Origin of the sequence: Streptomyces sp. NBC_01017, assembly GCF_045162795.1 — a bacterium.
Lineage (GTDB): Bacteria > Actinomycetota > Actinomycetes > Streptomycetales > Streptomycetaceae > Streptomyces > Streptomyces machairae.
This window is the reverse complement of sequence record NZ_CP108683.1, coordinates 115,344-171,230: the sequence shown is the minus strand read 5'-3', so window position 1 is coordinate 171,230 and position 55,887 is coordinate 115,344. Positions and strand designations below refer to the sequence as shown.

Sequence of the window (55,887 nt, the reverse complement as noted above, 5' to 3'; positions counted from 1 at the left end):
ATTCCGACCCGCGGTCCGAATGAAAGATCACGCCGCCCACGGCGCCGCCGCGGGTCGCGGCGGCCATCTGCAACGACGCGCTGACCAGCGACGCATCATGCCGAGGGCCCATCGCGTAGCCGAGCACCCGGCGCGAGAACGCGTCGTGGACGGACGCGAGGTAGAGCTTGCCCTCGCCGGTTTCAATCTCGGTCATATCGCCCCACCACAAAACGTCTGGTGCGATGGCGTCGTAGCGGCGAAGCACCAGGTCACGGACGGCTTTCCACTTGCCCTGCCGTGTGAGGTTCTTGCGCCGGCGCGGGGGCTTACGACCCTGGAGACCGAGCTCCGCCATGATCTGGGCGACGGTGTTCTGCAAGACCTGCCAGCCCTCGGCCCACAGGTCCAGCGTGATCCTCGGCGAACCGTACGTCCGCCCCGACGTGTTGAAGAAGTGGGTGATCCGCTCGGCCAGTGCCGCGCGTCTGACCTCGCGTTTCGTCGGCTGCTCGGGCCGGCAGCAGGGCCGTTGGCTGGATAGACCCGGTGCACTGTCACCGGGTCCCCTTCGCGATGAAAGTCTTGGATTCAAGTTGGCCTGCTTCACCCAGTCACGCACTGCGGTCTCGGTCAGATCGAAGTCCTTGGCGATCTGACCGACGGAGCGGTCACCGTGTCGGCGCAGCTCGACGATCTCGGACTTGAACTCCGGCGTGAAGGAGCGGCGAGGGCGAGGCTCTTTCTTCCCATGCTCTCCATGATGGACCTTCCGGGGCTGAACCCCTGACCTCGGATGTCCGCCAAAGCGGATCAAGCCCATGGGGGCGGGCGTCCGGTGGGGGTGGGGTACCCACTGGACGCCCGCGGTGTGTGCTTGTCGTGTTCAGCTGCTCCTATGTTGTCTGCCTTGTCTGCCTTGTCTGCGTTGTTGGGGGGGGGTAGGGGTTGGGGTTGGGGGGTTAGGGGGCGAGTGTTTCGCATTGGGTGCCGAGGGGGGTGCACTGGTCGGTGCCGGGTCCGCCGTTGATGGCGTTGGTGCCGCTGCCGGCGCGGATGGTGTCGTTGCCGTTGCCGCCTTGGATGCTGTCGGTTCCGGTGCCGGTGGTGAGTTGGTCGTTGCCGTCGTCGCCCTGGACGCTGTTGGTGCCGTTGCCGGCGTTGACGGTGTCGTCGCCGGCTCCTGCCACGATGCTGTCGGTGCCGTTGCCGGTGGTGATGGTGTCGTTGCCGGCGCCGGACTGGACCGAGTTGGTGCCGTCGCCGGCGCGGATGGTGTCGTCACCAGTGCCAGTCTTGATGCTGTCGGTGGCGTTCCCGGAGATGACGGTGTTGGTGCCGTTCCCCGCATCCACAGTGTTGGTTCCGTCACCGGCGTCGATGTAGTCGTCGCCAGCACCGGTGGTGATCTTGTCGTTGCCTGCTGCGCCGCAGATGAAGTCGTTGCCGCCGTTGCCGTTGATGATGTCGTTGCCGGCGAGCGCGAAGATCACATCATCGTTGGGGGTGCCGTTGATGGTGTCGCTGCCGTTGGTGCCGTTGATGGTGGCTGTCGCGTTGGCACAGGTGAGAGCGTTGACGATCTGGGTGAGCTCGGGGCTGGTCGAGGCGCTGTGTGTGGCGTCGCCGCTGTAGCGGGCGGTGATCTGGTGTGAGCCGACTGTCAGGGTGCTGGTGGTGAGGGTTGCGGTGCCAGAAGGGTTGATGGTGATGTCGTCACCGATGACGGTTGCGCCGTCCATGAAGTCCACGGTGCCGTTCGGGGTGGAGTCGGTGACGGTCGCCGTGAACGTCACGTTCTGACCGGCAGCCGAGGGGTTCAATGAGGATGCCAGAGTCGTTGTGCTGGCCGCCTGGGCAAGCAGCACTGACACGTTGTTGCTGTTGGTGTTTGCGGTGGTGAGGTCGGGCTTGCCGTCGGCGTTCAGGTCCGCGACAGCCACCGAGACAGGAAAATCGCCGACGCCGAACTTCAGGGCTGGCTGGAACGTGCCGTCCCCGTTGCCCAGCAGCACCGACACGTTGTCGCTGTTGGCGTTTGCGGTGGTGAGGTCGGGCTTGCCGTCGGCGTTCAGATCCCCGGCCGCCACCGAGATAGGAAATTCGCCGACGTCATAGGTCTCGGCGGGCTGGAACGTGCCGTCCCCGTTGCCCAGCAGCACCGACACGTTGTCGCTGTTGGCGTTTGCGGTGGTGAGGTCGGGCTTGCCGTCGGCGTTCAGATCCCCGGCCGCCACCGAGATAGGAGAATCGCCGACGTCATAGGTCTCGGCGGGCTGGAACGTGCCGTCCCCGTTGCCCAGCAGCACTGCCAGGGTGTCAGTGCCACGGTTTGCGACGGCGAGATCGGGTGTGCCGTCGGCGTTGAAGTCCTCTGCCGTTACCGAGGATGGAAAATCACCCACGTCGTACGTCACAGGGGCCTGGAGGGTGCCGTCCCCGTTGCCCAGCAGCACTGCCACGGTGTCAGTGCCACGGTTTGCGACGGCGAGATCGGACTTGTGGTCCGCGTCGAAGTCTCCGACCGTAATTGACGCCACATCGCTGACGGCGTTGTAGGAGAGGTGGTTGTTGTCCTGGAAGGTACCGTCTCCCACGCCCATCAGCACGTACACCCTTGCCCCGCCCCCGGCGATGAGATCGGGCTTGTTGTCGGAGTTGAGGTCCCCGACCGTCACCGCGGACAAACTGACACTGTGGTCGACGTCGTAGTCCACGGCGGGCTGGAACGTGCCGTCCCCGTTGCCCAGCAGCACCGACAGATTTCTACCCTGTTGGTTTGCGGTGGCGAGGTCGGGATTGCCGTCGCCGTTGAAGTCCCCGACCGCCAAAGAGCGCGGAATCTGGCCGCCGACGGCATAGTTGGCAGCGGGTACGGCGAAGTGCACCTCGGCGCCGTCCTCGGCACTGAGAATGTTGGTGAACTGAGTCGTGGCTGAGGCACTGGAGGTGAAAGCAAAGAGCATGCCTCCGGTGAGGGTGGCGGCGCTGAAGAGGGTGAGGGCGCGTCTGAGTGCGGGACGGTACACGGGGTACGGGCGATGGTTCATGGCGTTCCTAGCCTGTGATAAAACCGAGTTTGACCACAATGAGTGATGAGCGGATCCGAGACGGGGCCGTAAGCCTGATGATGGCAAACGCTACTTTTGTTCAATAGGCCCCAACAGCGGCTATCCCATACCACGCGCTATCGGCCGCTGACAGTGCCTTTGCGGGAGTGCCGCGGATCCCGATCGGGAAGCCGTAGGCCGAGGACCACTCGATGCCCTCGAGGGTGCAGTCGATGTTGTGGGCGGTCGACCTGATGGAGCAGGGCCTGAACCCGGCCCGGCACATCAAGGGCGGCGACGCCGTCCTGGACGAAGGGGAGTAGGGCCGTCGTGGGAGAGATCGACGACGCGATCGAGCGTCCGCCAGCGGAGTCCCGGACGGATCGGGCATCACGGGGTCGTCGGCGAGCGCGACCAGGGCGACGATGAAGTACCGGCGAACGTCCTCGGCCCGGCTCGTGAAGCGGCGGATCCAGCCGCGGACCCGTGCCCTCAGTCAGGCCCAGATGCGCGGCGACCTGGCGGTGTACCATCGTAAGCATTCAGAAGGTCGCGATCGAGTCCGCTGTCTGACGATGTGACAGGTGGTGGTTGGGTGCGGCAGGATCCGTGGTCGTCGTGTCGTCCGCCTTCGAGTCCGCGTCGCGTGAGGATCTCCTCGCTGTAATCGGGTTGCTCCAGCGGCAGGTTGAGGCTGCGGAGGAGCAGGCTGCCGAGCTCGCCGCGGCGAACGAGCGGTTGACCGTTCGGGTCGCGGAGCTGGAGCGGCGCCTGGGTCGGAACTCGTCCAATTCCTCGATGCCGCCGTCCAGTGACGTCTTCGGCCGGCCGGAGAAGAAGGCGGCGCCGAAGAGCGGACGCACGCGGGGTCGTCAGTCGGGTACGGGCGGCTCGGGCTGTCCATGATCGCCGATCCTGATGTCGTCGAGGAACATCTTCCGGCGGCCTGTTCCGGTTGCGGGAGCGGGCTTGGCCCTGGTGACAGCGTCGGTTTCGAGCGCCGGCAGGTCCGCGACATCCCCCTGACCACGGTGACGGTCACCGAGCACAAGGGTGAGGACCTCTCGGCGCCGACCAGGTTGGTTGCTTCTCGGCTACTGGCAGGTCTGCATCCGGACGTTCGGCGGGGTGTGGCGGTTACGGATGCCGTAACTTCTGGTGGATGTGGCGTGTGCTGGTGATTATGAACGTATGACGTTGGCCGCGCAGGCGTTTGCGCAACTGGTGAGTTGGCCCGATCTTGCTGAGGTGGAGCCGAGTTGCGGCATCGGGCGGGGGCTTGGCTCAGCCCACCGGGAGATCGTCCATTTTCATTCCGGACGGGAGGCTGACCTGCACTTGACGGTGGGGGTGATCCGGCGGTTCGAAGAACACCTCAGCGAATCTGCGGCCGTCCGGGTGGTGTCGGCATCGGCGTGGGTGACGGTGCGGCTGGATGCTGCCGGGGATCGCGATGTGCTGATGACGCTGGTTAGTCTCGCCCTGCAGGCTCGCCAGGCTTGGCCGGCGCCGGGTGAGTTGCAGCGAGCCGATTGCAACGAGCAGGTGTTGCTCGCGCATGATCATCGCAGTGGGTGCTGAGCCTCTTCCAGGTGGGTGGCAGTATGGCTGACCAGGCGCGTGAGGACGACGCAATCCGTCATGTAGTGAAGCGTTTGAAGGACGCCTTCAGTGCGTCATACAGTCCGGCCGAGGTGGAAAAGGCAGTAGCGAAGGAGCATGCCTATTTCGCGGGTCGGCCGGTGCGTGAGTTCGTTCCTGTGTTGGTCGAGCGCAGGGCGCGTGCCATTTTGAATGGCTTGGGCGGGTAGCGTCGTGAACCCTGGTTCCGCAGAGACGCGCCAGGCGTCACGGATTCCGGCTATGACGCAGGGCGAAGGAACCGGGCGAGCCGGGTTCCGGGGCAGACGCCGAGGACACATCCGGAGAGGGCCTTCGCCTCGGCGGGGGCACGGGCCCTCGCGTCTGTAGTAGTCGAATCTCGTCACGGTGCGTACGGGGGTGTTGCTATGAGCGCGTGTCCTGGGTGAAAGCGTCTTAGCCTGCCGCCATGTCGATCAACGTGGTCCGCATGGCGGACGCACACCGCGCGGAGCTTCACGAGCTGTTGCTCGCCGAAAACTGGACCCAGCTTGCCAAGGAACTTCAGCAGAACAGTCTTCAGGTGTTCACGCAGTACGTGGCTCTGGTCAAGGGACGTGTCGTGGGATGGCTTGAGGGCACGGCGCGCTATGAGGCGGACGCCGAGGTGCCCGGCTTCCCGACCCCATGGGCGCAGGTCAACTACGTCCTCACCCACCCTGCCATGCGCAGGCGGGGCATCGCAGGCGACCTCCTTCGCCATTTCGCGCACGACGAATACAGCGCCGGTCGTCGCTTCATGGTGCTCTGGCACGATCGACGCGAGGACTCGGGCGGACGGCTTGCGTTCTTTACTGCGCACGGATTCCAGCCAGTTTCGGGCACAGGCCTCTTCGGCATCGACCTCCCGCAACTACTCACCGGTCCGGGTACGGCGCCCCCCGGTCAGTGACCAGCACTCTGAAGTACCCACCCCCTTTCGCCGTCCTTTCCCTTCTCACCGATCGACGGGGCCCGTGCCGGACGCACCTGGCACGGGCCCGGCCCGGTCGACAGCGTCGGCCTGCGCGGGGACTGCCGCCGGCGGCGGGCTCATGTGGAGCGCCGGGCAGATTCCTCGCCCCCTTTGCGTGTCTCCACGACGGCGCTCCGCGGTCAAGCTCCGCACCAAGGTGACCCGCGCTGCCGGTAGTCCAGCCGCGGCCCTCCTGGAGGAGTCTGCCTGAGCTCCATCTTCCGGATTCGATACCTGTGCGCCCTGGCGATCCCCTTCAATGTGGGAGCCGGGGGTACGAGGAGCGGTTGGCGCCATGCGTCCGCCCATGCCGGTGTCGAGGGGGAGAAGAGGATGAGTGATCAAGGTGATGGTCAGGACGAGGAGCAGGCAAAGCGCTGGTGGCGGCGCATTCCGTGGATCGCCATCTGTACCGTGCTAACTGCGCTCATCGGCATCGCTAGTGCCGTATCAGGCAACGTTCGCCCTGTTGACTACCTTGCGCAGGCGTTCGTCGGCGGCGTGCTTGTTCCGCCAGATGATGTAGCGGCGGATCATGCTGCCCTGCTCCTTGTGGCTGGCATGGTCGGTGCCGTCGAGTGCGAAGTAGCGCAGGGCGGTGAACTGGGCCTCGATGCGGTTGAGCCAGGAGCTGTTGGTCGGGGTGTAGGCGAATTCGACGTTGTTGGCCGTGGCCCAGTCGCCGACGCGGGTGTCCTTCTTGGTGGTCAGGTGCGGGGAGAAGTTGTCGAGCACGATCGCGATCCGGGTCTCGGCCGGGTAGAGGCTGCGCAGGTAGCGGCAGAACTCCAGGAACCTCGTCCGGTTCTTCTTCGGCTTGATGTGGCCGTAGAGCCTGTCCCGGGCCAGGTCATAGGCGGCGAGGAGGTGGCGGACGCCGTGCGGGCGGGTGTAGGTGGCCCGTCGGCGGGGGCGGGGTTCCCGGTCGGGGTCCTTGTGCTTCCCGCCGCGCTCGGTCCACTGCCGGCCGGGGTGAGGCTGGAGGTTGAGCGGGCCGAACTCGTCAAGGCAGAAGACGACTTCTGGTTCGCCATCGTCGGGTATGACCTCGCCGTCGGCGATGGCGTAGAGGTGCTCGACGCGCGCTTTCTTGGCGGCGTAGTCGGGGTCGCGGGAGGTCTTCCAGGTCTTTATGCGTTGAAACGAGACGCCCTCCTCACGGAGCAGAACCCGAAGGCCCTCGTGGCTGATGTCGTCGACCACCCCCTCGGCGACCAGGAAGTCGGCCAGCTTGGCCAGGCTCCAGGTCGAAAACGGCAGGCCGTGCTCGGCGGGCTTGGACTTGGCGGTCTTCTTGATCTCCCGGCGTTCGGGGAGAGTGAAGGTCTTGGGCCGACCGCCCTTGTACTTCGGGTAGAGCGAGTCGAAGCCGTCGGTGTTGAAGTTGTGGATCACGTCCCGGACTCGGTCCGCGCTGGTGAATGTCACCTCGGCGATCTTCACCACGGGCATGCCCTGCGCGGACAGCAGCACCATCTGGGCCCGCCGCCAGGTCACCACCGACCCCGTGCCTCTACGGATGATCCGCAGCAGGCGCTGCCCCTCGTCGTCATCGATCTCACGGACGCGTACTCGTTCTGCCACCCAGACAGCTTGGCCGACACCGCGCCGTCCGGACCAGCATCCGAACGGCGCGTCACATCACCACAGGGCAAAGGTTCTCTGATGCGGCACTAGTAGGTCGTCGCTGCTTAGTTGTGTCATGTCTGGGAGGCTGGTATCTGTCAGATCCTTCTCGCTTGTCAGACAGGGCTGTTGTTATGGGTTCGCAGAAGAAGCGGCCGGTCAGGCTGACCACGCAGGACCGTGAGGAATTGGTCCGGGTGACCACGACGGGTGTTCGCGGAGCTTCGATGATCATGCGTGCGCGGGTGCTGCTCGCGCTGGACACCTCGGTGGGTGAGGTGGACTCCAAAGAGGCGATCGCGACCCGGCTCGGCGTCTGTGGTGAGACGTTGCGGCTGGTCGCCAAGCGTTTCGCCGAGACCGGTGGCGATGTTCACGCCACGGTCGCACGGAAGAAACGCGACCTGCCGCCGGTGCCCTCGCCGGTGACCGGCGAGGTCGAAGCCCGGCTGATCGCGATGGCATGCTCCCAGCCGCCCCCGGGCCATGCGCGGTGGTCGCTGCGACTACTGGAGAAGCACGTCGCACTGGTTGAGGACATCCCCGATCTGGACCACTCCACCATCGGCCGGATCCTAAAAAAACGGAACTGCGCCCTCACCTGAAGAAGTGCTGGACCATCCCACCACGAGCGAACGCACAGTTCGCAGCCCGGATGGAAGACGTCCTCGCCGTCTATGCCCGACCCTACGACCCGGCACGTCCGGTGGTGTGCATGGACGAAAAGCCCTACCAGCTCCTCGACCACGTCCGCGGCCCAATCCCCGCCCGACCCGGCCGCGACGCGTGCCAGGACAGCGAGTACATCCACTGTGGCACCTGCTCCGTCTTCGTATGGACCGAACCCTTACGCGGATGGCGTCGCACGCAGGCACTGTCCCGACGGACCCGGATCGACTGGGCCGGCCAGGTCAAACAGCTACTGACACGGCAGCTGTAGTTCCAGCGTCTGGGCTGGTCAGTGTCTTGTCGGGGGTGCGTGCGGGCATGAGGACGGCCACCGCGATCATGAACGTTTGTGACGACGTATCAAGACACGGTGGCCGCGGAGGCCACGATAGCGGAGCAGACGTGGGGCGAGACATTCGGGAGGGTCATGGCAACCGTCGCGGGCTGTTTCACACGGCGTGAAACGCGGGCGACAGCCGCCGAGTTGGTCGCCGGACTGTTGCTGGAGGTGGACACGCGGAACTGCTGGACGCTCGGGCAGGCGTTGGGACATCCGGGCCCTCACCGGCTGCAGCACCTGTTGTCCCGTGCCCGGTTCGATCACGATCGGGCGGGGAAGGAGATCGTCCGCCTGGTGGCCGGTGAACTAGTAGGTCGTCGCTGCTTAGTTGTGTCATGTCTGGGAGGCTGGTATCTGTCAGATCCTTCTCGCTTGTCAGACAGGGCTGTTGTTATGGGTTCGCAGAAGAAGCGGCCGGTCAGGCTGACCACGCAGGACCGTGAGGAATTGGTCCGGGTGACCACGACGGGTGTTCGCGGAGCTTCGATGATCATGCGTGCGCGGGTGCTGCTCGCGCTGGACACCTCGGTGGGTGAGGTGGACTCCAAAGAGGCGATCGCGACCCGGCTCGGCGTCTGTGGTGAGACGTTGCGGCTGGTCGCCAAGCGTTTCGCCGAGACCGGTGGCGATGTTCACGCCACGATCGCACGGAAGAAACGCGACCTGCCGCCGGTGCCCTCGCCGGTGACCGGCGAGGTCGAAGCCCGGCTGATCGCGATGGCATGCTCCCAGCCGCCCTCAGGCTATGCGCGGTGGTCGCTGCGACTACTGGAGAAGCACGTCGCACTGGTTGAGGACATCCCCGATCTGGACCACTCCACCATCGGCCGGGTCTTAAAAAAACGGAACTGCGCCCTCACCTGAAGAAGTGCTGGACCATCCCACCACGAGCGAACGCGCAGTTCGCAGCCCGGATGGAAGACGTCCTCGCCGTCTATGCCCGACCCTACGACCCGGCGCGTCCGGTGGTGTGCATGGACGAGAAGCCCTACCAGCTCCTCGACCACGTCCGCGGCCCAATCCCCGCCCGACCCGGCCGCGACGCGTGCCAGGACAGCGAGTACATCCGCTGCGGCACCTGCTCCGTCTTCGTATGGACCGAACCCTTACGCGGATGGCGTCGCACGCAGGCACTGTCCCGACGGACCCGGATCGACTGGGCCGGCCAGGTCAAACAGCTACTGACCGTGGACCACCCCGACGCCGAAACCGTGGTCCTGGTGATGGACAACCTCAACACCCACACCATCGCCTCCCTGTACGAGGCCTTCGAACCAGAAGAGGCCTTCGCCCTGGCTCAACGCCTCGAGATCCACCACACGCCCAAGCACGGCTCCTGGCTCAACATCGCCGAGATCGAACTCTCCGCGCTGACCCGGCAATGCCTCGACCGCCGGATCGGCGACCTCGACACACTCAACACCGAACTCTCGGCCTGGCAGAACGCCACCAACATCCACCAACGCCAAGTGGACTGGCAGTTCACCACCCATGACGCACGCATCAAACTGCGCCACCTTTATCCCAAGAATTAGCCACGACAGTCTACTCGCCGGGCAGGACGTGGTGTTGGTGGTGGACGAGACGGGCGATGCGAAGTCCTCGACGGAGTGTGTGGGAGCCGGACGGCAGTACTCGGGTGCGATCGGCGGTGTCGGTCTGTGTCAGGTGGCGGTGCATCTGGCGGCGGTCTCCGCGACCACGAAGGTGATCATCGACCGGGCCCTGTATCTCCCGGCGGACTGGGCCGCGGACGAGGAACGCCGCGAGGTCGCCGGGGTGCCGGAGGAGGTCGGGTTCGCGACGAAGCCGCAGCAGGCGCTGTCCATGGTCACCGGCGCACTCGCCACGGGGATCGAGGCACGCTGGTTCGCGGGCGACGAGGTGTACTGCGGGCGTGAACTGCGCCGGGGCATACGCTCACTGGGTCTGGGCTACACGGTCGGCATCGCCGCTACGTACCAGGTCACCGACGGGGGCGGCCGCCGGTGGGAGGCCCGCAAACTGATCAACAAGGTGCGTCCCGAGCAGTGGATGCGCCGGCAGACCGGACACGGCACCAAGGGCACCCGCGAGTACGACTGGGCCTGGCTCGACGTCCGCCCCGACGACACTCCCGACGAGAACGAGAACGAGAACGAGAACGAGAACGAGAACGAGAACGAGAACGAGAACGAGAACGAGAACGAGAACGAGAACGCGGCCGGGGCGCAGGGCTTGATCAAGTTCCGTAGGTGTCCGGATCGTTGGTGATGCCCAGGATGGGGAGTGCTCGTTGGGGTTCGTCGCGGATGGCCCGGGTGGTCTTGGCGATGTTGTCGGCTCCGAGGGTTTTCAGCACGCCGATGGCGAGGTTGCGGAGGGTCGCCATGGCTCGTGGTGCGGTGCCGGCGTGGACGGTGGAGGCGTCCTCGGCGAGGGTGACGTCCCTGATGTGGTGCGAGGAGTTCTCCACTCCCCAGTGCCCGCGGATCGCGGTGGCCAGGTCGGCGGGCCCGGCTTGGTGGGCGTCGAGGCTGGTGACGGCGTAGACACTCTGACGGGTCTCGCGCCGGCCGGTGAGCTTGCGGCGGCGGTGGATGCGGATGGCCAGGCGGGCGTGGGGAAACGGGATTCCGCCGAGTTCGTCGGCGATTCCGCAGGTTTTGATCGAGCGGGACTCCCGGCGTCCGTGTCCGGTCCCGGAGGCGGTGTGCTGGACGGCGATGTCCCGCCACGGCAGGGCAGCGAGCCGGCTGTGGGCGGTGGGCTGGTTGGTCTTGATCACGGCGATGTAGTGGGCCTTCTTGGCCTCGACCAGCCAGGAGATGTTCGCCTTGACCGAGTGCAGGGCGTCGAAGGTGACGACGGCGCCGGCCAGGTCCAGCCGTGCCAGGAGCGGTTGGAAGTGTGTGGTTTCGTTCGTCTTCGCACCGACCTCCACCTGAGCGAGGGTCACGACGGTGCCGTGCGTGACCGCGGAGAGCAGATGCCGGCGCGTCGCGGTGAGACGGGCTGATCCCTTGAGTGCTTTGCCGTCGACAGCGATCACGCGCGGCCGCCCGGACGCGGACGGCGACGGCGTCTGGGCGGGCTCGGTTGCAGCGCGATGCCGGTCGGCGAGGTAGGCGCCCACTGCCCGGTCCAGGGCGTCACCGTCAACAGCCCCCAGCACACGGCCGATCGTGGCCGGTGACGGAGTGGTCCGCCATCTGAGCAGGTGGCGGCGCATTCCGATGACTGCCAGGAGTGCGTTCGAAGCACGCTGGCCCCACTCGGCGAGTTCGTCGATGCTCCTGGCTCCCGAGACGACCGCGCAGGCACACACCAGCAGGATCGCTGTCAGCGAGTACCACCGGCCCCGCCGCGAGCGCGGGTCGGGGACCGAATCGAAGTAGGGGCGCAGATCAGCGACCCGGCCGGCATCCAGCGGACCCAGCTTCACCAGCACGGCGGGAATGGGAGAAGATACAGCGACAGGCACGGGCCACCTCATGATCATCGGGCTTAGACACCACAATGATCACGAAGCCCGTGCCTGCTCTGCTATGCACCCCAACCGGTCACAACCCAACCAGCCTCACAACCCCGGAACTTGCAACCGCCCTGGCCGGGGCGGGGACGAGCGTGCTGGTCGCGCGGCGGCACCGCTACACCGGCGAGGTGTCCTACTTCCGCTGCTGGGCACCCGGCGACGTCGCCCTCGCCACACTGATGGAAGTGATCTCGCGCAGGTGGCGGATCGAGGAAACGTTCCAGCTTACAAAGGGCTTCACCGGGCTCGACCAGGGTCAGGTGACCTGCTGGAACTCCTGGATGCGCTGGTCACTGTTCTCCCTGTTCGCCGCCGTCGTCCTCGCTCTCACGGCCGCAGCCATCCATGAGGGCTCCGAGCGGCAACCCGGACTCGTCCCGCTGACCTGTCCCGAGCTCATCCGTCTCCTGCGGGCCATCGTGCTGCCCCCAGCCGCCCGCGACCGTGATCATGTCCTGCGCTGGATCGCCTGGAGGCGCCGTCACCAAGCCGTCGCAACCGCCTGCCACCAGCAACGACACCGCTGCCACGACCAGCCGTGATCAAGAACTACAGCTGCCGTGACTGACCGTGGACTACCCCGACGCCGAAACCGTGGTCCTGGTGATGGACAACCTCAACACCCACACCTGGGATGCCCCGAAGTTTCCGGACAGGCGTCCAATAGGATCGTCTGAACTGGAAACGAGGAATCGAAGTGGCACCACCGAGCAAGTACACGCCTGAGTTCCGTGAGGAAGCCGTCCGGATCGCGCTGGCTTCCAGCAAGACCGTAACCGAGGTCGGCCGTGAACTCGGTATGAACCCCGAAACCCTCCGGGGCTGGGTGAAGAAGCATAAGGAACGGAACGAACCTCCTGCCGGTACCGAGCTGTCCCACGATGAACGCGCTCGCCTGAAGGAACTTGAACGCCGTATCCGTGAAGTCGAGATGGAGAATGCGTTCCTGAAAAAAGCCGCAGCGTACTTCGCGAAGGATCCCCGGTAGCGAGCAAGTACGAGTTCATCGATGAGATGCGACTCGACACAACGGAGTACGCATATCCCGTCGAGTTCATGTGCGAACGACTCGGCGTATCCACATCTGGCTACTACGACTGGCGGGGCCGCCCGAAATCCGCGACGGCGCAGCGACGCGAGGAGTTGAAACTGCTGATCAAGAAAGCATTCGACGATTCCGACAGCACCTACGGCTATCGGCGCATCCACGCCCAGCTCCATCGCTGGGGCCACGCCGCGGGCCCGGAGCTGGTCCGCCGGCTCATGCGGGAGCTGGGACTTGAGCCCTAATCACAAACGCCTTCACTCGGCGGTGGGTTACCGTCCTCCCCGCGAAGTCCCAGGGCTTGATCAAGTTCCGTAGGTGTCGCGGTTGTTGATGATGCCCAGGATCGGGAGTGCTCGTTCGGGTTCGTCGCGGATGGCCCGGGTGGTCTTGGCGATGTTGTTGGCTCCGAGGACCTTCAGCACGCCGATGGCGAGGTTGCGGAAGGTCGCCATGGCCCGGGGCGCGGTCCCGGTGTGGACGGTGGAGGCGTCCTCGGCGAAGGTGACGTCTCTGATGTGGTGCGAGGAGTTCTCCACTCCCCAGTGCCCGCGAATCGCGGCGGCCAGGTCGGCCGGGCAGGCCTGGTGGGCGTCCAGGCTGGTCACGGCGTAGACGCTCTCACGACTCTCGCGCCGGCCGGTGAGCTTGCGGCGGCGGTGGATGCGGATGGCCAGGCGGGCGTGGGGAAACGGGATTCCGCCGAGTTCGTCGGCGATTCCGCAGGTTTTGATCGAGCGGGACTCCCGCCGGCCGTGCCCGGTCCCGGAGGCGGTGTGCTGGACGGCGATGTCCCGCCAGGGCAGGGCCGCCAGCCGGCGGTGGGCGGTCGGCTGGTTGGTCTTGATCACGGCGATGTAGTGCGCTTTCTTCGTCTCGACAAGCCAGGAGACGTTCGCCTTGACCGAGTGCAGCGCGTCGAAGGTGACGACAGTGCCGGCCAGGTCCAGCGGCTCCAGCAGCGGGCGGAAGTGGGTGGTCTCGTTCGTCTTCGCGCCGACCTCCACCTGGCCGAGGGTCACGACTGGGCCGTGGGTGACCACCGACAGCAGGTGCCGGCGTGCCGAGGTGAGACGGGCCGAACCCTTGAGCGCTTTGCCGTCAAGGGCAAGGACGCGCAGCCGCCCGGGCGCGGGTGCCGCCGGCTGCCCCGTGGCCCTGGTCGCGGTGCCGGTGACGGCGTGGTGCCGGTCGGTCAGGTAGGCGCCCACCGCCCGGTCCAGGGCATCACCGTCCACGGCGCCCAGCGCGCGCCCGATCGTCACGGGCGAGGGGGTGCGCCGCCACCCGAGCAGATGACGGCGGATACCCAGGGCCGCCAGTAGCCTGCCCGAGGCCCTCGCACCCCATTCGGCGAGCTCGTCGATGCTCTTCGCTCCCGAGACGACCGCGCAGGCACACACCAGCAGGATCGACGTCAGCGAGTACCACCGGCCCCGCCGCGAGCGTGGGTCGGGGATGGAGTCGAAGTAGGGACGCAGGTCGGCGACCTGGCCGACGTCCAGCGACCCCAGATTCCCCAGCACGGCAGGGATCGGTGAAGATACAGCGGCAGGCACGGGCCACCTCATGATCATCGGGCGTAAGACACCACAATGATCACGAAGCCCGTGCCTGCACTGCTATCTACCCCTCACGCAACAACTGCCGCGAGCATGGAACTTGAAGCCGCCCTGGCGAAGTCCACGCCGCGTACCAGAAGTTGCGAATCGTCGCGTGAGTCAATAGTCAGATGCCTGTCCGGAAAACACGAGGCCCCTCACTCGTCGAGACGGCCGGTTATGTCCCGGTCGCATTGTCGGCTGATGACTACATCGAGCTGCTGCCCGCGACCTGGCGGGCGATCAACGCCTACGGCGTGAAGATCAAACACCGGACCTACGACGACCAGGCCCTCAACCCGCTGCGGCAGCAGCGGTCGGGCGTCAAGGATCGCAAGGATCTGTGGGAGATCCACTACGACCCCTACGACGTGTCCCGCATCTGGGTCCGTGACCATGGCAGGGGCGGCTGGATCACCCTGTTCTGGAAACAACTGCACCGCGTCGCCGCCCCGTTCGGCGAACTGGCCTGGGACCACACCCGCCACACCCTGCCCGGAGCGAGCGAGGAGCAACTCGCCGATGCCGTCGCCGACCTGCTGCGACGCGCCCATCAGGGACCCGCTGACCGCGGTGACACAGGCAGCAGAGCCGGACTCAGCCGCCGGGACCGGCGTGTCGCCGCCCGCACCAAATCCAGTCCGCCATCCACCCCGATCGCGCCCGAGGCACCCCCTGCCGACCGGGTTGCCGACAGAGAAACGGGCCAGGCCGACGACGTTCCCGCGGAGAACATCGCCAAGGTGATACCGATGCCGATCTTCGACCCGTTCACCGAAGCGGACAAGCGGTGGTGAGTCAGGGGCCGGGGCGGGGTGGGGATCCCGCAGATGGGTACGGACATCTGCAGCTGACCACCCTGCCGGGGTGGCGCGGGTTCGTCACCGAGATACCCGCAGTGCCGGAGCTGCTGCCCGAGGCGGTCTGGTCGGCTCTCGCGGACGACAAACGAGTCTGCTACGACGATGACCGCATCGACCACCATTCACAGTTGCTGGTGGTCCAGACTCCCACGATCCGCCAGGTCATCACCTCGGGCCGCAGCCTGATCCAGATGAACAAGAACGCCCACTACGGACGATGCGGCCTGATGGTGTCCGGCCCCGCCAGAACCGGCAAGACCACCGCGCTCACCCAACTCGGCAAGACCGTCGAGGTGATCCACCGACGGCGGCACCCGAACTCCTCCAGCGACATCCCGGTCATCTACATCACCGTCCCACCCGCCGCCACCCCCAAGATGATCGCCATGGAGTTCGCCCGGTTCTTCGACCTGCCGATCTCCACCAGAAGCAACATCACCGACATCGCCGACGCAGTCTGCGGCGTCAGTACGGACGCCCACGTAACCATCGTTGCGGTCGACGAACTCCACAACCTCAACACCGCCACACGCGCCGGCGCCGAAGCCTCCGACACCCTGAAGTACTTCTCCGAACGCATCCCGGCCACCTTCGTCTACGCCGGAATCAGCCTGGAACGCACCGGACTGCTCTCCGGCGCCCGCGGAGAACAGATCGCCGGCCGGTTCGGGATGGTCCGCACCGGACCGTTCGGCCAGAACCAGCAGTGGACCGCGCTGATCGCAGCCCTGGAGGACAGTCTTAGGCTCCACCGCCACCGGCCCGGCGCCCTCACCAGACTCGACCGCTACCTGCACCAGCGCACCCACGGGATGATCGGAAGCCTGCTCTGGTTGATCCGCGGCGCGGCCATCAGCGCCGTCCTGGACGGCACCGAGAAGATCACCAAGAAGGCCCTCGACGCCGTCGACGCCGACTTCACTTCCCAGTCCCCGCGGCCACCCGCCGCGTGATCGACACCCATGCTGCCCCGAGAACGAGCCGAGAAGATCCTCACCCTGCACGCAGCCGGATGGCCAGTGCAGGCCATCGCTGACCACATCGGCCACAGCCACCAAACCATCCGCGACTACATCAACGGCCGCAGAACGCCCGGGACTCGGGCCCCACGGCCAAGCCTGCTCACCGAACCCCTCGCCAGCTACTGCCGCCAGCGACTCACCGAGGATCCGCACCTGCGGACCAGTGTCCTGTTCAAAGAAGTAGCCGACCTCGGCTTCCAGGGAAGCCGGGCAACCCTCTACCGCGAACTGGACCGCCGCCTGCTGGTCCTGGCCGACCGCCGCAAGACCAACTCACAGGAGGAGGATCCCCCGGTCCCATCCGAGATGTCCCGCACACTCGCCCGCAGGCACGAGCGGACACCGGTGCTGCCACAGCCAGTCGCCCCGATCGCAGGAGAAACCCTCAACTCCTACCTGGCCCGGATCGCCCAGGCCAACCACCTCACCGTCACCGAGGTACTGGCAGTACTGCCCACCTGGTTCGCCACGAAGACCAACAACATCGACGACCGAGCCCAGCACCACATGCTCGCCCCCGCAGCCACCCAGGCCCTGCACGAACTCGCTCACCTCACCAGCACCACTTCCGCCAGCCTTGCCCACGCGCTCCCCGCCTTCGGCACCGACGAAAGCCCTGTCCGGGCCACGACCGCCTGCCACCGGTGCACTGCCCGCCTCGGCATCCGCCAGCCCGTCCCCGTCCACCTCCCGATTCACCACAAGGTCTGCACACAGCACGGAATCTGGCTCAGCGATCTCGGAGAACCCCACCTCGACCTCTCCATATGCCCTGAGATCACCACCGCCCAACGCCGGGCGAACCGACTCCTACGCCGCTTCACACCCCAGCAACTCACCCTCGCCCACCAAACTGCGGTCGAAGCCGTCCCGCCCTGGCCGGCCTCCCCAGCCGCCGTCCCGCACCACTGGAAATACCGGCTCCTCGCACTGCAGACCCACAATCACCACCGCGGCATCCCGACCGAACTCGACACCTACTCACACGCCGCGATCTACCCCGACGCCATCGAACTCGCCGCAGCAGTACTCGCCAAGCATCCTCACGATCCAGCAAGATCCACTGGCGAAGACTCTCCGCATCTCCGAACGATGGAACCCGCGGTTCACGGCCACTTCGCCACTCAAGATTCCTCGCCGCAGGTCAGAGCGACCGCGTCAGGGACGACTCGGTGACACAGGACACAAGTCGCCGGCGGCTGATGCAAGGACGCTCTGGTCGACGAGGACGGCGCCCGCTGCATGCTCGGAGCCATTCGAGCCGAGGCTCGCGGCGACAGTGGCCTGGAAGCCGACGCGGCCGCCGTGCTCCTGGACGCGATCCGCCGACGCTTCGGCGCCGACGTCGACTCCGTGCCGTCCTTCAACGACGCGCACGGCTCCGGCCGTGTCCCGCTCCGCATGGTCGACCAGGCCGCCGGCCTCGCCGACGCCCGCGGCCTCTAACTCTCCTGCTCCGGACCACCTGCCTCGCACCCGAACCCTCGCGGTCGGGTGCGGGCCAGGCCGTCCGGCCTGCGCACCACCGCCCACCACACCCGCCCGAGCGAGGGAGACACCCCGCCATGCAGTCCGACGACAAGCCCATCAACGGCCAGCACAACCCGAGCTTCTTCGACCTGCTCGACCAGGTGCCCCGACCGCCGGTCACCGACCTGGACAAGGACCCCGGCAAGGAGCGCATCGGCTGGCTCCGCGCGGCCCGCACGGCCTGCTCCGCCTCGGCGATCCACTCCTCGACGACCTTGTCACGGGTCAACTGCGACACGAGGCGAACTCCCAGCACGTCAAGAGGAAACGGACACCTCCAACCTGCCTCGGCCGACCGATTCCGCACAAAACGATCAAGAAGTCACTTCCCGATCATCGGATTCGCGAAGGGTTCTCAGTCGGGCCTCGGTACGGGTGGTGAAGTGATGTCGGCCGGGCCGGGCAGACAGGGGCAGCCCATCTCAGGGATTGGCATAATGCCCACAGGAGGTGAGCTGCGGTGACTGTCATGAGCGAGCTGATCGAACGGGGCGGCGTCCCCGAGGGTTACAAGGTCGAGGTGTTTGATGGGAGAGTGATCATGACTCCGCAGAGCCCGGAGCAACATTGGACCGTCAGGGACGTCGAGAGTGCCGTCACGGCTGCCGGTATCGCCCGCGAGCGTGTCTTCGGAGATGTCCTCGTCACCTTTCCCGGGGAGAACGATGCGGCGCCGGATCTGACGGTCATCGGTTTTGACGCCGAGCGCCGCAGGAACAGCTACTCCTGTATCGATGTGCTCATGGTGGCCGAGGTTCCATCCGAGCCCGAGGATGAGAAGGACTACGTTCGGAACGTGCGGAAGTACGGCCGCTATGGGATCGACTTCTACATGATCGCCGACCCGTTTAAAAAGGTCGTCACGCTGATGTCAGAGCCGCACGCCTCCGGATACGGGTCAGTCGTGGAGACCCCGTATGGAGAGTCGGTAACTCTTACCTTGGCCACCGGTGAGCGTGTGAAGATCGACACCAGCACCTTCCCTACGCGGGGTGTGTCAATTTAAGTTAAGTTGACCGCACAGACCCAGGCCTGGGTTCACTGGTTGCGGGCGGTGTTGACCTCGATCCGTCAGCTGGGGCTTGTCGTTTTTCGTCTCGGCGGTTCGCCCGTAATGTCCTCTGCCGTTCGAGGGCGGGCCGTCGCGTGACGCTGCGCCTCCCAGGGTGGTGCGCCTCTCCTCCCAGTTCTCGTCGGGGGTGGGTTCTGGTGCGTCAGGTGGTGGCTGGGAGGTCGGTCAGCCGCCGCCAGGCGGTCGTGAACGCAAGTCTTCCGGCGGACGGATCGCACTCCTGCGGCCATACAACCGCCAGCGGGCCGACGCTGTCCTGCATGCGCCAGAGGCCGGGGCGCCGGTGCTGCTGTTGGAGGTCGACAACTGCACCGAATCGCCTGAGACGGTGGCTGCCAAGTTCGACCGCTACCGCCGCTACTTCCGGCTGACGGCGAAAGGCTCCCAGGGGCGGGACGTGCCAGTGTGGCGAACGCTGTACCCGCCCGACAGGGCGCGAGGGCCACCCGCCGGTGGCCCTCGTCTTCAACCCCGGCGTCCGCACCGGCGAGCAGGCCCTGAGAACCGTATGAACCGCATCCTCGACCTCACCCGGGACGTGTGGGCCGGCACTTACGAGAACATGGCCCCCTCCCTGTCCAGCGAGCGGGACGGCTACTACAGCTGCGCCGACGCGCTCCGGTCCTGTTCACCACGCTGCCCCGGCTGCAGCAGGACGGCCCCAGGCGCCGGTGCACCTCGACCGCCCGGATCCCCTCCGGCCCAGCGTCCCTCATCACGCTCGCGATCTGCGGATAATCCCGCGGCAGCTGCGCGAGGTCGATCTCCGGACGCCACTCTGGGACCGGCGCCTGCTCCGTCCGCGCCGGTAATGTTGTGCTCTGCGATGCCTCGCCGGCATGCTCCCGCACCACAGCGTCGGCCTGTGCCGCGACCTCCCGCGCCGCCTGCAGAGGCATCAGCCGCTCCCGCGCCAACCGAAGTTCCAGCTCGGCCGCCTCGACGACCTCCTGTGCGGCCCGCACCACCAGCTCGGCCTCGGCAAGCCACTCATCAACGATCTTGTCACGGGTCAGGTGCGACACGAGTTGAACTCCCAGTCGGCCGGGGACACGAACGACGCCGAATCTGCCCCGCCGCACCCACCCGCAAGCCGATCAAGAGACCGCTTCAAGGTCATCGGTTTCGAGAAGGGCTCTAACCGCCCACGACCTGAAGGCCCTGGAGAACCCGTGGCCAGGCCCAGGACCTCCTCCGGCATGCGCGGAGTGACCTGGCGGGTGGGCGGCAGCAAAGCGTCGAAGCCGCCCTCCCGCCAGAGCTTGAGCCAGCGGTCCACCGTCCCGCGCGTGATCTTGACCGGCTTCCCGGGCCAGCACCCCGCCACAATCCGGGCACGACAACTCACCTGCCACCAGCCGCTGTTCGACAGCCGCCGCCGTCACCTCCACCGTGATCAAAGCGCCCTCCGTTGGCGCTCACACGGCCCTCCCGGACGCCTGCAAACCAGCGGGAGGGCCGTGGCCTTGTTCAGGACATGATCACGGTGCCCAGCACCCCGAAGATCAATCCTCCTGCACCCACCACTTCGCCATCACCATCACCAATGGCACAACACTGCCCGCACATCAGCATGTTGAGTGGCTATCTACACCCGTCTGTCTGCTCGACGAATGTACGGCGTGCGCACGGCGCCGCCTGGCACAGGACGGCCGCACCGACAGGTCGATCACGACCTTCCGCCCAGCGACCGCCAGGTCGGCCGACCGTCGCCGGTACCCGCCGTGGACATGGCCAGACTGCCACGTCGAGTCCGGGCAAGGCTGGCCGGGCCGGAGACCGCGGCAGTCAGGGTGACCTGGCCAGCGCCGCCAGGACAGGTCAGAGCCTGATCATCTGGACCTTGCTGCCGCACAGCCGAGTCATGTCATCGGTGTCCGGCGTGAGTATGGCGACCGGGCCTGGCTGGCGCAGGGCCGCTTCCGCCACGGTGGCGTCGATCGCGTATTTGTGGCCGTGCAGACCAGCGGCCTTGAGCAGCTGTGCTGCCGCTTTGGCCGCTCCCTCTGTGACCGGCTCCACCTTGACCCGGGAGAGTGCCCATCGCAGCCGGGGCAAGTTCACCCGGGAGTGGCTCGACTCCACGATGGTGTTGGCGCCGACGACGAGATCGGCGCCCATCTCGTGGAACACCTGGAACATTGCCAGAGTCTTCCGGTCCTGGGCGACCCAGGCCGACAGTCCTTCGCTGTCCAGGACGACCGTCTCGATGTGCCAGCTCACGCCGTGCTCGCACCGCCCGCGGCCTGTGCCGTGCCGAAGATCCGTGCCCGCGCCTCGCTCAGCTCCTCCTCGGTGAAGGCCCCGTGCTCGTCTGTGTGGCTGCGCAGGTCGGCCCCGAGGAGCTGGTGCCGGATCTGTCGGGCCACTGCCTCGGCCACGTAGCCGGAGACGTTGTCAGTGAGTTTCTTCAGCTCCGCCGCCTGCTCGGCAGGGAGCGTCACCGTGATCCGCTTAGTGTCAGCCATGACAGCAAGCATACCGAGGTATGCGCCTTCGAACACAGGCTATTGCCGGACGACTGCGTGATGCATTGCGGCTCGGCACTGTCACCTTGTCCGGCGGTCTGGGATGTTCTTCGGGTTGGTGTCTTCGGGGGAGGGGTGGCGTCGTCCGCGCGTTCGACGGGTACGCAATGACCTCTCTCCGGAGTTCATCGACGACGGACGGTGATCGGAAGTGGTCGAGTCCCGCGATAGGTATTCGCGAAGGTACCCATGGGTGCATACTCGGCGTATGGCTGACACCACAGTGAAGGTCGACTCGGAGACCAGGGACCGTTTCGCTGCGGTCGCCGCAGCCCGCGGACAGAGCGTGCGCGCCTACCTGGCCCAGCTGGCTAAAGAGGAAGAAAACCAGATCAAGCTGAGCAAGGCGACGGCCGTGTTCCGCGAGCTCATCGACCGGCCCGGTCTGGCCGAGGCGTTCGACGCGGCCTTCCCCGACGACGCCCCAGCCCGGCGAAACCACGCGGGGCGGGCGGCCTGACCCTTGGAATTGCACATCGACATCCGATGGCTCCTTGACCGACAGGAAGAACTACTCGGCAAGGACCTCGGGGTCCGAGACTATTCGGCCCTGGTAGCCGCCGTCGCCCGGCACCGGGTGAACACACCACAACTGGAGGCGGGCGAGCCCGACGCCTACTGGCGGGCCGCCGCCCTGCTGGAACAACTGCTCCTGCTGCGCCCGTTGCCAGCCCGCAACGCGTACTTCGCGTATGGCGTGGCGGTGGCGTACATCCGCGCCTCTGGCGAGGAGATCGACGACTCCTTCGAGCCGTGGCGGGACTTGATCACCGACATCCGCGCGCTGCGGCTCTCCGTCTACGACATCGCCGACCGTCTGCGCTCCTGGCGCATCGCCGGGTGAACTGAACCAGCCTGACAGCAGACAACGCGAGGCCCGGCCGCCGAGTGAGGTTCCCCCGAGATGCGGCGGAAGGTGACAGCGGGTCAGATGGTCCTCCCGATAGACATCTCGGGATCTGAAGAAGTCAAGCGGCAGCTGCCGTTGACGAGGGCACTGGAAAGTTGAAGGCACGTTCCTCGTCGAAGAGCACTCGCTTTTGGAGGCAGTGGAACAGCTGTCCGAGCAGGCGATTGAACAGGTGTCGCTGAGCTTGTGCATGCCAGTCGCCGACGTCGCGTCGGTGACGGTAGTGGGCCTGAGCTCCAGGAGATGAGCGCAGGGAGGAGAAAGCCCACAGATAGCCGGCGTGGTGGAGTCGGTTGTTCTTGACCATGCGGCGTCCCACGTGGTGTTTCTTGCCGGAGGCGCGGGTGATCGGTGCGGATCCGGCGTATGCCTTCAGTCCGCGGGCGTCGCAGAAGCGGTTGCGGTCGTCGCCGGTCTCGGCGAGAACACGTGCGGCGAGCTGGACACCGAGCCCTGGGAAGCTCAGGAGTATTTCGGCATCGGGATGCTTGTGAAAGTTGGCATCAACTGCTTCGGCAAGGTCGTCACTGGCCTGGCAGGCTGCCTCGAACTGCTTCAGCAGAGCGAGAAGTTGCCTGCCGAAGGCGTTCTCGACAGCCGCGGGCTGGTGGGCGTACTCGGCCCGCAAGACACCACGCAGACGGGCAGCTTCTTCCTCAAGGCCGCGGACGCGGCCGGCGCGTTTGAGGGCGGAGCGCAGCTGGCTCAGAGACAGCCGCGAGCCTTCCGCCGGTGTTGGCGCCTTGGCAAGGATGATGCCGGGCAGTTCACATCCGTGAAACTGACAACACGACTGGTCAGGGCAGGCGTTGAAGCGTCCATGGGGTCGGTCGGCGACAGCTACGACAACGCCCTCGCCGAGAACCTGTGGTCAACGATCAAAACCGAGTGCATCCGCGGCCGCGTCTTTGCCACCCGGGCCGAGGCGAACCTCGCACTGTTCGAATACCTCGACGGCTTACACAACCCCCGACGCATCCAGAAACGGCTCGGCTACCTCAGCCCCATCGAGTACGAGGAGAAGCACTACGCCGAACAGGCAGCAGCCGAACGGACGAACCTGAACACCCATCAACCCCAGCTGACCAACACCTCCCGAGCAACGGGGGAAGCTCTGCTTGCGCAGGCCGGGCCTCGCATGTCCTGCGTCGTACGGAGCCGCTTCAGGCGCTCCGCGGTCGACGCCCCGACGCCTTCTTCGCCACCGTCTTCTTGGCGGGCTGCTTCTTCAACGTCGCCTTCTTGCCAGTGGTCTTCCTTTTAGGTTGCTCGTGCACTTCGGGCGAGCTTTCGCCGCGGGAGGCCTTCGCTTTGGCCACGGACTCGTTGAGGGCGGCCATGAGGTCGAACACCTTGCCGCCCGCTTCCTCTGGCTCGGGCATCGTGGGCAGGGGTTTGTCCTCGCGCTTGGCTTCGATGGGCCCCGGGGGATCAGCTTGCCCCAGGGCCCGACGCGAGAGCGACAGCCGAGTGTCTCGCTCTTGTGTCAGCGGCTGGGCCTTCGATCCACTCGAAGATCGCGGTGCGGGCGGCGGCCCTGCTGAGCCAGGGACGGCTGTCGCCCAGCTCGTCCTTGAGGTCAACCAGCCAGCCTCCGAATGCAGAAGACAAGCCCGAGCGAGTCCCGCTCCGCTCAGAACGACGGCACAGAACGCATACGCAGCGTGGCTGTTGAACTTCGCGGGATGGCGGCTGTCGGCTTGCGCCCGGTTCAGAGGGCCGGCACCTTCCAGTCCGGTGCGTCCGCGGTGGGCTGTAGGGCGTGGCGGAGCTGGCGGCGGCCGGTGAGGCGGAGCTTGGTGTAGACGTTGCCGAGGTGGTACTCGACGGTCTTGGGGCTGACGAAGAGTTCGCGGGCGATCTCCTGGTTGGTCAGGCCCCGGGTGGCGAGGTGGGCGACGGCGTGTTCGCGTTCGGTGAGCGCCTTGGCCGCATCCGGTGCATCGGCCGGTGCGGCGGTGCCGGAGGGGCGGAGGCGGGTGAGGTCGTGGGCGGCGCGCTGGGCGTGGGGGGTGGCGCCGAGGGCGGTGTAGACGTGGTCGGCCTGCCCGAGGTGCCGGACGGCCTCCTCGCGGTCGTCGGCGCTACCGGTGGCCAGGAGAAGGCGGGCGAGGTCGTGGTGGAGGAAGCCTCGGTGCAGGGGGATGTCGTCGCCGTCACGGGCGGGAACGCCCAGCCCCGTGCGGTAGTGGGCCTGGGCGGTTTGGGTGTCACCGTGGGCGGCGGCGAGCTTGCCGTGCAGCCAGTGGCTGGTCGCGCCCAGCGCGGGCGCACGGTCGGCGAGCCGGTCGAGCACGTGCAGGGCCTCCTCGGCGTGCCGGAGGTCCTCGGGCGGGGGCTGGTGGTCGGCGGCGGTAAGCGCCTCGATGTACAGCGGTGCCCACAACACCGGCAGGAGGATGCGCACTCCTGGGGTGATGGCCTTGGGGTGGTCAAGCGGCCGGAGAGCCTCGCGCATGCCTGGCCAGTCGCCGAGGGCCTGTGCCAGTACCGCCGCGGCCGCAACCGGGAAGAGGCAGTTGAACTCCGGGAAGAAGGCGGCCGCCTCGCGGCAGGCAGCCAAGTCGGTTCCGGCCTGCTCGCGGTGACCCTGCTGTGCATGCACCATGGCGGCGACTGTGTGGCCGGCTGCTAGGCCGTAGGGCAGTGCCAGGGTGTCGGCGACCAGCAGGGCGTGGCCGGCGCTGATGGCGGCGTCTGGCCAGTGGCCGGTGAGGTAGCGGCCGAAACCGAGCAAGTAATGGAGGGCCGGCACACTGGCGATATCGCCGTCGGCTTGCTGGCGAGTGATAAGGGCAGCCAGGTCGTCGATTCCGGCCCCGAGCTCTCCGGCCCACACCCGCAAACCGCCCCGGTGGTGCAGCAGAAAGCTGTCTTGATGGGCGACCCGTTCGGCGTGCTCGGGCATGCCGGTCTCGGTCATCACCACCAGCCCGGCCGGGGCCGCGTCGGCAAAGCCGACCGCCCACGCGAGGTCGCCGTAGACTTCGTGGATCGCCGGACCCGGCGGCATGCGGTCCACGACCGGGCGCAGGACGGCAACCGCCCGGGGGCCGTCGGCCCGCAGGAGGTGCATGACGCCGAGCCAGGTGGCGGCCCTCAGGCGGGCGGCCGGGTCGCGGTCCGATGCCATGAGGGGCGCGAGGAGCCGCTCGGCGGCGCCGAGGTCGCCGCCGAGGCCGGCCAGGGAGCCGAGGGCGGTGTCGCGGGCCGGGCTGGGGGCGCAGTGTTCGAGGGCCGGGTGCAGGGTACGGGCGCGGGCGATGGCCCAGCCGGCGAGGAGGTGGGTGGCGGCGGTGATCAGGTGGTGTTCGTGCTGTTCGCGGGTTGGGGCAAGGTTGGCGGCCCACAGCTCGAGGGTGGCCGCGCGGTGGTGACGGCCCTCTCCTGCCTGTCGGGTGGCCTCGGCGGCCAGCCGGCCCGCCAGTTCGGGGTCAGGGCCAGCGGCCGCGATCACCTGGTGGTCCCAGGCCCGGTCCGGGCCGACCAGGCCAGCGGCGGCGGCGTGCAGTTCCTTGCGGCGGACGGGGGCGATGGCCTGGTAGATGGCGTCGCGCTGGAGCTGGTGGTGCATACGCAGCGGCGTGGTGGGATCGCCCGGCTCCCACTGGACCAGGCGGCTGGCCAGGGCCGCCTGGAGTGCGGGGGTGCCATCGGTGAGGCCGCCCAGCTGGGCGGCGGTGGTCAGCGGGGTAGCAGTGTCCAGCACGGCGAGAGCCTCGACCAGCCGACGGGCGTCATCTGGGAGATGTCCCAGGGTGTGGCGGACCAGGGCGTCGAGGGTGGACGGCACCGGCAGCGGACGAGCCGGGTCGGCCAGCGCCCCGGGGCCGACCTCGGCGAGCAGCGACCACAGATACAGCGGATGCCCGGCAGTATGCTCCCACAGGCGGTCAACCGCCTGGCGGCTCAGCGTCCCCGCACCGGCGGCGACCGCCATCTGCGCGGTCTCCACCACGCTCAGGCCCGTCAGCTTCAGCGGCAGCACCCGGGCCGCACCCCGGACAACCGTGTGCCAATCTCCCGCCGCGACCGCCACGCCGTCAGAGGTCTCGGTGTCCTGGATGCGGGCGGTGAGGACCGTCAGGACGGGCTCGGTGTACAGGCGGCGCAGCACGAACGACAGCGCTTTGAGGGACTCGTCGTCCGCCCAGGGAATGTCGTCGATCACCACGGCCAGCGGGCCGCTCTCGGCGGCAGCGGCCAGGACCGTCAGCACGTCCGCGCCCACAGCCAACGGGGAAGACGTGGGTGCCGGTGCACGAACCGGTTCCCGGGCGTCGCCGGACGCCGTGCGAGGCAGTCGATGCAGAAGCTGGTCCACCACCCCATAGGGGTACTCCTGCTCGGAACGGTCGCACGTACACCAGCACACGCGGAGCCCGTCCCGCCCCGCCAGCGCACGCTGGGCAAGGGCCGTCTTCCCGATTCCCGGCTCGCCCTCGACCACCACCACCCACGGCGTCCCCGCCGCCGCCTCGGCCCGGCATCGCCCGATCGCCGCAAGCTCCGGTGACCGGCCCGCGAAACTCTCCTCCCACACCGCCCCCGGCACAACTTCTGGCGCCCCCGCACTCGCCGCCATCGAAGCAACCACATCACGCGGATCGGAATCCATGACCGGTCACCGGCTTCCGCCATACGCCGTGATTCGAGCGTATCCCCCCGGAGCGAGAAGGGCCTCGGCCCGGCCGTAGCCGAACACGTCGATGCTGTCTCGCCGGCGATCGGCCTCTACCCCTGGGCGGCGGGCAACGCCATCACGTGCATGTGTTGTACGTGGGCCTTCAGCTTTGCCCTCGCCCTGGACCGTCGCTCTCGATTGTCAGCCCGACAAGGGCCAGGTCTCGGCCTCTCACCTGGGACGACATCGCACCGGCACGGCCTGGCGGTCACCTTCGCGCCAGATGCTTGATTTTGATCCAGTCACGCGTGCGACGCCCGGGTAGGTACGGGCTGGACAGACGCTTGGCGACGACGCCGTCGAATCCCTCAAGGCGGGTCTGCTCAAGAGCCTGCCCGGCAGGCGCAGGCCAGGCCGCGGGCACACTAATGCTGGGGCAAGCCAGAGCGAGGTCGTCAAGAAGGTCGCGGCGGGCAGTGTAAGGCAGCTGCACGACCGGCTCGCCGAGGTAGAGGATGTCGTACAGCATCAACTGGACCGGCAGGTCCTCTGCAGCATGATCGACCGCCTGCGGATGGTGCAGGCTCATGCGCTGCTGCAGGCGCTCCACTGACGGCCGGCCCTCACCGTCCAAGGTGATGATCTCCCCGTCGAGCACCGCCTCGGGCCCGGGCAGCCCAACGGGCAGCGCCTGCAGTTCGGGGTACTGGGCGGTGACGTCCAGCCCGGCCTGGGACAGCAGCCGCATGGTCCCGTCCCCGGGCAGGTGGGCGATGACCCGCATCCCGTTCCAGAGCGTCTCGTACGCATACTCCCCCTCGATCTCCGGTCCCGGGGCTGGACCGATCATCGCAAGCATGGGCGCCAGCGCAGGAAGCACACTCCCAGCCTGCGCCCGACGGCCTGCTCCGGCCACCCGCCCCATCTGGTGCGGGTGGCGGGCTACTGCGGATTCGTCTTGGCTTCTGCTGACGACCCCCACCGTCACCGACCTGAGCTGCCAGGGCGCTCACGAGGCCATTGGTCAGCCGCCCGGATCTCGGGCTCCTCGGGCGGAACAATTTCCCATGTTTTGAGGGTCGGTCAGCGCACGCGTCCGAGATGGATGACGCTGACGCGGATCTGCTGGTCGCTGATCTCGTACATCACCCGGTAGGCAGCGACATGGATGCGCAGCAGGTCGGCGCTGCCGAACGCGCCCTCGGGGCGGGGGTTGTCGGCGAGCCGGTCGACGGCGGTGAACACCTGCCGGACGCCGTCAGGGTCGTCCTTGGCCAACCGCTCTGCCTGCGCAAGGGCCTCCGGCTCCCAGATGACCTCATAGCTCATACCCCAGCTCCGCCGAACACACGGCGGTACGCCTCGTCATGGGGGATGCCGGCGTTCTCCCCGCGGGCCTGGCGTCCGCGGTAGGCAGCCAGCGCTCGCAGTTCCTGCAGCTCCAGGGCGTCGGCGGGGCTGACCAGTATGGCGACGGTCTGCCCGTGGTCGGTGATGGCGACCGGCTCACGGGTGGCGCTGACCTCGCGCGCGATGGCGCCCAGCCGGGCGCGGGCTTCCACGATCGAATACGTCGTCTCCGTCATGCACACTAGCTTACGAAAGTGTGCACCCTTTGTCATGGCATCGTCGGCCGTGGTGTTTCTACAGCGTTGCGGGCCGCAACTGCCCCAGCAGCCGCTTCGGGGCTTCCGCGGGCCGGATCCTGTCGTGGCGTGCGCGGCTCCGGTGGACCGGGGCCGCTTGTGTACGGCAGCAGCGTTTCTGAGTTCAGGGAGTACCGACTACGGCGTCGACTGACCTCCGCCGGCAAGGGAAGGGATCTCCGTATGTCCGTCCCCACCGCCCCAGACCGCGCGTACGGTGGCGATACGACCCGTCAGGAGGTGCCGATGAGTGCGCAGCCCGAGGAAGCCCCCGCACCGCCGGCCCCGCCGTCTCCCACCGCGGCCGCGCAGCTGCTCGCGCAGCTGCGAGCCGACCGCCGTGCCGACACCTGGGTGCCTGCCTTCGAACAGGACTGGGCACGCGCGTTGGACGATGCGCGGCACAGCTTCAGCCTCAGCCCGCTCCATGACGTCGTTCGAACCTGGCAGGCCCGCCTTGCTGCCGCCCCGGCGGTGGACGCCTTCCTCGCCGGCGGCTGCGACGACTCCGACGGCGTCGCCCTGGCCGACGTCCTCGGGCCCCGCCCGTGAGCGATGTGCCCTGGCCCGCCCGCCTGTCGCCCAAGGCCCTGACCGTCCTGGACGACCTGCCCGAGCACGCCTGCGAGATGGTGCGCGACGTCCTGGACATCGCCGGCCGCGACCCGTGGTCGTTCCCGCCCTTCAACGCCCGCGATCCCGAGGGCGAGGACGTGCGCTCCGCCTCGGTCGGACAGATCACCGCCGTGTACTGGATCAATCGCCCCGCCGGACGCCTGTACGTCATCGACATCGTCTGGCTCGGGTAGGCACCCAGCGACAACGCTCACCCCTCGGCATGGCAACACGCTTTCGCTTTTAGGAGACCATCCAGTCGATCCGCTGGTCAGGGCTGAGGCTTCCTCGGCAGCTCCGAATGAGCTTCTTCGAGTTGGCCACCGGTTGGGTTGGGTGACAGGTGCCCTCACCCGCCACGGGGCCGAACCGCCCCAACACCTGAGGGCCACCTCCCCACCCGCGACCAGCAAGCCTTCCCCGACCTCAACCACGAAACGGACCAGACCTCACGTTCCGCACTCTCAGGGCGTCGGGATGCCGCTGGCTGGGGCCGGGGCCTGTGGGCGGGTGTACGGCACGATGGGCCCGTCGGCGTCGTCGGTGACCAGCGGCTGGCCCTGCGGGACCAGCACGCCGTTCCGGATGGTGGCGATCTGGGTTCCGGTATAGCCACCATGGTCGGTGCGACTGTAGCTGAGGGGGGTCAGTCCGAACCCGGGGGACAGTCCGCCCCGCTCGATGGCGGCGACCAAAGACTCCCGTGTCAGGTTCCTTCCGGCTTGCTGCAGAGCCTGGACGAAGGAGTAGGCGGTCGCGACGCCCTTTTCCATGTCCCGGGACACCGGTTCATTTGGAAGGTATTGGTCGCGAATCCTCTTCAGCAGCCGGACCCAGCTGTTGGACGTATCGGCGATCGGCGTCAGGTAGGTGTTGGTGACAATCCCCTCGATCAACGCTCCGGCACTCTTTCGCCCTCCGTTCTGCGGCTGCGAGGGGGCCAGGAAGCGGGACAGCGTCGCCGGATCGGAACTCGTGCTGTTGACGATAAGCTGCGTTTTGCTTCCCAGCTGCTCCTGAGCCCGCAGCAGTAGGGCGGTGTAGGACGGAAGCGAATAGGCCACGATCACGTCGGCTTTGGCCTGGACGATGGCCCGGGCCTGCCGGGTGACGTCCTCGTAGTCCCGCTGGTAGGTCTGGCGAGTGACGACCTGGGACGGTGGGATGACGGTGTCCAGCCCCGCGACACCGCTCCTGCCGTAGCCATCGTCCTGATAGAAGTAGGCGATCTTCTTGTTGGGGAAATTCTTGGTGGCGTAGGATCCGAGAATCTTTCCCTCGCGGCGGAAGTCCGGTTGCCAGCCGAACGTGTACGGCAGCCGGGCAGGGTCGTTCCAGCACGGGCAGCCGCTGTCCGGGAAGAGATCCGGGACTTTATTGGCATTCAGGTAACCGACCACCGCCTGGTGAATGCGGGTGGAGGATCCATTGAAGATCGCGAATACCTCTTCTTCCTCGACCAGATCGCGTACCGCTGTGACGGCATTGGCAGGGTCGTTCGAGACGTCCTTCTCGATGTAAATGATCTGACGGCCGTTCACGCCCCCGCGGTCGTTGACATAGTCGAAGTACGCCCTGGAGGCCAGTGCATCCAGGTCGTCGCCGGGGGAACCCGGACCGGTCAGGTTGTGGTGGCTTCCGATCGTGATCGTCCTGTCGGTCACCCCGGGCACGGGCTCATCGTTCCCGGATCCGCAGCCGGCCGTAGAGAGAGCAAGCGCAGCCATGATCGCGATCAATGCTCTATGCACGGATCTCCCGGTCCTGCGCAAGGGAGCTCTCGGCCCTGCCATCGCCATGGCTGATCAGCCTCCGAGACATCGACCCCGCAGACTCTCCCTATTACACACCGCTCGCCGATGAGTGGCACCGCGGCGCGGACGGGCCGCGGTGCCACTCACACACGCGAAGCCCTGTCCCGCTGGGGACGATCTCGGAGGTGCGTGCGGCGTCGAACAGTGCCCATCAGATCCAGGACCGCACTTTCGACGCAGACATCGGCCATGCCACACCGGTAACGCTCCCACCCTCAGAGTGCGGTATATGGCGTTCCGTCAATTTTGTCACCGCTCGATGATGTGACGTTGGGGCATCGTCACCGGTCAGGCGTTCAGGGTTCGCTGGGTTATGGCATAAGCATGCCAATCAAGGGATCTCGCCGACGAGCAATGGGAGCTCGTCGAATCCGTGATCACGGCATGGAAGCCCGGCATCCGTCGGTCAGCGGGTATCAGGGGACGTACGCGATGCGGGAGATCGTGAACGCGATCCTCTACCAGAACCGCACGGACCCGGTCAGGCTGATGCGTTTGTTCGGGATCACCTCCTAAACCGCGATCCACTACGCCCGCGCCGCCCATCCCGAACGCTTCATGATCGACCCCACCCAGGCATAGCGCCGGCAACCCGCTGGCCCCACCCGCCCAAACACCCCAACCACCAGCGGGTTCAGTCCCAGGCACCTCTCAGAATCTGCGAACCCGCTGGTTTCCGAGTACGACCGCGGCGCCGTCCCTGAAGGGCTGGTCACCCGGCGTCAGCTACGGGACATGGGCCTCAGCCCCGGCGACACCCCCAGTCCCGCCGCGATCCTGCGCTGTAAGAGGGCGTTAAGTCCGTTTCTGGTAGCGGCCTCGTCCGGGTTGGGTGAGGAAGCCTTGGCGGGTGAGGCGTCCGAGGCGGCTGCGGGTGACGTTCATAGTCGGGTCGTCGGTGGGCATGCCGAGGAGTTCGTGCAGTTCACGGACCCGGAAGGCCTGGTCGGGGTGTTGGTTGAAGGCGTTCACGATGGCCTGGTAGGCGGTGGCCTGTTCCGGCGGATCGAGCTCGCCTCCGTCGTCGGTCGGCGTGATTTCGGCGATGACCTTTCGGGTGGTGGCCAGGTCCGCGAGACGCGCTTCGGTCTCGGCGAGTGCGCCGGTCAAGTCCTCGATCTGACTGCGGAGTTCATCGGCACGGGCAACGGCTTCGTCGTGGCGGGCCTGGAGATCCGTTAGGAACTCGGTGATGTTCACGCGGCCGTCCTGAGGGTGTCGCGCCAAGTGGGGGTGGGTGTGGTGAGGCGACGGGACATGTTCGCGGTGGAGGCCCAGTAGACGCGTGAGGCGGAGGTGTCGGGCCGGTGGTCGTACTCGCGGGCCAGGCGCCGGTGCAGCATCAGGGTGCCGTTGACCTGCTCGACCACCCACCGTTTCGGCTGCGGGACAAAGCCTTTGCCCTTGTCAGCCGGGTTGCGGCGCACGACCTCGACGGTGATGTCCAGCAGTGCGCCGTGGATGATGACTTCGTCCTTGAAGCCCTGGTCCACCAGGGCCTTCTCCAGACGGTTCCCGCACCGTTCGGCCGCCTGGTCGAGCAGGGCGGTGCCGGCGGCGTTGTCGTGGGCGGAAGCGGCCAGGACGACGACGCCGATGATCAGCCCCAGCACGTCGACGGCCAGTCCCCGCTTGCGGCCCTTATCTTGAGCTCGCTCGACTCGCGTGCTGCTGACCTGGCGTGATGTGTGGTGGACGGTGTCCTCAACGTGTTCGTCAGCATGGTCCGATGACGGCGGAAGATTTCTTCCTCGGTGTGTCGCCGCGGCGGTCTGGCAGGTCGGCGGTGCGTCGTTCCCCGAGCGCGAGGGCGAGCGCCTGCCGCAACTCCCGGTTCTCTTCCTCCAGTTGACGGTTGCGCTGGGTGGCTGCTTCGAGACGTCGCAGCAGGGAGGCGTCGGATGCCCGCTGCCGGTCAGGAACGGACCGGGCCCCAGGAACACGGTGGCGGGCCCGGAGGCGTTCGATCTCGGCTCTGAGGTCGGGCTGGTTGTAGAGCCAGGACCGGGAGACGCCCGCTTCGCGGGCGACGGTCTCGAATGTGATCGCGCCGCCGGTGGTGTCCAGCCGCCGCAAGGCGGAGACCGCGCGTCGGCGGGTTGCTGCGGCCCGTCGACGGGCCGCAGTGACGATCAGGTGGGAGTTGTCAGCCGGCATCTGCGGCCCCCTCGTCCTGGCAGTCTCCCAGCTCGCCGATCATGCGGTCGAGGTTGTCGGCGACCTGCTGGTTCATCTCGGCAATACGGGTGTGGCCGCAGCCCTTCGCATTGTCGATCAACGTCAGGGTGCGGGTGTGCTGTTCCCGCAGCTCGGGCAGGAACTCGGGTCCGGTCAGGAAGACCGGGCAGGTCAGGCAGGCATTCGCGTGAGGGCAGGTCTTCTGGACGGGCAGCCCGCAGTAGCCGTTGGGCAGGGTCTGGGTGGCGAGGCCGTAGCGGGTCTTGGCCCATTGGGCCTGCCCGAGCGGCCCGTCGGCGTCGAGCGTGACGCGCTCGCCCTTGATGTTGACCTTCATCGCCGCTTCCCAGCGGCGCCGGACGGTCTGATCGGTGATCCGCGCGTAATGGGCGGTCATCCGGGACGATTCGTGGTCGAGGAGAACGCGTACGACTTCCTGCGGGACGTCGCGGTTGATCAGCCGGCAGGCGAAGGTGTGTCTCCACTGATGGGGCGTCAAACGGACGGGCTGGCCGTGTTCGTCGCGGATGTCGCAGGTCGCCAGCCAGCGGCGGAGCATCTGCCGGTAGCTGCCGTCGGCGATCCGCAGCCGTCCCGACGCGTTCGCGTGCGGTCGCGGGAAGAGGACGCCGGTGCCCTGGGGCCAGCGTTCAAGGACGCGCTGCTGGTGGTCGCGGATGGCCTGTTCGAGTTCTTCGTCGATCGGGACGGCCGCCTCACGTTTCATCTTGGTGTTGAAATACCGCAGGTAGGGGGCTTTTTGGCCGTCGTGGAGGAGGCAGTCGAAATCCAGGCAGATGACGCTGGAGATCCGCAGTCCGCCGCGGATGAGGATGAGCGTGATCAGGCGGCCGGACGGGTTGTCCCAGCGGTCCAGGTTCGCCTCGGACTCGACCTGGGCCATGACGTGCTCGGCCAGCCGCCGGGAGACCGTGGCGGCCGGCTCCGGCGGGATGTCGCCGGGGTAGAACGCGGCGGTGCCCGACAGGGAGTCGTCCCAGCGGTGTTGCCGGATGGCCTGGAAGAACAGGTTCAGGTTGCTGATCCGGCCCTTCTTCAGTCCGTGCCCGCCAGGCACTGAGGCGACGTGGGCGAGGTGCCGTTCCAGGAGCGGACGGTCGATGTCGGCGAGCCGGTCGACGCCGACGTGCACGAGGAAGTCGCCGAAGCAGACCAGCGCGTCCAGGCCGGTGTGGGCCGCGGTGATGCTCAGCCCGCTGGTCAGCCTCAGCCGCAGCCATCGTTTGGCCAGGTCACGCAGCCACGGTTGAGTGATCCGCTCAAGATGGAGGCGAACGCGGGGTCGGGGGACGGTGGCGGTGGCCGGGGTGGTGATGCCCGGCAGCCGCTCCAGCCGCCACACGTCCCGCGGGTATTCGCTCTCCCAGCCCGCGCCGTCGCGCAGGACCTCGACGGCGTCCCGGACCTCGATCAGGAAGAGCCCCGGCTCACGGACGCGGCCCGAGGACGCGTCGTGCCGCCACTGCTCTTCGGTGAGGTCGAGCAGGGAGGACACCCCGAGGGCCCGGGTGAGCCGGACAGCTTGCGCCACGACGCGAGGCGGCGTCGTGCGGCGGTGGGCATCGGACCGGCACTGTAGCCCGTACTGGAATTCCAGCGTCAGCTGACGGGGCAGGTCACGCAGATCTATGTGGGCGGTGCCGGTCAACTCGGCGTCCAGGGCGAACCGTTCGGCATCCGGGCGGCCGGCGTTCGCCCACCGCTCATGGTGGCTGCGGCAGAACAACATCTGCGGGCCCTCCGCCCGCAGGGTGCAGAACGACAGTCGGCACTCGGCCTGGTCGTCACCGGGCTGCACCAGATTCGGCGCATCCCAAAGGTCCAGGCCGGGCCGTCCGGCCCGGACCCACCGGTCGTAGTGCTTGGCGCACAAGCCCTTCCCGGAGTTCCCGTAGCGGCAACCGGTGATCGTGCAGACCGTCAGGGCCTGGCGCCCGCGAACGGGCAGGCCGGGATCCGCGAGGAACTCCTCCATCGCCGGGCGTCCGCGGTGGCGCCAGCGGATCACGTGTCCGTTGCAGAGCCCCCGCATGCTGACGATGCGGTCGCAGTCGGCAACGGCGCAGGCCGGGGCGACGAACACCGGGTCGTCGGGGGCCGGGCGGTAGATCTCGGTGCGGAACTCGGCCCGGACCGTGGCCAGGAGCTTCTCCAGCAGTCCGGCTCGGCCGTGTCCGGCAGGCAGGGCATGAGGTGTCACAGCCGGACCTCCCGTCCGGTGAACCAACCCGCGTCCTCCAGGGTGCGGCGGGCGTCCTCGACGGTCAGGTGACCGTAGGTGTCGATCGTGGTGCTGATCGAGGCATGTCCCAGGAGTTCCTTGACGTTCTCCATGCCCGCCCCGCGACGCAGCAGCCAGGTCGCGTAGGTGTGCCGGTACTGGTGGGGCTCGAACGCGATCCCGGTGGTCTTCCGCAGCCGTCTGACCAGGTCATAGACGGCCGGATAGGCCCAGGGACGGCCGTGCGGTTCGGCGAAGAGGTTCACGAAGACGTAGTCGGAGTCCAGGGCGCCGTATTCGCGGTGCAGGTAGTCGGAGTACAACCGCATCAACTCCGCACTCGCCGGGACGGCCCGCGTGCGGCCGGCCTTAGCGCGGGCACGGTTGTCGTTCTGCCGTGGCACCACCGTCACCTGCTTCTCGGCGATCTCGATGTCGTCATGCCGCATCCCCAGGGCCTCACCGATACGGACCCCCGTGTCCAGCAGCAGGGCGAACAGCAGCCGGTCCCGCAGATGCTTGCAGGCATCCAGAATCTTCTGGGCCTGGACGGCGGTCAGGACACGGGGACGTTTCCGCCCGGACTTGAGCTTGATGGTCCTGGTCCGCTCGGGCCTGCCAGAGGCGATGTGCTGCAGGAACGGCTTGTAGGAGGTGGCCGACGCGCAGTGCCGCCCGGCCGGACGCATCGTCACCAGCAGGCCGGCGACCTCAACACCGCTGCGGGCGTGGAACTCGTAGAACGTACTGACCGCGGCAAGCTTGCGGTTCACGCTGGAGGCCGTGCAGTGGTGCTCGGCCGTCGGCAGCACGGCCACCACCCCGTTCCGGGCCATGGGCGGCAGCCGCAGCCAGGCCACGAACGCGGCCGCCGCCTCCAGATCGATCGTCTTCCAGTCGAGGCTGCGGCCGTTGAGGTAGGTCCACCAGTCCTTGAGGTCGTGGGCGTACGCCTTGATGGTGTTCGGTGACCGCTCGATCGCCGTCAGGTAGGCCAGGAACGACTCGACCGGATCGACCGGCCGCAGATCATCCCCCAGCAGCGTCCACGACTCCGCCGCCGACCCGGGTGCCAGCACCCTCTGTACACGCACTACGCATCCGGCCCTTCCGTGTTGGACGGCGGCAGATAACCGCATCCACGACGGAAGTTGGGGGAACTTCAGAGTGCTTCACACACATGAAGGACACGCTCGTACTGGCTCAAGATAACGCCCCGGCGTCTTCTTGTTCACATCCAGTCCCGTCGTGGTCTTCGGGACACCCGCGGCCGCACGCACGGACTGGGTGTCGATGATCACGAGGGACGGGTCCTCTAATCGGCGGGCCTTCTCCCGCACCTGACAGCGCAGGAGTTCCTGGATCCGCTGGTCAAGGCCGTCCTGGCGCCAGAGCGTGAAGTAGTAGAACACCGCCGACCAGGCCGGCAAATCGTGGGGAAGGTAGCGCCACTGACAGCCTGTCCGGTTCTGGTAGAAGATCGCGTTCACGACCTCCCGGAGATCACAGGCCCCGGGGTCTCCGGTCGCCGACCGCCTCACCCGGTCCTGCTTCCAGGCCGTGATCATCGGCTCGATCAACGCCCAATGCTCGTCCGATAAGTCGCTCGGATACGGTCTTCGGTCCATGCCCGCATCCCAGCATGCACATGGCGAACGGTCGGCTCGTACGGCGATCAGTCCCACGATCGAGCGATCACGAACCGAGGAAGATCGGACTTAACGCCCTCTAAGTGGTGCTCCTACCGGCCGTGGCTGTCGTGCACCCACCCCACCCGGGGCTGGCTGCTGCGCGTCGACCTGGCCAAACCCAAGCGCGTGCCGACGCTGGCTCAGGAGTACGCCCTGGACCGGGCCATGGCAGCTCGGCAGACGTGCAACAAATGCCGTCGCCGCTACCACCAGCACCGACCAAGCTCGGCATTTGTCTGGAGTGCCACGACGGCACGCCCGCCGATCCCACCTCGTACATCGCTCCGCCGGATCACGCTCTGGCGGCCTGACCATGGAAGGACACCCCGGCATGACAGCCCCGACAGCACCGCCCACCACGGACCAGACCACGGACAGGAACCTCGAGGCGGCCCGCTTCCGGCCTGCCCGTCGCCGGGTTCACGATCGCATCCACCCCGCGCGTGTTCGACCGCGACCGCAACGAATTCGCCGACGGAGAACCGCTGTTCCTGCGCTGCTCACTCTGGCGACAAGCCGGCGAAAATGCCGCACAGTCACTGACCCGCGGCATGAGGATCATCGTCACCGGACGCCTCAAACAGCGCACCTTCGACGACAAAGAGGGCCAGCGCCGTACCGTCCTCGAGATCGATGCCGAGGACGTCGCCGTCTCCTTGACATATGCAACCGCCAAGGTCACCAAGACCTACCGCTCAGGCGTTCCGGCCCAGGGCGGACCCGCGCCGACGACCGGGTCGGGGTCCGCTTCCGCTCACTCGTCCCCGGGCCCGGCGCCCGCTGAACCGCACCCGTTCTGAGCCCTTCGCCGACGCACAGCACCGGCTCCGCGTTCGTCGATAGTGTGGTCGTATGTCCCGCAAGCGCCGCCCCGCACACCGTCAGCCCGCCCACGTCGAGCGGACTGATATCCAGCAGGCCGAAGACCTTCAAGCCCTGGCCCGGAAGTATCCCCAGGACCAGGAAGAACTCCTGACCGAGGCCGCGGAGTTCTACAACCGCGCAGGCCAGCACGAGCGGGCGCTCGCGCTTTTCCAGCAGGTCCTGGACGGAGACTGCGACGATCCCCACCTCATCCAGGCATTCCGCATCGACACACTGTGGAACGCAGGACGCACCGACCAGGCCCGCGAAGGGGCGAAGGCTCTGCGCCGCCAGCACCCGTCCGATGCCGGGCCCTGGGAGACCGTCGCGGAGATGTTCGAGGTCGCGGACCACCTCCACGAAGCCGCAGACTGGTTCACCGCCGGAGTGACCCATCTCCTGGGCCCTGCCACCCCTGTCTCCGTCGACGCTGTCCGCGACGCAGCGGACGCCCACGGCATCGAGATGCTCGTCATCAGCCGCCACCGCGTCCGGCGCCGCCTCGGCCAGCCATGCGACGACCTCGACCAACTCGCTCACGACCTCTACGCCGGCCGTCCGGCACAACTTCGCGCGACCAGCACCCTCGACGACCTCCACAACCCTGCACTGCGAGACGCCGCAGGCAATGATCCCCAAGCTCTGATCGCCTCGATCGAGAAACTGGCCCTTGAGGTCGAAGCCCGCCGGGCAACCCTGTCCCAGCCCCGTCTGACCTGCGCACTCTTCTGGAGCCCAGACGAGTTCTCCCAGCTGCTGGACACATGGTCCGAGCTGGCCGACCACTACGGCACCGAGCATCGCGAACACATCCGTCACGTCGAACGGATGCTCCAACGCCTGTCCGACGAAGGCGAACCCCACCTCGGCATCGCGCCCGGCACCGTGAGCGACTTCGAGTCCTTCACCCGCGAGGAGAACCTTTCCCCGCAGGACGGGGACACCCGTGCCCACTACGCCGCCGACCTCGCCGCCCGGGGCCAAGCCACCCCGTGGCCTCCGCCCCGCAACAGCCCCTGCTGGTGCGGCTCCACCCGCAAGTACAAGAAGTGCTGCGGCAACCCCGCCACCACCTGACCAAGATCCACACGGCGTCTTTCACCAAACTCGCGACAGAGCCACGTCCCGCTGTCCATGGACAGCGACTTCGACGCCTACTGGCGCTACCACCAGCAGCGCGATCACCTACGGTTCACGCCATCCGATACTGCGACATACACACCCTCGCCGCATGACCAACAGCCCGGGAACAAGGACTGCCCGCGGCGTTAGGGTTTCCGGGACAGGCCATACGGCACGCTGCACCCCTGGGGACGAAACAGTATGGGACGTGGAGCGCGGAAGCAGCTGGCGGAGCTGCTCGGCGACGCGCAGCGGTGCGGGGACTTCAGCACCCGTATCGAGATGTCGGCCCGCGCGCTGCGCATCGAGGTCGACGGGGTGGGGGAACTGCCGCTGCCGCTGCGTGTCCCGGTCACCAAGAAACTGATCGCGCAGGCCCGGCAGGCATCCTTCGGTCGTGGCGAGCAGACCCTGTCCGACACCAGAGTCCGCGACACCTGGGAGATCACTCCGGACCGCATCACGCTCGGCGGTACTGACTGGGACCGCACCCTGGACGGCGTCCTTGACGGTGTCCGCACGGCGCTCGGTTTGCCGCCCACCGTCGTCCTGCGTGCCGAGCTGCACGCACTGCTCGTCTACGGCAAGGGCCAGTTCTTCCTGCCGCACCAGGACTCCGAGAAGGACGACTCCATGATGGGCACCCTGGTTGTCTCGCTGCCCTCGCACCACACCGGCGGCGAACTCGTCGTCTCGCACGCCGGCCGCAGCGTGGTCCACCAAACGTCCCGGGAGAAGCTGACCTTCGCCGCCTTCTACGCGGACTGCCTGCACGAGGTCAAGCCCGTCAAGTCCGGCTACCGGGTCACCCTCACCATGAACCTCCTCGCCGAACGCATCCGCCCGGCTGGAGAGGACGACGGGGGCCCGGTCGCCGACCTGGCTCACTGCTTGACCGAACACTTCACCGAACCGGCCGAAGAGCGCTACGCCTACGGCCGCCAGAAGGCCGCGCCCCCGAACCGCCTCGTGTGCCTCCTCGACCACGAGTACACCCAGCGCGGCCTGGACTGGGACCGCCTCAAGGGAGCCGACGCCACCCGCACCGCCCTGCTCCGCCAGGCCGCCGCAGAGACGGACTGCGAAGCGGTCCTCGCGTTGGCCGAGGTGAAGGAGACCTGGGACGCGCATGCGCCGTATGACCGCTACGACTACTACGGCGAGGTCGAGCACTACGACGACTGCGAGGACGAGGAGTGCGAGGGTGAATGCCTCCTGGACCCCGACGGGGAACCCGGTGCCGAGCGCCGCCGCAGCGGCGACTTCTCCGACTACGAACTGAACGAGCTGATCGACGACGAGATCACGCTGAGCTGGTGGACCCGCCCGGACGGCACCGGCGGCGAGCAGATCAACCTGCCCGTCGCGTACGCCGAGGTGTGCGCCACCACCGAGACCAAGGACCTGACGCCCTACCAGTCCGAGTACGAGGGCTACATGGGCAACTACGGCAACACCCTCGATCGCTGGTACCGGCGGGCTGCCGTGGTCCTGTGGCCCCGGCAGCGCTCGTTCACGGCCCGCGCCGAGGCCGGCTCCGAGGGCGCACTGCGGGAACTTCAGGGCCACCTGGATGCCGGGGACTTCGACCGGGCGCGCACGCTCGCCCGGTCGCTCGCCCCGTTCTGGAAGCACCACGGTTCGGGCGAGGCGGCCGCGGCGCTCTTTGCCGCCGCCCTGCCCGTCGCGGTGGGACTGCGGGAAGCGGACACCGCCACGATGCTCCTCGCGCCTTTTGGGGTGGAGACCGTGGGCGAGCGGCACGCCCCGGGTCTCGCGGCAGCGGCCGCGCGGTACGGACGGACGTGGGCCCGCGGGGCCGTCAGCAGCTGGTTCGGCACGGTTGGCGCGTACACCGGGGCCGGCCGCGCGGCGTGGCTCGAATCGCTGCCCGGCCTGTGCACCGCGCTGCGGGCCGCCGACGGCGATGGGGACGCGATGGCCTCGCCGCTGGCCGAGGGTGCCTGGCAAGCAGTCGAGCAGCAGCTCACCAGCTGGCTCGGCATCGGCCGTGAGACGGAGCGCCGCACAGGCATGGAGGGGCTCGGCGTATCTCTGGCCCGCGTCCTGCAGGCGGCAGGGCCCGAGACCGCCGGCACCATCGCCGCCACGCTGCGCGGCCTGCCGGACACCGCCCTGGAATGCCTGCTCCCCGCCCTGCGCACCGCAGCCCGCCAGCCGACGACCATACGCGACGGCGCACCCGCCGCCCGCGCTTTCCAGACCCTCGCCGACCACTGCGAGGACCGGCTCGCCGCGGCCCTCACCCGCCCCGTACGTGCGGCCGACGACTGGTCCCTCACCCCGGCCGGGACATGCCGGACTGGCTGCGGACTCTGCCCCGATTTGGACGCCTTCCTCGCCTCCCGTACCCGCCACGTCATGGAGTGGCCGCTCGCGAAGGACGGACGCCGCCACCTCCACAGCCGCATCGACCAGGCAGGCCTGCCCGTCTCACACACCACCCGGCGCCAGGGACGCCCCTACGTTCTGGTCCTGACCAAGACGGACGCCGTCTTCACCCGTGAACAGGCGACCCGCACCCGCGCCGAGACCGACCTGGCGTGGCTGCGGGACAAATGGCCCCGGGCGTGCGGTTGAGAGGTGACACATCCGTATCTCTCCCCGACAGCGATGACGAGAAGAGCGAAGGGCGGGGGCAATGCCATTGCTTGAATGGCTAAACCAGTTTGGGTACGAGGGTGTTGGCCTTCGGCTGGACGCGGCGGGTCGGTTTGAGCCCCCCTGCCCGTTCGGCGCCGCTTACGGCCAGCGCATTCCGATCTCGGAGAGCTGCTCGATGCGCTCGGCGGCAGTGTGGCGGCTCTGCTGCGTTGGTTGCTGATCCATGACCCGAGCCAACCCCGACCAGACCCCCACCAACATGTGGGCGGCCACCACCGCAGGTGAGCGCACAACTTCACCGACCGGAGCTCCGATGACCAAGCCCCTGACGCAACCTCCGTACGCGGCGGACTCCCCGCTCGCTTACCTGCTGCATCTTGCCGCCGATGACGACGGCCCCAGCGAGGACGAGCAGCGCGACGACGCTCAGACTGTTGCCGCCCACCATGCGCCGGGGTGTCGGGGCTACTAGCTGTTGTGGAGTCCATCAGTGAATCTCGGCCTTCGTCAGGTTCTCTTGATCGTTGGGGTTGCTGGTGTCGGGTTGTCAGCGGGGGCAGGTACGGTTCTTGGGGTGATCACGACGCATGCCTACCGGTTTGCGCTGGACCCGACGCCGCGTCAGGCCGGTGCGATGTCCGGCATGCCGGTGCGGCTCGTGTCGCCTACAACTGGGGTCTGGCCGTGGTGAAGGCGAACTTGTCCCGGCGTGAGGCGGAACGCTCCTACGGCATTGCCGAGGCGGAGTTGACGCCTACGGTGTCGTGGTCGATGTACTGGCTGCGCAAGGCGTGGAATCAGGCAAAGGACGCCGTTGCCCCCTGGTGGGCGGCGTGCTCGAAGGAGGCGTACGCCACCGGTCTTGACCGGCTCGCGTCTGCGTTGAAGAACTGGGCCGATTCCAAGCGGGGCAGGCGCAGGGGCCCGCGGATGGGTTTCCCGCGCTTCAAGTCGAAGCGGAAGGCCACGCCTTCGGTCAGGTTCACCACGGGTGTGATCCGGCTGGACGGGCGTATGCATGTGGTGCTGCCCGTGCTGGGGCGGATCAGGACACACGAGTCCACATGCAAGCTCGGCCGCCTCATCGAGGCGGGGAGCGCGCGGATCAAGTCCGCGACCGTCGGGCAGGAGGCCGAACGCTGGTTCGTCTCCTTCATCGTGGAAGTCCAGCGCGCGGAGCGTACGCCCACCCGGCCGGATGCGGTGATCGGCGTCGATCTCGGGGTGAAGACCCTCGCGGTGTTCTCCGACGGGCGCCCGGCCACCGAGAACCCGAAGCACCTGGCCGAAGCACAGCGGAAGCTGGGCCGCCTGTCCCGTACGGTCTCCCGCCGCCGAGGGCCCGACCGGCGCACCGGACAGCAGCCCTCGAACCGGTGGAAGCGCGCCGACGCCCAGCGTAACCGCGTGCACCACCGCGTCACCGCGCTGCGCCGGGACGGCATACACAAGCTCACCACCTCCCTGGCTGGGGAGTACGGCACCGTGGTGGTGGAAGACCTCAACGTCGCCGGCATGGTGAAGAACCGGAAGTTGGCCCGCTCGATCGCGGATACCGGGTTCGGTGAGATCCGCCGGCAACTCGCCTACAAGACCGCCTGGAACAGCGGACGGCTCGAAGTCGCCGGCCGCTGGTTCCCCAGCTCGAAAACGTGCAGTGCCTGCGGCAACGTGAAACCCAAGCTGCCGCTGCGGGTACGCACCTACATCTGCGAAGACTGCGGATTGGTCCTGGACCGGGATGAGAATGCCGCACTCAACCTCGCCGCACTCGTGAAGCGGCACGTCGCCAGGAGTGGCCCGGAGACAGTAAACGGACGTGGAGCCGACCGTAAGACCCCGCCTGGCCGGGCAGGTGGCCATGAAGCGTCTACCCCGCACCGGGCGACCCCTGCCCGGGTAAGACGGGGACCTTCGTCCAGCAATGGGCGAATCACTGCGATTCACTGAGAATCCAGCGAACGGTAGTGTCCGCCGCCGCCAGACCGGACACGGACTATGTCACATTGGCACCCTGGCCCCTGGATCTGTTGTTCTCCCTGGTCAGCGTGGTTCAGCCGGGGCGTGGAGGCAGCCCCCTTCGGGGCGATCCGGCTGAACCCGTGCGCGTGCTGTACACCCTGCTGTACGTTCGGGGTATGTCGAAGAAGCCAGTGACGATCCGGATTCCCGAGGACCTCCACGCCCAGCTGCAGGAACGGGCTGAAGCCGAGGGAACCTCGGTCACTGCGCTCATCACCGAGGCCGCACACAACGCTGTCTGCGACCCCCGCCTCGAAGGCGCCGCAGACGTCTTCCGCCAGTACGTCGCGGAGAACGCGGACGCGTTCGACGCGGCCTTCCCCGAAGACGCCCCCGCCCGCCTGGACGCCACCCAGGCCCCGGGGCGGGCGGCCTGACGTGGAGCTCCACATCGACATCCGCTGGCTGCTGGAGCGCCAGGCGGAGGTGCTGCCCAAGCACCCCGACGTCCACGACTTCTCCAACCTCGTGGCCGCCATCGCCCGCCACCGCGTCAATACCCCGCAGGTCGGTGCCCGGGTCGACAACGCCTGGCGCGCGGCCGCCCTCATGCACGCCGTCATCCGGCTGCGCCCGCTCCCGGCCCGCAACGCCCTATACGGCGCCGCGATCGTCGTGTCGTATATGGACGCCGCGGGAGAGGCCATTGATCCGCCGTACGGCGCGCTGATCGACCTCGCCCGGGACATCGACGCCGGCCGCGCCGATGGGTACGACGCGGCCGACCGCATCCGCTCCTGGCGCATCTGACGACCGGCCCGGCCTCGCCCATCACCAGGGCCTCCGGGAAGAAGTCGGCCGTGCAGCAGGGCGTTCTGCTGCTGGAGGTCTTCGCTGTGGTGTCCGGGGTGATTCTCGTTTTGGTGTCCGGGGGCAGATGGGCGCCGTTGGTCGGGATGGTGGGTGTGTTCTATGGGGGTGGCCGATGGGTGGGTGGGGTGTGGTGGTGGACGGGTAGTGAGGATCTGCTGGTCAGCAACCCAGCGCACCTTCGGTGCGCGCCGGGGGCGTGGTAAATGTCCCTGCCGCGCTGGGGTGCTTCCTGTGCACCCTGCCGGTATGGAACCGGTGGCCGCGATCATGATTGGGGGCTGTCTGTTCCGGCCGAAACCGTCTCCTCTGTGATGCTGTGCAGCTCGTTGGTCAGCATGGTGCCGAGGGCCTTCCACGGGAACCGTGGAGTGTTGCTGTGAGCACGGGTGTCAGATTCCCGATTTGCCCTGGCCCTCCCGGAGCGGGCAGCCCTGTTCGGAGTCGTTGGTCTGGCAGGGGAAGGGGAGCAGGGACATGGATGTATTGCATGAGCGGTGTGCCGGCATGGACATCAGCAAGAAGGACGCCAAGGTCGGCCATGTGTGGTCGAGGTGGAGGGTGCGGCGGCGGGCGTGGGAGGTGAGGCGGGCGGGCAGGTGGTAGAGCTTCCTGCGGATCGTCTCCGGTTCGGCGGCTGCGAGTTCGGGTTGGTCGTGCAGGAGGAGGAGTCGCGTCCAGGTGTCCAGGTCGCAGGCGATGGTGGCGGCCAGGACCCAGGCGGCGTTCAGTTGCCAGGAGGCGGAGGGCAGCAGGCCGAGGCCGACCCGCTTGATTGCTTTCACCCGGTCCTCGACTTCGGCGTGGTCGCGGTAGAGGCCGTCGACGAACCACACCTGCCCGGAGCCGGGTACCCCGGAAAGGCCCTGGTGGTCGGGGAGATGCTGCGGGTGCGCACGATCTCCCGCCTCGGCATCGACGTACGGGTCGGGATCGGGCCGTCGATCACGGTCGCGGCCACAGCCTCCGCTCAAGTCCCTGGGCTCGGGGGAGTCCTGGCCATCGATCCCGGCGAGGCCGCGGCGTGGTTGGCGCACCTGCCGGTCGACGCCCTGAACGGCATCGGACCGCGTCAGGCCGAGGTACTGGTCGACTACGGCATCCACTGCATCGGTCTGCTCGCCACCGTCCCGCCTGCCACCATCCAGCGTCTCCTGGGCGGCCGCGCCGGACGTACGGCCGCCGACCGGGCCCGCGGCATCGACCCCCGCCCTGTCGTCCCCCGTGCCCTGCCCGCTGCCGCGACCGTCCGCCACGCCTTCCCTCGGCACACCCTGGACGGCGCCGCCGCCCGCGCCGCCCTGCTCGACCTGGTCATCCGGCTCGGACTGCTGCTGCGTCGGCGCGACCAGGCATCCAGCGCGCTGACCCTGAAGCTGACGTTCGCCCGGCGGCGGCAGCTGGGAGAAGACCCGCCACCTGCCGGAGCCGTCCGCGCACGACGACGATCTGCCGACTCACCACCGCCCACGTCATCCACGACGACGACCGCACCCGCATCCGGTGCGGCAGCAAACCCATCACACTCCCCGAACCGGTCGCCGGACTCGTCCGCGACCTGGCCACCACCCGCCACCGAGGCCGCGTCAAGAACGGCACCACCGGCGCCGACACACCCTGGCGTCAACGGGAGTTGATCCGGCCAAAGCCCGCACCGAACCCACAGGCCCGACCCCAGAGCTTGCTTCTGAGAACACCGCGCTGCGCCCCGCCGCTGTGCCGCATCCGGCGGCAACGACCAGGCCGACGTCGCGTCGGCCGCCCGCGCGTAAGGCCGCCCCCGCTGGCACCCCAGCCGGTGGTGCCGATGCGCGGTTCGAGAACGGGCCGCTCGCGGTCGTCGACATCGAAGACGGTCAGGCGCTGGCGTACTGCGTCGGCGGCTTGGTCCTGGACGTACCGGCGAAGTCGATTGCGGCCCTGGTGGAGTGGACGCTTGGCGAAGGGCGGCTCGGCCAGTCGAAGTTGTCCGGGCCGGGCAAGGACGCCGACCCGCTGGTCGTGCTGACCGAGGCCGCGTGCGAGCACTACGGCCTGCCCCTCACGCTCACACAGCAGGAGCGTCTGGCCGGCCGGATCCCGGAGGGCCACAAGGCCATCAAGCAGCTGACGCGCGCCAACTGGCAGCTGACCAAGCGCGGCTTCGGGCCCGTGGGCGAGGATCTACCGCCCGGCGCAGGGCTCGGAGCGGGCGTGCGTGCAGTTGTGCATCCCGTCGTGGGACGCGCTCGACACCCGGCACTGGGCCGGTACGGGGCAGCTGCCGCCGGCGGATCTGGCCCGGCTGCTGGGCACGTATGCGTCCCGGGTGATGACTCCGCGCGGCTCCACCGCCGTCACGGGCCTGGAACTGATGACCGCGCTGCACCCGCCGACCCGCGCCTCCGAGCCGGACGCCGACGGCACGCGGCACTTCGAGCACAACCCCGGCTCACTGGGGAAGGATCCGGTGGACTGCGCGCCGTGCGAGGCCCCCGACGGGCACCCGCTGCTGAAAGACCTGCCGCGCTTCCACCACCGCACCCCGGCGGAGGTCCTGGTGGCGGAGGCGTACGACTGGGCGCGCCCGCTCACCGACGCCGAATGCCTTCGCCCCCATCTGGTGGGCATCGACGTGAACATGGCCTTCGCCGCCGGCGCGAACGGCCTGGTCGTCGGCCTCGGTGCGCCGACGCACGTCAAGGCGCCGGTGTTCGATCCGAAGCTGCCCGGCTCCTGGCTGGTCGACCTCAGCCATGTGGACCTGTCCCGGGTGACGGTCGGCAAGGACAAGTGGGTGGACCTGGACGGCAGTCTGCTGCCCAGTCCGTTCACGCCGAAGGGCGAGCGCCCGACGGGACCGGCGTGGTACGCCACGCCGACCGTGGCCTACGCGGGGTGGAGCTCGGCTACGAGGTGCGCCCGATTGAGGCGTGGGTGCGCTACGACAACGGGCGTTACCTGGACGGCTGGTACAACCGCCTGCGCGACGCGTACATCGCAACGATGGCCGACCTCGGGGTGGGTGCCAACCTCTCACCAGAGGAGTTCCTGAAGGCGATGGACGGCTACCGGCAGCGCGACCCCGAACTGGCGGTCGTGGTGTCCGCGATCAAGGCGACCGTGAAGGGCGGCATCGGCAAGCTGCGCGAGCGCCCGCGCGGGGAAGGCTGGAAGCCCGGCCAGCCGTGGCGAGCCCTTGCCCGGCCGACGTGGCGCCCGGACATCCGCGCCGCCGTCATCTCCCGCACCCGGATCAACATGCACCGCAAGATCGTCAAGCACGCCTCCTTCACCGGTCAGTACCCGGTCGCGGTCCTCTCGGACTGCGCCGTCTACGCCTCCGACGGCCCGTCGCCGCTGGACTTCCTGCCCTACCGGGACTGCAAACCGCTGCCCGGCGGCTTCAAGCTCGGCGTGAACCCGGGCCTGGTGAAGTGGGAGGGCACCCAGAGCGTCCTGTGGGGCGAGGGCGTCCGCGAGCAGTTCAACGCCCCTGAGCTCAACCTCGCCCGGTACATCAAGGACGGCACCGTCACCGACCAGGACACCGGGGAGTAGGTAGACCGCGATGAGCATGTTCGGCAACGGCCTGGACGCCGCGGTGCAGAAGGCGTTCACCCGCCCGGTTCCGAAGTCGGCCGGTGCGCAGATGCGGTACCTGGTCAAGCAGCTCAAGGGCACCAAGACGGTCGCTCAGATGCTGCGAGTGTCCCAGTGCACGGTCGAGCGGTACGTGAAGGACCAGATCAAGAAGCCGCGCCCGGACCTCGCCGCCCGGCTGGAGAACGAGGTGAAGAAGCGATGGCAGCCGCAGATCCGGGCGAAGGCGCGGCAGAGGGCGGCGAGGACCGGCGGCATCGTCATCGACACCCGGGCCCGGATCGGCTACACCGCGCCGATCGGTACAACGGACGAGGGCCGGCTCCGCCACCTGACGGTCGCGCTGCCGCCGCAGTACGCCGCCCGCCTTTTCGACGCCCAGGAACAGGGTGCCAGCGACCAGCAGTTGCGGGAGATCGCTGCCGAAGCGCTCAAGGAGGTGTACTTCCAGGACGGTGGCCGGCGTGCCGGCAGTCTGGAAGAGGTCCGCTTCACCGACATCGAACACCTCGACTTTGAGCTGTAGACCCCGAACAGCGAGCCCGTCGACCACATTGACGCGCCACCGGACCGTGTGGTGGGGCTACGGCCCGCCCGACTCGGGCTCCGACCCTGCGCCGGCGGTGCGATTCCGGCCGAGCAGAGGGGCGCCCGTGGGCTGCGTGCGCGAGCGCCGCAGGAACCGCCGGGCTTCCCATCTTCGTTGCGCGAGGGCGACGCGGAAGGGATGGCGTAGTTCCAGGAGCCGGACGCGGTCGTGGTCGGGTGCGATGCCGTACGGCAGGACGCTGTCGAGGTCGATCGTGGCGCCGACGATGAGCACTGAGTTGATCCGGGCCTGCGCCCGGTACTCCGTCAGCTGCGGCTCCTCCCACTCATCGCAGCCGACCGGCGCGGCGGCTGGCGACCCCACATCGCTGACTCCGACCACCCAGTGCAGATAGCCGCCCGGATTACCGAAGTAGTGCTGCTCGGCGTAGCTGAACCGTCGTGCCCCGACTGCTGGCCAGGGCCCGAAGTCCTCACAGCCGGCTGCGGGTGGTCAGGGAGTGCATCAGCACCTCGCCGTCCTCGTTGCACCAGGTCACCAAGTACCTCAGCATGCCCAACGGCCAGGCCCGCACCGTCAGCTCAACCTCGCGAAAGGACTGCCTCGTCGCTCTCATCGGCGCTACACGCCTTGACGCTCTGCTTGTGCTCCCATGCGGGCTCGCCGAACAATCCCTCGACGTAGTCGTGCCGTACGTAGGTTGCGAGTTTCCGGTACGCCTTGATCAGACGCCGACGCTTGCCCAGGCTGGCGTGCCACCAACCCCGCACGAGTCCGGACAGCGTGTACAGGGCGGTGAGGACTGCGGTCAGAGTCCATACGTTCAGCCTGGTATCGATTTTGAGGTTGGGCAGGAAGTCCACGCGCGCATCGTGCACCACAGCCGCCTGTACCTGCCTGTTGCGTGTCTGTGCCTTACTTGAATTGGAAGTTTGCGGTGTGGGAGATGCCGTCGTCCAGGGTGAGGGTGAACTCGCGGCAGGTACCCGACCAGGCCTTCTCGGTCTTCCAGTTGTACTGGTACTGCTGGCTGGCGCTGTCGTAGGTCAGGCCGCTGTTGCTGGTCGAGGTGGTCTCCACCAGATCGACAGGAGCGTTGGTGGCGCAGTTGATCCGCCGTGACGTGGGCGAGCCTGCAGCGAGGATGTCCAAGCCCTTGTCGCCGTCCAGGCTGAACTTCACTGGCACGGTACGCCCGGCGTTCATCTGGTTCAACGCGGGCGGGTTGTCCACGGGCGCGAAGAAGCCAGTGAAGTCGTATGAGTCGGGGGGCGTGTAAGTGATGGTCACCTGGCCGTTGCCAGCAGGTGCGGTGGTGGGTGCGGGGCCGCCGTCAGGGTCGAGGCTGGAACCGCCGCCACCGCCGCCGCCACCGGAACTGTCACCGTCAAAGCCGCGGCCGGAGCCTCCACCTCCGCCTCCGAACAGGCCACCGCCGCCTCCGCCGCCCGCATTGTCTAGGCCGGCGTCCCCTACAGTCCAACTTCCGCCGCTACCGCCAAGAGCCAGCTGTCCGGCCGTGCCGGTCTCACCAACTGGGAATCCGCCGGTCCCGACGGCTCCGCCTGCGCCCCCTCCCGAGGCCGTGCCGGCTTCCCCTCCCTGCCCTGCGGTCACTGTGGTGCCGTCCGCACCGTCGCTGCCGTCGGCACCCGCCGGCCCGCCGGATGCCCGGGAGGGGACGCCTCCCGCGCTGCCGCCGCCGCCAGCGGCGACCATCAGCCGGGCCAAGGGGTCGCCGCCTGAAGGCCGGATGTCGCTGGCCCCACCGCCGCCGCCGGAGTCAGGGAGAACCCACAGGCTCTTTCCGCCCTGTCCGCCGCCGTTGAAGCCGCCGTTGCGGGTACCGCCTGCACCACCGACGTAGATGTCGAGGTGCTGGCCGGGGGTGACGGCCAGGTCGGAAGCGACGCGTGCGCCCACTCCGCCGTTCTGGCCGCCCTGGGCGCCGTCGGCGACGACGTGAATGCTGGTGACTCCGGCCGGGACGGTCCAAGACTGTGCGGCACTGGTGTAGCCAAAAGTCTCAGCGACCGGTTCTGCGGCTGATGCCGTACCGGCACCGACAGTACATATGCCGGCGGTGAGAATGAGAGAGCCGGTAACGGATCCGACCAGGCGGGTCCGGCGGGACACCTGGCGCGCGCTCGCCCGGCCGGGACGGGATCCCACCATCCCTGCATGCGGATCTTGTGCTGTTGATGCTTTGGAGAGCTGCAGACCGTCTCGGTGTGAGGGCCGGTCAGGGGCGTCGGGGTGGGGCTGTACACGAGCGGGGGCGGGGGTGCGGAGCCATGTCATGGGGGCCTCCGGGAGAGTGACCAAACAGGGGATGCTCCCGGGTGATGGCGGCGTCGAAGTGTGACGCGCCGCTGTCTTGGAGGACGCCCAGTTCTGTCGTCGATTGAGACGTCGATCACATCACGCGTGCCGCGCCTCTTGCGGGCCTCGCAGGGTCTGCCGGGGGACCGTGTGTTCTGCCCGATCGCCTGCCCCGGCACGGCCGCTCTCTCCCGCCACAGCCCCGCCCACGGGCTCGGCTCGTCACTTCGGCGCCTGCCGGCCGTCGGCTGGTCCGGCTGTCTGGAGACGTTCCCGAGGGATGGCGGGCAGTCCGGCTCCGTGCTCTTCGGGACCGTCCGAGGGGGGAGCTGGTGCCTGCGAGAACGGGAGGCGACAACGCGGTCGGTGGAGCGACTTTGGCCGGGAGCTGCTTTGGCGCGAGTGATCATGGCCCCGTAAGCTTCCGGCGAGTCGGGCAGTCTGTGGACCTGCCCGCTAAGACCGTGTCCTACATGGTCAGTTGGCGGTTGTGCTGGGTGTGGGGAGTGGACGGTGGGGATGGATTGTTCCGGACGGCTTGTGGGAGCTGGCCAGGCCGCTGCTGCCGGTGGCGCGGATTCGGCCGCAGGGCGGCGGGGTCGCGAACATCGATGATGAGGCGGTGTTTGCCGCGATCATCTACGTCCTGGTCAGCGGCTGTGCATGGCGGGCGTTGCCACCGTGCTTCGGGGCGTCGAAGTCGACCGTGCACCGCCGCTTCGCCATCTGGTCCCGGGCCGGGGTCTGGGGCCGGCTGCATCAGAAGGTTCTCCAGCTCATGGACGAACAGGACCTGGTCGACCTGTCCCGTGCAGTCCTCGACTCAGCACATGTCCGCGCTAAAAAAGGGGCGAACTTGCAGGTCCGAGCCCCGTGGACCGGGGTAAGCCCGGTTCCAAGATGCATGTCCTGTCCGACGCGAACGGACTGCCCCTACGGGTCGGGGTCTCCGCGGCCAACACCCACGACAGTCTCGCTCTGAAGCCGATGCTGTCCCATTTCCACATGGGACACGAATCCCACGCGGCCGACTCCAAACCCGTACGCCTTCATGCAGACAAGGCGTACGACATCCCTCACCTGCGGCGATGGCTGTGGGGCAAACGCATCGGCGTCCGCATCGCACGCAAGGGCATCGACTCCAGTGAAGGACTCGGCCGGCGCAGGTGGGTCATCGAACGCGTCCTGGCTTACCGGCTACCGCCGAATCAACCACCGCTACGAACGGAAACCCGGCAACTACCTGGCCTTTCTTGGCCTGGCATCTTCCCTCTGCTGCTACAAACGGCTCCTCAAACTGACCATGTAGGACACGGTCTAAGGCTCCTTCTGGCCCGAGGTTCTCCATGGATGCGCTAAAACACTGAAAGGATGGCACTTCGGGTGCGCTTGCGACTGCCGGACATCAGGAGGGCGTACATCCACACGGCCAGCCCCGGATCAGCGTATCCCTGCACCTCGCTGACGATGTGTGAACGACGAGAAGCGCGCAACCGCATAGGCTACTCAGCTTGAACTCGTAGACGCCGAGAGGGCGTGACGGTCCTTGATCCCTGCGGTATGGCAGGTTCATGCGGTATGCGCAGAGGGGCGGGTATACGCCTGCCGAGCAGGAACGACGTGAACAACTGCGGCTGAAGGCCGCTGAGTTATTTGAGCAGGGCGAGAGTTCTGGTGCGGTCGCGGCGGAGTTACGGGTAGCGCCGCGCACTGTGCGGCTGTGGCGTCAGCGGTGGCGCGAGGGCGGGGTGCAGTCCCTGCGTTCCAGGGGACCGGTGTCGCCGGAGCGTCTGTCGGCGCGGCAGTTCGCGCGTCTGGAAGCAGAACTGCGGCGCGGCCCGCCGGCGCACGGATTCGCCGACGACCAGCGGTGGACGCTGAAGCGGATCAAGGCGCTGATCGGGCGGCTGTTCCATGTGGGCTACACGGTGCAGGGCGTGTGGAAGCTGATGCGGCGCCACGGCTGGTCGTGCCAGGTCCCGGTGCGCCGGGCCGTCGAGCGGGACGAGGAGGCCATCGAGGTGTGGAAGCAGGAGGTGTGGCCGCAGGTAAAACCAGTGCGGCGGACCTGGGCGCCTACATCTGCTTCGAGGACGAGGCGGGGCAGGGCCTGAGGCCGCCGAAGGGCCGCACATGGGCCCCGCGCGGGGCACGGCCCGTGGTGAGGGTGCGTGGCAGAGGTTCCGGCCGGGTCAACGTGGCCGGCGCGGTCTGCTTCCGCCCCGGCGAGCGCCCGCACTTCTTCTACCGGCTGCACGTCTGTCACGGGCGCAAGGGCGAGCCCAAGAGCTTCGCCTGGCACGAGTACCGCGAACTGATCCTCGCCGTTCACCAGCAGCTGCACGCGCCGCTCGTGTGGTGCTGGGACAACCTGAACGTGCACCTGTGTGCACAGATGAAGGAGTTCGCCGACGAACACCAGGAGTGGCTGCGTGTGGTCCAGATGCCCGCGTATGCACCCGAGCTGAACCCCACCGAGGGCGTCTGGTCACTCCTGAAACGCTCCATCGCCAACTTCGTCGCCGCCGACCTGGGCGGCCTCGTCCGCATCGTCAAGCGCAAGCTCAAGAAGATCCAGTACCGGCCCGACCTGATCAACGGCTGCCTCACCGAGACCGGCCTGGTGATCGAACCACCGTGATCCACCAGCCGGCGTCTACGAGTTCAAGCTGAGTACCGGACAGCGAGAGGGTTCTCAGATTTCAACGGAATCAGGCGCTACAGCAGTCTCTGCAGGATCGACAACGACTCGGCCACCGGATTCCAATGTAAGTCCTTTCAGCCACACTTTTGCATTTTGCTCATCTGACACAGCGAGCCATAGTTTGCCCGCGGCACCACACCAAATGTACTTACTAACAGGGGTACTGTTGGTTACTCCTCGAGGAGGGAAGCAGTACTTTTTACCGTTGAGCTCCACGGCGATTTCGAGGGGGTCGTCCTCATATTTCTCGTTGCCAAAGGACCCGATAATTGACCGAAGCACTTCCTCGCAATACTTTTCGACGGGGTCTACATACTGGCTTGCCTGGAAGCTAGTTGCGGCTTGCGTCCCAGCGCCTATCTTGCCGCTCAGCTCTTTGACAGTGCTCCGCATAGCTTCGAGATCCCCCTCCCTCCGCCCTCGAGCATCAAGAGTAAGGTATTCATAATACCCTTCGTACTCGGCCAGAAGGCCTTTCAGAATTTCTAGGTCACCGGCGCGAGGATTAGCAATCCGAGCTTGTTCGGAAAACCGGGAAGAGATCTTTCTGCTGTAAATAAGATACGACATATTCTGGTCTTGCCAGCCTATGGCCTGTGCGATTTCGGCATCGTTTATGACAATGCCCTTTTCGATTGCGTCTGATCGCGCTTGTACGTACTCGTTCTTTTTTCGAGTCCAGTCTCTTTCCTGGTTGGAACGGATATCTTGGTTCATGGCCCATCGCTTGATTTCGCTCTTGGCCCGCTCGAAGGTCCGCTGCGCCGCCTCCCGCGTACGGCGTTCAGTGGCTGCCGCTTCGGCCTCGGCCCGTTGCCTTTTCTGCCCCTTGTCCCGTTCTGCTTTCTTTTCCCTCTCACTTGCCTCCCTTTCCCTTTTTTCGTTATCGGACTCCCGCTTATCCAACATCCTCTCCACTTTCAGCGCCTTGTTGGAATAGTCGCCGAAGGCTCGGCTTCGACGGATTTCCTCATCGTCTCGGAAAACCGTCAGAGCCCTGATATACTTCTCTTTCAGGTCTCGGAAGGCCGTTTTCAGGTCTCCCCAATCACGCGCCCCCGGCGATGATTTATCCAGTGCGGAAATCGATCTAGCAATTTCGGGCTCCATGGCTGCAAGGATTCCCAGTCCGTGCGGATCCCCTGCCAGTTTGTCCATTTCCTTCTGAAAGTTATCTTGGTAGTTGAAATAGATCCGAGACCTGTATCGTTGCTCCTCTTCCGTTGTATGGTTGAGCGATTTCACGTACGCCTTATAATGGCCCATGAGATGCTCCGGCAGATCTTGCGGCAAGGCATAATTACTTACCGGATTCCTGTACTTTCCTGGCTGTTCGTATGCCCCCAAATTGAATGGCATGCGGGCGTGACCCTTAAATGGTGGCATATCTTCTCCTTATTGATCCTATGTGATTGCTTGGTGTCTGATCTTAGATAGAGTGTGTGCGTGCGAGATTCCCTTATGGGCGGGCATCGATGTGGTTAGTGGACCACGAACGGGCGCCCCGGGCGCGATTGGCGACTGCCGTGACGCCGTGACTGTGTCGTTGGCCGTGTCAGCGGGAGTCGCCCAGGGCCCCGGCAAAGTCATTCTGTAGCCCTGTGACGTGGCGTTTTGCGGGTGGAAGAGGTGCGCGGGCGTGGTCCGGTCCGGTTGGATGGAGGTTCCTACGCCTTCACGTCCGACCAGGGGATCACGCCCGCGCCATGTCATCGTCTCTCATTCCTGCGCCTGTTCGCATGCCCGTCCCGGATCATGAGCTCCTCGTCCAGCTGCTCGCCGGGGTACCTGATCCGCGTCGTCGGCGTGGGGTGCGGCATCCGGTGGGCGCGCAGATCGCGCGGTGTGCGCGGTGGTGGCCGGAGCGCGGGGGTTCACCGCGATCGGGGAGTGGGCCCGGGACGCCGGTGGTGCCGCGCTGGAACGGCTGGGGCTTGAGCGGGGCGGGGTGGACGAATCAACGCTGCGGCGCCTGTTCGCCCCGCCTCGACGCGGACCGTCTCGATGCGATGCTGGGCGCCTGGGCCCTGGCCAGGACCGTACTTGTCGCGGGCCGCAGGGTGATCGCCATCGACGGCAAGACGGTCCGGGGCTCACGCGGCGGCGACTCCGCGGCCCCGCACCTGGTCGC

54 protein-coding genes and 10 pseudogenes (1 of these 64 cut by a window edge) are annotated in these 55,887 nt (G+C 67.3%); 39 read left to right on the top strand and 25 right to left on the bottom strand.

What is annotated here, in order from left to right; genetic code table 11:
• Positions 1-55: 55 nt before the first annotated feature.
• Positions 56-802 (bottom strand): annotated as a pseudogene (locus tag OG331_RS00890) (IS3 family transposase); the annotation flags it as partial.
• A gap of 139 nt (positions 803-941) precedes the next feature.
• Positions 942-3,029, bottom strand: a complete 2,088-nt coding sequence (locus tag OG331_RS00885) for an FG-GAP-like repeat-containing protein (protein ID WP_406190628.1) — start codon at positions 3,027-3,029, stop codon at positions 942-944.
• Positions 3,030-3,647: 618 nt separating this feature from the next.
• On the opposite strand from OG331_RS00885, the gene OG331_RS00880 reads away from it, so the two are divergent.
• The 4 genes from OG331_RS00880 (at position 3,648) to OG331_RS00865 (ending at position 5,562) form a co-directional block, all read left to right on the top strand.
• Entirely contained in the window at positions 3,648-3,935 is a 288-nt protein-coding gene (locus tag OG331_RS00880; protein WP_406190625.1) for a DUF6444 domain-containing protein, read from the top strand.
• Positions 3,936-4,220: 285 nt separating this feature from the next.
• The gene (locus OG331_RS00875) at positions 4,221-4,610 is read left to right on the top strand and encodes a luciferase family protein (RefSeq protein WP_406190623.1); all 390 of its coding nucleotides are present in this window, start codon (positions 4,221-4,223) and stop codon (positions 4,608-4,610) included.
• Positions 4,604-4,840, top strand: a complete 237-nt coding sequence (locus tag OG331_RS00870) for a three-helix bundle dimerization domain-containing protein (protein ID WP_406190620.1) — start codon at positions 4,604-4,606, stop codon at positions 4,838-4,840. The genes OG331_RS00875 and OG331_RS00870 overlap by 7 nt, the downstream gene beginning before the upstream one ends.
• A gap of 239 nt (positions 4,841-5,079) precedes the next feature.
• Complete coding sequence (locus tag OG331_RS00865; protein WP_406190617.1) at positions 5,080-5,562, top strand: GNAT family N-acetyltransferase; 483 nt, start codon at positions 5,080-5,082, stop codon at positions 5,560-5,562.
• Positions 5,563-6,075: 513 nt separating this feature from the next.
• On the opposite strand, the gene OG331_RS00860 is transcribed toward OG331_RS00865, so the two are convergent.
• Positions 6,076-7,209: an IS630 family transposase gene (locus OG331_RS00860; protein WP_406190614.1), complete on the bottom strand. Its 1,134-nt coding sequence runs from the start codon at positions 7,207-7,209 to the stop codon at positions 6,076-6,078.
• A 269-nt stretch (positions 7,210-7,478) separates the two neighbouring features.
• Here OG331_RS00860 and OG331_RS00855 point away from each other — a divergent pair, with 269 nt between their 5' ends.
• From OG331_RS00855 to OG331_RS00835, 5 genes are all read left to right on the top strand, one after another.
• Complete coding sequence (locus OG331_RS00855) at positions 7,479-7,856, top strand: helix-turn-helix domain-containing protein (protein ID WP_406190611.1); 378 nt, start codon at positions 7,479-7,481, stop codon at positions 7,854-7,856.
• Between the two features lie 50 nt (positions 7,857-7,906).
• Entirely contained in the window at positions 7,907-8,191 is a 285-nt protein-coding gene (locus OG331_RS00850; protein WP_406190608.1) for a hypothetical protein, read from the top strand.
• Positions 8,192-8,347: 156 nt separating this feature from the next.
• Positions 8,348-9,124, top strand: a complete 777-nt coding sequence (locus tag OG331_RS00845; RefSeq protein WP_406190605.1) for a helix-turn-helix domain-containing protein — start codon at positions 8,348-8,350, stop codon at positions 9,122-9,124.
• Positions 9,109-9,795, top strand: a complete 687-nt coding sequence (locus OG331_RS00840) for an IS630 family transposase (RefSeq protein ID WP_406209554.1) — start codon at positions 9,109-9,111, stop codon at positions 9,793-9,795. The genes OG331_RS00845 and OG331_RS00840 overlap by 16 nt, the downstream gene beginning before the upstream one ends.
• The gene (locus OG331_RS00835; RefSeq protein ID WP_406190602.1) at positions 9,752-10,513 is read left to right on the top strand and encodes a transposase; all 762 of its coding nucleotides are present in this window, start codon (positions 9,752-9,754) and stop codon (positions 10,511-10,513) included. The genes OG331_RS00840 and OG331_RS00835 overlap by 44 nt, the downstream gene beginning before the upstream one ends.
• On the opposite strand, the gene OG331_RS00830 is transcribed toward OG331_RS00835, so the two are convergent.
• Complete coding sequence (locus OG331_RS00830; RefSeq protein WP_406190599.1) at positions 10,482-11,690, bottom strand: ISAs1 family transposase; 1,209 nt, start codon at positions 11,688-11,690, stop codon at positions 10,482-10,484. The genes OG331_RS00835 and OG331_RS00830 overlap by 32 nt on opposite strands.
• Positions 11,691-11,866: 176 nt before the next feature.
• Here OG331_RS00830 and OG331_RS00825 point away from each other — a divergent pair, with 176 nt between their 5' ends.
• The 3 genes from OG331_RS00825 to OG331_RS00815 all read left to right on the top strand — a co-directional run bounded on the left by OG331_RS00825 (position 11,867) and on the right by OG331_RS00815 (position 13,064).
• Complete coding sequence (locus tag OG331_RS00825) at positions 11,867-12,316, top strand: hypothetical protein (RefSeq protein WP_406190597.1); 450 nt, start codon at positions 11,867-11,869, stop codon at positions 12,314-12,316.
• A gap of 155 nt (positions 12,317-12,471) precedes the next feature.
• Positions 12,472-12,762: a transposase gene (locus OG331_RS00820; protein WP_406190594.1), complete on the top strand. Its 291-nt coding sequence runs from the start codon at positions 12,472-12,474 to the stop codon at positions 12,760-12,762.
• A 26-nt stretch (positions 12,763-12,788) separates the two neighbouring features.
• Positions 12,789-13,064, top strand: coding sequence for an IS3 family transposase (locus OG331_RS00815; RefSeq protein ID WP_406190590.1), 276 nt, complete (start codon positions 12,789-12,791; stop codon positions 13,062-13,064).
• 60 nt (positions 13,065-13,124) lie between these two features.
• Here the strand turns inward: OG331_RS00815 and OG331_RS00810 are convergent, their stop codons facing one another.
• Positions 13,125-14,345 carry an ISAs1 family transposase gene (locus OG331_RS00810; protein ID WP_406190588.1) on the bottom strand — a complete coding sequence of 407 codons (1,221 nt, stop codon included), beginning with the start codon at positions 14,343-14,345 and terminating at the stop codon, positions 13,125-13,127.
• Between the two features lie 206 nt (positions 14,346-14,551).
• Between OG331_RS00810 and OG331_RS00805 the strand changes: the two genes are divergently transcribed.
• From OG331_RS00805 to OG331_RS00775, 7 genes and pseudogenes are all read left to right on the top strand, one after another.
• Complete coding sequence (locus OG331_RS00805; RefSeq protein ID WP_406190585.1) at positions 14,552-15,217, top strand: Mu transposase C-terminal domain-containing protein; 666 nt, start codon at positions 14,552-14,554, stop codon at positions 15,215-15,217.
• Positions 15,211-16,236 carry a TniB family NTP-binding protein gene (locus tag OG331_RS00800; RefSeq protein ID WP_406190582.1) on the top strand — a complete coding sequence of 342 codons (1,026 nt, stop codon included), beginning with the start codon at positions 15,211-15,213 and terminating at the stop codon, positions 16,234-16,236. The genes OG331_RS00805 and OG331_RS00800 overlap by 7 nt, the downstream gene beginning before the upstream one ends.
• Before the next feature lie 9 nt (positions 16,237-16,245).
• On the top strand, positions 16,246-17,481 hold the full coding sequence (locus OG331_RS00795) for a TniQ family protein (protein ID WP_406190580.1): 1,236 nt from the start codon (positions 16,246-16,248) through the stop codon (positions 17,479-17,481).
• 66 nt (positions 17,482-17,547) lie between these two features.
• Complete coding sequence (locus tag OG331_RS00790) at positions 17,548-17,751, top strand: hypothetical protein (RefSeq protein WP_406190577.1); 204 nt, start codon at positions 17,548-17,550, stop codon at positions 17,749-17,751.
• A gap of 119 nt (positions 17,752-17,870) precedes the next feature.
• The gene (locus OG331_RS00785; RefSeq protein ID WP_406190574.1) at positions 17,871-18,299 is read left to right on the top strand and encodes a hypothetical protein; all 429 of its coding nucleotides are present in this window, start codon (positions 17,871-17,873) and stop codon (positions 18,297-18,299) included.
• Positions 18,300-18,304: 5 nt separating this feature from the next.
• Entirely contained in the window at positions 18,305-18,841 is a 537-nt protein-coding gene (locus OG331_RS00780) for a Uma2 family endonuclease (protein WP_406190571.1), read from the top strand.
• Positions 18,842-19,001: 160 nt separating this feature from the next.
• Positions 19,002-19,268: pseudogene (locus tag OG331_RS00775) on the top strand (replication-relaxation family protein); the annotation flags it as partial.
• A 651-nt stretch (positions 19,269-19,919) separates the two neighbouring features.
• Here OG331_RS00775 and OG331_RS00770 read toward each other — a convergent pair.
• From OG331_RS00770 to OG331_RS00760, 3 genes are all read right to left on the bottom strand, one after another.
• Positions 19,920-20,234: a helix-turn-helix domain-containing protein gene (locus OG331_RS00770; protein ID WP_406209551.1), complete on the bottom strand. Its 315-nt coding sequence runs from the start codon at positions 20,232-20,234 to the stop codon at positions 19,920-19,922.
• Between the two features lie 494 nt (positions 20,235-20,728).
• Positions 20,729-21,130, bottom strand: a complete 402-nt coding sequence (locus OG331_RS00765) for a DNA-binding protein (RefSeq protein ID WP_406190568.1) — start codon at positions 21,128-21,130, stop codon at positions 20,729-20,731.
• Entirely contained in the window at positions 21,127-21,375 is a 249-nt protein-coding gene (locus OG331_RS00760; RefSeq protein ID WP_406190566.1) for a hypothetical protein, read from the bottom strand. The genes OG331_RS00765 and OG331_RS00760 overlap by 4 nt, the downstream gene beginning before the upstream one ends.
• Positions 21,376-21,643: 268 nt before the next feature.
• Here OG331_RS00760 and OG331_RS00755 point away from each other — a divergent pair, with 268 nt between their 5' ends.
• Together OG331_RS00755 and OG331_RS00750 are read left to right on the top strand one after the other, a co-directional pair.
• Positions 21,644-21,895: an antitoxin MazE7 gene (locus tag OG331_RS00755; RefSeq protein WP_406190563.1), complete on the top strand. Its 252-nt coding sequence runs from the start codon at positions 21,644-21,646 to the stop codon at positions 21,893-21,895.
• Positions 21,896-21,898: 3 nt separating this feature from the next.
• Positions 21,899-22,279, top strand: a complete 381-nt coding sequence (locus OG331_RS00750; RefSeq protein ID WP_406190561.1) for a toxin Doc — start codon at positions 21,899-21,901, stop codon at positions 22,277-22,279.
• A 124-nt stretch (positions 22,280-22,403) separates the two neighbouring features.
• On the opposite strand, the pseudogene OG331_RS00745 reads toward OG331_RS00750, so the two are convergent.
• Positions 22,404-23,102, bottom strand: a pseudogene (locus OG331_RS00745) (transposase); the annotation flags it as partial.
• Between the two features lie 63 nt (positions 23,103-23,165).
• On the opposite strand from OG331_RS00745, the gene OG331_RS00740 reads away from it, so the two are divergent.
• Positions 23,166-23,609, top strand: a complete 444-nt coding sequence (locus tag OG331_RS00740; RefSeq protein WP_406209548.1) for an IS3 family transposase — start codon at positions 23,166-23,168, stop codon at positions 23,607-23,609.
• Positions 23,610-24,056: 447 nt separating this feature from the next.
• Here the strand turns inward: OG331_RS00740 and OG331_RS00735 are convergent, their stop codons facing one another.
• The 4 genes from OG331_RS00735 to OG331_RS00720 all read right to left on the bottom strand — a co-directional run bounded on the left by OG331_RS00735 (position 24,057) and on the right by OG331_RS00720 (position 28,555).
• A complete protein-coding gene (locus tag OG331_RS00735) occupies positions 24,057-26,963 on the bottom strand; it encodes an AAA family ATPase (RefSeq protein WP_406190558.1) in 2,907 nt (968 codons plus the stop codon).
• Between the two features lie 274 nt (positions 26,964-27,237).
• Complete coding sequence (locus OG331_RS00730; protein WP_406190555.1) at positions 27,238-27,828, bottom strand: hypothetical protein; 591 nt, start codon at positions 27,826-27,828, stop codon at positions 27,238-27,240.
• Positions 27,829-28,052: 224 nt separating this feature from the next.
• Positions 28,053-28,298 (bottom strand): type II toxin-antitoxin system RelE/ParE family toxin, encoded by a 246-nt coding sequence (locus OG331_RS00725; RefSeq protein ID WP_406190551.1) that lies wholly within the window; start codon positions 28,296-28,298, stop codon positions 28,053-28,055.
• Entirely contained in the window at positions 28,295-28,555 is a 261-nt protein-coding gene (locus OG331_RS00720) for a type II toxin-antitoxin system Phd/YefM family antitoxin (protein WP_406190548.1), read from the bottom strand. The genes OG331_RS00725 and OG331_RS00720 overlap by 4 nt, the downstream gene beginning before the upstream one ends.
• 306 nt (positions 28,556-28,861) lie before the next feature.
• Here OG331_RS00720 and OG331_RS00715 point away from each other — a divergent pair, with 306 nt between their 5' ends.
• Together OG331_RS00715 and OG331_RS00710 are read left to right on the top strand one after the other, a co-directional pair.
• Positions 28,862-29,167: a DUF6247 family protein gene (locus OG331_RS00715; RefSeq protein ID WP_406190545.1), complete on the top strand. Its 306-nt coding sequence runs from the start codon at positions 28,862-28,864 to the stop codon at positions 29,165-29,167.
• Entirely contained in the window at positions 29,164-29,424 is a 261-nt protein-coding gene (locus OG331_RS00710; protein WP_406190542.1) for a hypothetical protein, read from the top strand. The genes OG331_RS00715 and OG331_RS00710 overlap by 4 nt, the downstream gene beginning before the upstream one ends.
• 270 nt (positions 29,425-29,694) lie before the next feature.
• On the opposite strand, the gene OG331_RS00705 is transcribed toward OG331_RS00710, so the two are convergent.
• On the bottom strand, positions 29,695-30,903 hold the full coding sequence (locus tag OG331_RS00705; protein WP_406190540.1) for an ABC transporter substrate-binding protein: 1,209 nt from the start codon (positions 30,901-30,903) through the stop codon (positions 29,695-29,697).
• A 525-nt stretch (positions 30,904-31,428) separates the two neighbouring features.
• Here OG331_RS00705 and OG331_RS00700 point away from each other — a divergent pair.
• Positions 31,429-31,560 (top strand): hypothetical protein, encoded by a 132-nt coding sequence (locus tag OG331_RS00700; protein WP_406190538.1) that lies wholly within the window; start codon positions 31,429-31,431, stop codon positions 31,558-31,560.
• A 279-nt stretch (positions 31,561-31,839) separates the two neighbouring features.
• On the opposite strand, the gene OG331_RS00695 is transcribed toward OG331_RS00700, so the two are convergent.
• The 6 genes and pseudogenes from OG331_RS00695 to OG331_RS00670 form a co-directional block, all read right to left on the bottom strand.
• On the bottom strand, positions 31,840-32,244 hold the full coding sequence (locus tag OG331_RS00695; RefSeq protein ID WP_406190535.1) for a hypothetical protein: 405 nt from the start codon (positions 32,242-32,244) through the stop codon (positions 31,840-31,842).
• Positions 32,241-32,987, bottom strand: a complete 747-nt coding sequence (locus OG331_RS00690; RefSeq protein ID WP_406190532.1) for a transposase — start codon at positions 32,985-32,987, stop codon at positions 32,241-32,243. Before OG331_RS00690 ends, OG331_RS00695 begins: the two co-directional genes overlap by 4 nt.
• Positions 32,869-33,201: pseudogene (locus OG331_RS00685) on the bottom strand (DUF6262 family protein); the annotation flags it as partial. The gene OG331_RS00690 and the pseudogene OG331_RS00685, both read right to left, overlap by 119 nt.
• Positions 33,191-35,443: a tyrosine-type recombinase/integrase gene (locus tag OG331_RS00680; RefSeq protein ID WP_406190529.1), complete on the bottom strand. Its 2,253-nt coding sequence runs from the start codon at positions 35,441-35,443 to the stop codon at positions 33,191-33,193. The gene OG331_RS00680 and the pseudogene OG331_RS00685, both read right to left, overlap by 11 nt.
• Positions 35,440-36,558: a tyrosine-type recombinase/integrase gene (locus tag OG331_RS00675; RefSeq protein ID WP_406190526.1), complete on the bottom strand. Its 1,119-nt coding sequence runs from the start codon at positions 36,556-36,558 to the stop codon at positions 35,440-35,442. The genes OG331_RS00680 and OG331_RS00675 overlap by 4 nt, the downstream gene beginning before the upstream one ends.
• Positions 36,559-36,675: 117 nt before the next feature.
• Positions 36,676-37,092: pseudogene (locus tag OG331_RS00670) on the bottom strand (transposase); the annotation flags it as partial.
• A gap of 461 nt (positions 37,093-37,553) precedes the next feature.
• On the opposite strand from OG331_RS00670, the pseudogene ssb reads away from it, so the two are divergent.
• The 7 genes and pseudogenes from ssb to OG331_RS00635 form a co-directional block, all read left to right on the top strand.
• Positions 37,554-37,955, top strand: a pseudogene (ssb, locus tag OG331_RS00665) (single-stranded DNA-binding protein); the annotation flags it as partial.
• A 52-nt stretch (positions 37,956-38,007) separates the two neighbouring features.
• Positions 38,008-39,096: an SEC-C metal-binding domain-containing protein gene (locus tag OG331_RS00660; RefSeq protein ID WP_406190523.1), complete on the top strand. Its 1,089-nt coding sequence runs from the start codon at positions 38,008-38,010 to the stop codon at positions 39,094-39,096.
• A 246-nt stretch (positions 39,097-39,342) separates the two neighbouring features.
• Positions 39,343-41,742, top strand: coding sequence for a 2OG-Fe(II) oxygenase (locus OG331_RS00655; protein ID WP_406190520.1), 2,400 nt, complete (start codon positions 39,343-39,345; stop codon positions 41,740-41,742).
• Positions 41,743-42,079: 337 nt separating this feature from the next.
• Positions 42,080-42,238, top strand: coding sequence for a hypothetical protein (locus OG331_RS00650; protein WP_406190517.1), 159 nt, complete (start codon positions 42,080-42,082; stop codon positions 42,236-42,238).
• A 212-nt stretch (positions 42,239-42,450) separates the two neighbouring features.
• Positions 42,451-43,716, top strand: a complete 1,266-nt coding sequence (gene tnpB, locus OG331_RS00645; protein WP_406190515.1) for an IS607 family element RNA-guided endonuclease TnpB — start codon at positions 42,451-42,453, stop codon at positions 43,714-43,716.
• Between the two features lie 188 nt (positions 43,717-43,904).
• Entirely contained in the window at positions 43,905-44,165 is a 261-nt protein-coding gene (locus tag OG331_RS00640; protein ID WP_406190512.1) for a ribbon-helix-helix protein, CopG family, read from the top strand.
• Position 44,166: 1 nt separating this feature from the next.
• A complete protein-coding gene (locus tag OG331_RS00635) occupies positions 44,167-44,538 on the top strand; it encodes a toxin Doc (RefSeq protein WP_384189808.1) in 372 nt (123 codons plus the stop codon).
• Positions 44,539-44,990: 452 nt separating this feature from the next.
• Here the strand turns inward: OG331_RS00635 and OG331_RS00630 are convergent, their stop codons facing one another.
• On the bottom strand, positions 44,991-45,434 hold the full coding sequence (locus tag OG331_RS00630) for a transposase (RefSeq protein ID WP_406190510.1): 444 nt from the start codon (positions 45,432-45,434) through the stop codon (positions 44,991-44,993).
• Between OG331_RS00630 and OG331_RS00625 the strand changes: the two genes are divergently transcribed.
• The 3 genes and pseudogenes from OG331_RS00625 (at position 45,402) to tpg (ending at position 48,706) form a co-directional block, all read left to right on the top strand.
• On the top strand, positions 45,402-46,235 hold the full coding sequence (locus tag OG331_RS00625) for a hypothetical protein (protein WP_406190508.1): 834 nt from the start codon (positions 45,402-45,404) through the stop codon (positions 46,233-46,235). The two genes, OG331_RS00630 and OG331_RS00625, sit on opposite strands and share 33 nt — an antisense overlap.
• Before the next feature lies 1 nt (position 46,236).
• Positions 46,237-48,138 (top strand): annotated as a pseudogene (tap, locus tag OG331_RS00620) (telomere-associated protein Tap); the annotation flags it as partial.
• Between the two features lie 10 nt (positions 48,139-48,148).
• Positions 48,149-48,706 (top strand): telomere-protecting terminal protein Tpg, encoded by a 558-nt coding sequence (gene tpg / locus OG331_RS00615; RefSeq protein ID WP_406190505.1) that lies wholly within the window; start codon positions 48,149-48,151, stop codon positions 48,704-48,706.
• Between the two features lie 57 nt (positions 48,707-48,763).
• On the opposite strand, the pseudogene OG331_RS00610 reads toward tpg, so the two are convergent.
• From OG331_RS00610 to OG331_RS00600, 3 genes and pseudogenes are all read right to left on the bottom strand, one after another.
• Positions 48,764-49,183: pseudogene (locus tag OG331_RS00610) on the bottom strand (ETEC_3214 domain-containing protein); the annotation flags it as partial.
• Between the two features lie 128 nt (positions 49,184-49,311).
• Entirely contained in the window at positions 49,312-49,593 is a 282-nt protein-coding gene (locus tag OG331_RS00605) for a hypothetical protein (protein ID WP_406190503.1), read from the bottom strand.
• 52 nt (positions 49,594-49,645) lie between these two features.
• Positions 49,646-50,866, bottom strand: coding sequence for a PxKF domain-containing protein (locus tag OG331_RS00600; RefSeq protein ID WP_406190500.1), 1,221 nt, complete (start codon positions 50,864-50,866; stop codon positions 49,646-49,648).
• A gap of 685 nt (positions 50,867-51,551) precedes the next feature.
• Here OG331_RS00600 and OG331_RS00595 point away from each other — a divergent pair.
• From OG331_RS00595 to OG331_RS00585, 3 genes and pseudogenes are all read left to right on the top strand, one after another.
• A pseudogene (locus tag OG331_RS00595) lies at positions 51,552-52,361 on the top strand (IS5 family transposase).
• 262 nt (positions 52,362-52,623) lie between these two features.
• A complete protein-coding gene (locus OG331_RS00590) occupies positions 52,624-53,166 on the top strand; it encodes a winged helix-turn-helix domain-containing protein (RefSeq protein WP_406190498.1) in 543 nt (180 codons plus the stop codon).
• Positions 53,091-53,693, top strand: a complete 603-nt coding sequence (locus tag OG331_RS00585; protein ID WP_406190495.1) for a transposase — start codon at positions 53,091-53,093, stop codon at positions 53,691-53,693. The genes OG331_RS00590 and OG331_RS00585 overlap by 76 nt, the downstream gene beginning before the upstream one ends.
• Before the next feature lie 54 nt (positions 53,694-53,747).
• On the opposite strand, the gene OG331_RS00580 is transcribed toward OG331_RS00585, so the two are convergent.
• Positions 53,748-55,142 (bottom strand): hypothetical protein, encoded by a 1,395-nt coding sequence (locus tag OG331_RS00580; protein WP_406190492.1) that lies wholly within the window; start codon positions 55,140-55,142, stop codon positions 53,748-53,750.
• A 457-nt stretch (positions 55,143-55,599) separates the two neighbouring features.
• On the opposite strand from OG331_RS00580, the pseudogene OG331_RS00575 reads away from it, so the two are divergent.
• Positions 55,600-55,887 (top strand): annotated as a pseudogene (locus OG331_RS00575) (transposase family protein) (its annotated part continues 590 nt past the right edge of the window); the annotation flags it as partial.

Excerpts from the sequence above, each read along its gene's own strand:
- OG331_RS00885 (WP_406190628.1), bottom strand. The coding sequence starts at position 3,029 with ATGAACCATCGCCCGTACCCCGTGTACCGTCCCGCACTCAGACGCGCC.
- OG331_RS00875 (WP_406190623.1), top strand. The coding sequence starts at position 4,221 with ATGACGTTGGCCGCGCAGGCGTTTGCGCAACTGGTGAGTTGGCCCGAT.
- OG331_RS00865 (WP_406190617.1), top strand. The coding sequence starts at position 5,080 with ATGTCGATCAACGTGGTCCGCATGGCGGACGCACACCGCGCGGAGCTT.
- OG331_RS00855 (WP_406190611.1), top strand. The coding sequence starts at position 7,479 with ATGATCATGCGTGCGCGGGTGCTGCTCGCGCTGGACACCTCGGTGGGT.
- OG331_RS00850 (WP_406190608.1), top strand. The coding sequence starts at position 7,907 with ATGGAAGACGTCCTCGCCGTCTATGCCCGACCCTACGACCCGGCACGT.
- OG331_RS00845 (WP_406190605.1), top strand. The coding sequence starts at position 8,348 with ATGGCAACCGTCGCGGGCTGTTTCACACGGCGTGAAACGCGGGCGACA.
- OG331_RS00835 (WP_406190602.1), top strand. The coding sequence starts at position 9,752 with ATGACGCACGCATCAAACTGCGCCACCTTTATCCCAAGAATTAGCCAC.
- OG331_RS00815 (WP_406190590.1), top strand. The coding sequence starts at position 12,789 with ATGCGACTCGACACAACGGAGTACGCATATCCCGTCGAGTTCATGTGC.
- OG331_RS00805 (WP_406190585.1), top strand. The coding sequence starts at position 14,552 with ATGCCTGTCCGGAAAACACGAGGCCCCTCACTCGTCGAGACGGCCGGT.
- OG331_RS00795 (WP_406190580.1), top strand. The coding sequence starts at position 16,246 with ATGCTGCCCCGAGAACGAGCCGAGAAGATCCTCACCCTGCACGCAGCC.
- OG331_RS00790 (WP_406190577.1), top strand. The coding sequence starts at position 17,548 with ATGCTCGGAGCCATTCGAGCCGAGGCTCGCGGCGACAGTGGCCTGGAA.
- OG331_RS00785 (WP_406190574.1), top strand. The coding sequence starts at position 17,871 with ATGCAGTCCGACGACAAGCCCATCAACGGCCAGCACAACCCGAGCTTC.
- OG331_RS00780 (WP_406190571.1), top strand. The coding sequence starts at position 18,305 with ATGAGCGAGCTGATCGAACGGGGCGGCGTCCCCGAGGGTTACAAGGTC.
- OG331_RS00760 (WP_406190566.1), bottom strand. The coding sequence starts at position 21,375 with ATGGCTGACACTAAGCGGATCACGGTGACGCTCCCTGCCGAGCAGGCG.
- OG331_RS00755 (WP_406190563.1), top strand. The coding sequence starts at position 21,644 with ATGGCTGACACCACAGTGAAGGTCGACTCGGAGACCAGGGACCGTTTC.
- OG331_RS00740 (WP_406209548.1), top strand. The coding sequence starts at position 23,166 with ATGGGGTCGGTCGGCGACAGCTACGACAACGCCCTCGCCGAGAACCTG.
- OG331_RS00735 (WP_406190558.1), bottom strand. The coding sequence starts at position 26,963 with ATGGATTCCGATCCGCGTGATGTGGTTGCTTCGATGGCGGCGAGTGCG.
- OG331_RS00730 (WP_406190555.1), bottom strand. The coding sequence starts at position 27,828 with ATGCTTGCGATGATCGGTCCAGCCCCGGGACCGGAGATCGAGGGGGAG.
- OG331_RS00725 (WP_406190551.1), bottom strand. The coding sequence starts at position 28,298 with ATGAGCTATGAGGTCATCTGGGAGCCGGAGGCCCTTGCGCAGGCAGAG.
- OG331_RS00720 (WP_406190548.1), bottom strand. The coding sequence starts at position 28,555 with ATGACGGAGACGACGTATTCGATCGTGGAAGCCCGCGCCCGGCTGGGC.
- OG331_RS00715 (WP_406190545.1), top strand. The coding sequence starts at position 28,862 with ATGAGTGCGCAGCCCGAGGAAGCCCCCGCACCGCCGGCCCCGCCGTCT.
- OG331_RS00700 (WP_406190538.1), top strand. The coding sequence starts at position 31,429 with ATGGAAGCCCGGCATCCGTCGGTCAGCGGGTATCAGGGGACGTACGCG.
- OG331_RS00660 (WP_406190523.1), top strand. The coding sequence starts at position 38,008 with ATGTCCCGCAAGCGCCGCCCCGCACACCGTCAGCCCGCCCACGTCGAG.
- OG331_RS00655 (WP_406190520.1), top strand. The coding sequence starts at position 39,343 with ATGGGACGTGGAGCGCGGAAGCAGCTGGCGGAGCTGCTCGGCGACGCG.
- OG331_RS00650 (WP_406190517.1), top strand. The coding sequence starts at position 42,080 with ATGACCAAGCCCCTGACGCAACCTCCGTACGCGGCGGACTCCCCGCTC.
- OG331_RS00640 (WP_406190512.1), top strand. The coding sequence starts at position 43,905 with ATGTCGAAGAAGCCAGTGACGATCCGGATTCCCGAGGACCTCCACGCC.
- tpg (WP_406190505.1), top strand. The coding sequence starts at position 48,149 with ATGAGCATGTTCGGCAACGGCCTGGACGCCGCGGTGCAGAAGGCGTTC.
- OG331_RS00590 (WP_406190498.1), top strand. The coding sequence starts at position 52,624 with ATGCGGTATGCGCAGAGGGGCGGGTATACGCCTGCCGAGCAGGAACGA.
- OG331_RS00580 (WP_406190492.1), bottom strand. The coding sequence starts at position 55,142 with ATGCCACCATTTAAGGGTCACGCCCGCATGCCATTCAATTTGGGGGCA.